The following is a 57,671-nucleotide window of genomic DNA, read 5'->3' as shown; positions in this document are numbered from 1 at the left end:
AATTATTTTCGACAAAGGCCTTTTTCACCACATGCATCGATACCATGGTTGTACTATCATAGGGTCCGCCTGCTGTTAGAGAATAGTTAACGTCGTAAACCATAAAGGCATTCTTCAGCGTTAAAAAGATGGTAACTACAAAGGAAGGGACCATCAGCGGCAAAGTAACTTTTCTCAACCGTTGCCATCCATTGGCGCCATCAATCGTGGCTGCTTCCACTACATCCTTTGGCACATTAACTAAACCAGCCACAAAGATGATCATCATATAGCCCGCAGATTGCCAGATCGACACGATAACAATGGCCCAGAAAGCCAAATGTTCATCCCCTAGCCACCCTAAACGCAGCCACTCTATCCCGAACTTCTCACCAATAGAAGGCATAGTTTGTACGAATATAAACTGCCAGATGTAACCCAAAATCAAGCCGCCAATCAAATTCGGTGTGAACAGAGAGGTTCGAAAGAAATTTTGCATCTTCACTCCGGAAGTCACTAAATAAGCCAATATAAAACCGAGAATATTAATGATAATAACGGTTGTCACAACAAACTTAACGGTCAATAAAAGAGAATCCCAAAACTTGGAATCCGTAAATGCTGTCTTATAGTTAGCTAAACCTGAGAACTCTATCGGATTTAATGGAGAGGTCATATTGGTAAAGGTCAGATATAATCCATATGCAAAAGGAATCAGTACTGCAATCGTAAAGAAAATGATCGTGGGACCGGTGAAAAATAACTGGTTGCCCATTCGTTTGATCAGACGTTTTTCTGATATCATACGTTTAGCACACCCCTAATTGCTTTAAGGAGGAAACAGGCGAGAGTGAACCCAACCCGCTTCCCCAATTCAGCAAATGATTAATTACTTTTGGCTTTTGTAATAGGTTTCAATAGCTTTGGCAAGATCGGCACGGGATTCTTTTTGAGCGATATATTTCTGAATATCCGGTGCAAGAATGTTACCCCAATCTTCCACCTTCACATAGTTTGAACTGAACGGCATCGTATTGCCGGCTACCACAGCATCCGCAATCGCTGATCCGAGTGGATTATTAACTTTCAAAGTGTTGTTCTTAAAAGCGGAGACCACTTGTGACTGATTCACCAGAAAATCTTGACCTTTTTCATCGTATACGAGCCAATTCAGGAACTTCTTAGCTGCTTCTTGCTCAGCCGGCGTTGCCGCTTTATTAATGACCAGGATATTAGTTGGACCTGCCGCAATCTTATTGTTAAGCGGATTGTCTGGATTGTTATCTACCGGAACAGGTATAAATCCGAAGGATTCTCCACTAACGGCTTGCAATGAATCATAGGCCCAGTTTCCGTTAAACAGAATAGCTGACTCCCCTTTACCCACACTTACATGCGCATCGTCATAGTACTTGCCCAGTGGACGTTCACCATATTTGTTATATTCCTTCGATACCAGTAGATCCATCGTATCGTAGTAACCATTCCAAATATCATTACTTGCTAAATCGAATGTTCCCGCTTTTAGTTGATCTACAATTGTGTTTGGATCTTCTGCCTGATTCACAAACTGTGTACTGTAATGGTTCGCTACAGACCAGTTTTCGGTTTGATAGGCAACCGGATATTTCACACCGGAAGCTTTAATTTGATCTAATAATTCTTTTAGTTTGTCACGGGTATTAATAGAATGCGGATCGAAAGTGCCGCCAACGGCCTTATCAAGTACACTCTTGTTATATACGAGACCGAAGCCTTCTATTGAGAATGGAAAGCCGGCAATTTTCCCCTCTGCGTCTTTAACGCCATAAACCGTTTCTTCATTCCATTTCTCACCTGAAAGATCTATACCGAAATCCTTATATTTGTTCACAATGGAATCGGGGGACATCATCGCCATAGTTACCGTTTTACCGGATGCCGTAAGTTTATCCAGCAAGTTAACGGTATCACCAACAGCTCCAGAGACAGCCTCAACCTTGATATTCGGATTCGCTGCCATGAAATCTTTAGCTGCTTGTTCCCATTGGGAAGCGATTTCACCTTTTCCGTTCGTAATAATTATGCTGACTTGTTCATCCTTCGAGTTCGCTGCCGGACTTGATCCCGCTCCGTCGGATCCACCACAAGCTGTCAATGAAACAGCAAGCAAAAGAACAAATAATAAAACAGATATCTTTTTCAAACAAAACCCCTCCATTTTGTGCTTTTTTTATATGCTAGACCCCTATAAAAGTCTGAACATCAGATTGATACCGTTTTCATTAATTCAAAAATCCCTTCATTCATTTAGCTGCTTTATATCCTAGAAAGCTTTCTTGCCTGTATTGTAACATCACTTGGTATCGGTTTCAATATAATTTAAAGCTAATTTTATAAATTATTCAGAACAACCACTGATAAACAAGGTTATTCCAGTTAATTATTGATCATATACAAGTGGTATCGATACCAAAAAAGATAAATAAAAAGCGAGTCTGCATTGCAAATTCGCTTATCAGTGTTAAGTAGATTCTCGGACTACCAGTTCAACCGGAAGCTCATAAGTAACTGACTCTACATTGGAATCATCCAGCATCTCCATAAGAACTTCCCCTGCCTTACGCCCCATCTGCTCTATAGGCTGCCGTATAGTCGTTAATGCGGGATCCAGCATTTCAGCGAGGGGCTGGTCATCGAAACCAATGATCGCCAGATCTCGCGGGATACTTAACCCTTCCTTTTTCGCAGCCATCATCAAGCCACCAGCAATTTCATCACTGCCTGTAAACACAGCGGTTGGACGATCCTTCATTTCAAGCAAGAGCTTCATTACTCTTTTCCCATCTTCAATGGTATGCTGGTTAACCAAAATCCAGTTAGGATTCACTTGAATCCCGGCCTCTTCCAATGCTTTTTGATAGCCTAGGTTACGGTCTTTATCTTTCCCGACCTCGGTAAACAGACCTCCCGTACAGTAAGCAATTTTACGGTGACCTCTTTCAATTAGGTGCTTGATTCCTAAGTATGTACCTTTAAATTGATCCAGCCGAATCATCGGAATTTTTGCATGACTCACATATTCATTACATAACACAATAGGCCCAAATTCAGTATACGGTTCAATGACTTTCCAATCATTCTCAATGGATGCCATGATGATGCCGTCCGCTTGTTTGGTCTTCAACAAATTTAAATAGGTTAACTCTCTCTCCTTATCCTCATTAGTCTGACAGATCAAGGTTTGGTAGCCGTTTCTGTAACCAACCTTCTCTATGGAATCAACTAAATAGGAGAAAAAAGGATTCACAATTCTAGGAACTACGACAGCTATCGTTGTTGTCACTTGTCCTCTTAATCTTCTTGCTGAGAGATTCGGGGTATACTCAAGCTCTTCCATTGCTTTTAATACCAATTCTCTTTTATCTGCTGAAATATGAGGATAGTTATTTATTACTCGGGATACGGTCGTCTTAGACACTCCTGCTAGACGCGCCACATCTAAAATATTTGCCATTTCTACACTCACTCCAGATAGGGACAGTTTTTGAAACCAGTTTCAATCATTTTATCTTATAATATAAAAAAATGAAAGGGTCCTCAATACACTGGATATCCTGCCACAAACATCGCTAAATACAAAAGACTCCCCACAATAGAAACTACAGTAAGGATAGCATCCTTTGATTTTTCTTCAGTGAGCGCAACAGCAGCAAAAGCTAGTGGAAATGCAACAAGCAAATACCGCGGGGCTGACAGCAGCCAGGTAGCTCCCACTACGAACGCAAAATACACGATGAAATAAGCGGTGTATGAAGGTCGTATCTTTTTTGCACCCAAGAACATGATAATAAGTGCTGAGAATATAGCGATTAAATTGGGCAGCCATAAGCCGAGAAAAGAACGACTATCTCCACTCTTAAAGGTGCCCACAGCATATTCTATCTGATATCTTACCGTATCAAAAAAGAGATAAAACCGCTGAGACCAATGCTCTCTCTGATAAATACTGAACTGAAACGCATTTCCCGTCACATGATAATTAATAAACAGATAGGCCAGCAAGCCCATTGATATGATAGCGAGAAAACTGACGGCGCTGATGATTCTATGTATAAAGGCTTTGTTACTTAATCGCTTATAGTTGCCCATTAGATCCCGTCCAAATTCAATCGCAACCGGTACAATCAGAAGCACTCCGGGAGAACGTGTGTATGCTGCAAGTGCACCGCATAAGCACCCGATCAGCCATTCCTTTTTTCTCACAAAATATAAACACATCAACGATAGGGCTAGAAATAAAGATTCGGTCATCGGAATGAAGAAAAAGAACGCGGCAGGGAATATAAAAATATACTTCACAACTCGCATGGCATTCTTTCGATGCATGTCTAATGCTGCCAGTTCATAAGCAACCAATGCAGCGACAATCGATGAGATATTGGAAACGATGAATCCAGCGACAAGATAATTGCCTACGAATACCTGAACTACTTTAATTAAATTTGGGAGAAAAGGAAAAAACACAATATGGAACTTTGGATCTCCCTCTGTCACGTACCAGTTCTCGGCAATCCCCAGATAACTTGAAGCATCGATCCCAGAAATATGCCAAGTCTCGGCGATTTTGCTAAACAGGCCGCCTGAATAACCATTCTGTATAATCAAAAATGCATAACCGATGAGCATAAGCAGGATACGACTCGCCAATATCCATCCAATAATATAAAGCCACGCCTGTCTTCTATCCTGCTCCTTACTCTTCCAAGTCACTTCAGGTGCTGGATTCGTCAAAAGAAAATCCGTCAATACAGGTATAGTGCGGAGCCCCAATAGCGCAAAAAGCCCGAAACAGACCACAGAAGCGAGGGTGCCCAGCATGGTCCAGCTCTGAGTCGAAATGGCCCAGTAAATAGCCGTCACCATCATAACAAGTATGAAGATGAAGGAAATGATTTTGTCGTGCTTTTTCATTTGATCCTCCAGTTATTTAGTCCGAACAATTGTTTAGGAAAAAAAGGATATAATTACCTATAGAAATATAATAGTCCTTGTGTATTTTTTTGTAAATCACATCTTATCTCTTCGTTCCTTACTCCCTCTCATAGCTGAAATAAAAGTTCAAAGGCAATTCATCATCACCTTGAAAACTGTTCGACATCCTATAGGTTATATACAATTTATCCTCGTCCTTGCCGTATGACCATGATTCTTCGATAGAGCCTGTTAATGGCTTTAGCGGAAGAGCCATCCTGTCAATCGTTTGGACTGATTTCTCGACTTTTTCAGCCTCTTCATCTTCCACAGGTTTGTAATGCTCCAGAAAAGCGCGCACCAGTTCTCTCGCATTTTGATAGCCGCTTTCCGATCTGGGAAAAACGGTTCCTACCCGATAACCAATGATTTTATTGGTCTTAACATCTACCACAATCTGCTGTATAAATTCCTTTTGATTCACGGATAAGATATCATCCTGCATAATTGTACCCAAGGTTGTATCGTATTCACCCACAGTATCCGCAATTTGCAAAGCAGCAAGCCCTTCTTCACGCGGCTGCATGAACACAGCCCGATGCTCTTCCACATGTGTGAAAAGCTCTGCATACTTGGGTCTTTCCTTACTGCATGCAGTGAATACCAGCAAAAGAATGACTATTCCACAAAGGAGATTGAAATATGATTTTTTCAAACGAATACACCTCCTGGCCTAACGAAACCGGTTTGGTTAATCGACCTCCTAAACCTTACCATATATTCGAAAAAGACACAGCTATTCATGCCTTATATTAGAAAAATAAAGCATGCCCACAGCAGTGGGTCCCAAAGAAAAAGCCCGAGCGTTTATGCCCGGACTTAATATCATTCAAATGGATAGATCCAGAAATGCTCTGTTCCAAAACGATCTTGGATTTCTTTATCCTCTAGCGTTTTGCTGCCTAACAGTTCAGCGGCTTGGAATTGGGATTTATGCGCCTGAATGGACGCCATCTTTTGCTTCAGGAAATCTTTCACATCAATGGTGACCTGAGGCTTTCCAATCTCTTCAATATTATTGGCAAAAGCTATGCAGTGCACAGGTGGTCTTTCTGCCTTAGGCAGTCTTCCAACGGTTCGAACCACCGCAGCTCCGGTCGCATCATGATCAGGATGAACGCTGTACCCCGGATAGAATGTAAGGATCAGTGAGGGATTAAGCTCCTTCAGAAGCGCATCAATGTGGCTATCTAGCAGCGCTTGATCCTCAAATTCAATCGTCTTATCGTGGAAACCAAGCATTCTCAAATCCTGTATTCCAATCGCTCGGCAGGATTCTTCCAGCTCCTTCTTACGTATCTGCGGGAGGGTTACCCGGTTTGCAAATGGCGGAACGCCCATATTCCGGCCCATCTCTCCAAGTGTCAGACAAGCGTAGGTGACTTGGGTGCCGTTTTGCACATGCTTAGCAAGCGTTCCAGAGATACCGAAGGCTTCGTCATCCGGATGCGGTAATATAACTAGAATATGTCTTTCCACTGAACTCCTCATCTCCTCTACCATTAGAACGGCTCCCGGCTTAATTGTAAAGATACGACCAGTTTGCCTTGACTGTCATGCCCGGCCAGAATCAATCTTTCTGTCTCACTCTCTTCATAGTGAGTTAATCCTTCCGAGTACACCCAGCCCTGTGACATTTTTAAGCCGACCCGATAAGGTCCATTGCCGGAAATCGAACCATGGGAATATCGGATCACAGCATTAGTAATGAAAGTAGCCGCCGGATGTTTAGAACTATCGAAATGGGCAGCGTATGCTCCCGTTGTCATCTCAAGATGGATATACAGATCCTGATCTTTAAGCAGGCCGATCCTCTCTTGTATTTCGGATTGATTGATTAGCTGCAATGTCGCGCCTCCATATCTGAATGAATATATTCATACGAAAAATAAGATCCATACCTTATAAAGGACGGATCTGTTAAATGATAAGCGGGTCCGTATTTCTCATCAAAGTATAACTTGCAAAGCTATGTAATTCAATGGATAGAACCACTGGGATGTCATGCTGTTTTTTTTAGCCCACAAACTGATCTAACATCTTTACGATGACCTCACGCTTAACTGGTTTACTGATATACTCATCCATTCCAGCAGCCAGACACTTTTCACGGTCCCCCATTAAAGCATTTGCCGTGACTGCAACAATCGGTGGACAGTTCTCCTCATGCTCATCTTTTAAAACCTTCATGGCATCAATACCGTTCATAATGGGCATGTGAAGATCCAATAAAATAAGATCAAAGGAGTTCTTTCTCGCGGCTTCAACCGCTTCTATACCGTTTGTGACGGCGGTAACGTTGTGACCCATTTTTTCGAGTATTTTGGTCAGCACTAGCGCATTGATAGAATTATCTTCCGCAAGTAAAATGCTAGCCGTACGTGTGGAATGAGGCTTGTCGACGCTAGCCTCTTTAATAGGGTTTACCACTGATTTCTTTGGTCTGATTGTGAAGGTAACCGACGTGCCACTTTTACCGTCACTCTCCGCATAGATCTCACCGCCCATCATTTCGACAATTCTGCGGCTAATGGCAAGTCCAAGACCCGTCCCCTCGTGTCTGCGCATCATAAAGCTATCAGCCTGCTCAAACGGTTCAAAAATGTCGGTAAGTCGCTTAGGGTCAACGCCAATGCCAGTATCGGTTACCGTAAAGGCCAACAGGGAGGAATCCTCTTTTACAAGCCTTACCTTTACTGATATGCTGCCCTCGTTTGTGAATTTCACTGCATTGCTTAGCAGGTTTAATATCACCTGCTTTAAACGCTCCGAATCTCCAAAAATAAAATCAGGAACATCGTGATTTATGGTGCTGGACAGCTCCAGATGTTTTTGTTCGGCTCTCATTGCAATGACTTCAAAGCTCTCCTTGAGGCAATTGCGCAGATCGAATGTATCCTCTTGCAGTTCACTTCGGCCAGCCTCAATTTTTGAAAGATCAAGGATATCATTAATTATATTAAGTAAGATTCCTCCGCTTTTGCGAATGATTTCTACATATTCACGTTGTTCTTCATTGAGTTCTGTTTCCAGCAAAATATCTGTCATGCCGATCACCCCATTCATAGGCGTGCGGATTTCGTGGCTCATCATAGCCAGGAACTCACTTTTAGCTCTATTCGTAGACTCAGCAGCCTCCTTAGCAAGCGACAATTGCCTTTGCTCGGAGATGTCCTTGCATATAAGGTAGAATCCAATATTTTGATTGTTCACATATATGGGTGCAATACTGGTAAGCACCTCGACTAATTCGCTCTCTTTAGTGACAAGCTTGTTGATGTGCTGCTCTACCGTATTATCGTAAAGAGCTCTTTCCAGAATGTGCTGTACATTTGCCTCTCCGATCAGACTTGCAAGCTTCATCCCAATCAACTCAGACTCTATGGAGTAACCGGTTATCTTTTCCGCCATGTTATTAGTATTTATGATTCGGCCATCGAGACCAAAGGAAATGACGGCATCATGATTGTATTTTTTAAGTGACGTATAACGCTCAACAGACTCCTGAAGGCGTTGTTCGGATTCCTTTTGTTTGGTAATGTTTATGATTTGGCAAATGAAATAGGATGGCTGGGTTGACTCCTCGTTGAATAGATGAATAGTAAGCTGTCCCCATATATTAGCACCATTTTTTGTGACAAACCGCTTTTCGAGCTGTATATTAGTTTCCCCATCCATGAGCGCCTTTAGATCATGGAGGCTGCCGAGTTCCTCGGGGTGAGACAATTCTTCTAACCGCATGCCTTCAAACTCTTCCTTGAAATAACCAAAGATCTGTTCGAAAGCTGGATTCACCGTCAAAATCAACCCCTCTGATGATAAAAGGGCTATCCCAAAGGAAGCATAATTAATCACCTGTTGGTTGAATTGTTCCTTGTTTAGGTTTACGCGATGCATAGCGACCTCCATGGGATAATGTAATATTTTACGTGAAAAAATAGACCTTCTATATGAGAAGGTCCTATTCATAACTTATAGTCTTATATACCCAATTGATTGTTTTTTGAATCGGTTAGTTGAAGCTGATCAGAAAATATTCAACTTATAAACGTCCAGCCGCTTTCACTTTTACAAGCAATGCATTGCCTGGCAAGTATGCAATCGGAATATCCTCAGACAGCACGATCTGTACAGTCTCACGAGCTGCACCAGCAAGAACGGCTTGTTCAATCGCATGGTTGCGAGCATCTTCCTTAGCTTCATCATAAGACATTTCATCCAGCGAATAGATTCGCTCGGTCTCTCCGCTAACTTCACCTAGTGCTGCGCCAATCGCATTCGCTGCATCATAGTGATCCGGTCTTACTATCCGCGCTACACCCTCAAGCTGATCGGCTACAAGAATGCTTCCGCCGCCGACCAAAATAACGTCAACAGGGTCCGAGCTAGTCTTCATCCGATCAATCGCATCCTCAATATCTTGGGTAATGATCTCATCGGCTCTGCGGCAGATTGATTCACTAAGCTTCTCAGTCAGCGCATCTTTCCATTCGTATCTTCCAAGCTTAACCGCCACATCGGTTGCTGTGAGCGTATCTCCACCAAAGATCAGGCCACGCTTCAATAGCTCGTACCCCACGCTATCGGGACCCACTGTTACCTGATCCTTCGCTTCATCGAAGCGAACGATTGTCCCGCCGCCGATCCCGATCGATAAGATATCCGGCATGCGGAAGTTCGTGCGAATCCCGCCAATCTCAACCGCAGCGGAGGATTGACGCGGGAAGCCTTGCATGAGAACGCCGATATCCGTTGTTGTACCCCCGATATCCACCACAAGCGCATCATTCAGACCTGACAAGTGTGCCGCGCCCCGAATGGAATTCGTCGGACCGCAAGCAATCGTCAGAATCGGGTAACGAAGCGCGTATTCACTATACATCAGTGTTCCATCGTTCTGACAGATGTATAGGCTCGCGTCAATTCCATAAGTGTGAAGCGCCTCTTCGAAGCCTTTGACTACTCCCGCAATGACGTTAAGTAAAGCACCATTTAACAAGGAGGCATTCTCACGCTCAAGCAATCCAATGCTTCCAATTTCATGAGACAGTGTCACAGGCATATCTTCACCGAGTACTTGCTTCGCAAGCTCTTGAACACGTTTTTCCTGTGAAGTATTCACTGGAGAGAACACACCACAGATTGCAACCGCTTCGACCTCACCCTTCATCTTCAAAAAGCAGTCAATAACCTCAGCTTCATCCATCTCAACAATCGTACGACCATCATATTCATAACCACCGTAAACAACATAAGCATGTGGGCAGACCATTGCTTTCAGCGTATCGTCCCAATCCGCAAGTGGAGGAACAGCAGTTGTTGCCGGTGCGCCGATACGAATCAAGCCTACTTTCCCTAAGTGCTTGCGTTCTACAATAGCATTCGTACAGTGCGTAGTTCCGAGCATCGCATAACGAATCTGCGCCGGATTGACGTTACTCTCTTCAAGTAAACGGCCAATCGATTCACTGATGCCCTCATTCACATCACGTGTGGTATGTACCTTTATCGTGTGAATAGTCTTTAATTTGGAATCGAGCAAGGCAGCATCTGTATTGGTCCCGCCGACATCAATCCCAATGCGGTAAATTTCATCCTTGTTATTAATATTCGTCTGAGACATTACTCTGCTCCCCCTTTCTCTGCTGCCAATTTTTCAATTGGAACATAAGATGCATCATAACCAAAATACTGTGGCCCTACCGTCTCAAGACCCTTTTGCGAACGCCATTTCGGATCACAAGGGAAACCGACCACAGTCACCCGGGCACCGTATTTCAAATTTTCAGTTGTAATCGGCATGCCTGTATCCTGATCAAGCACCGAAATCAAATCAGGGGTAACCGCTACTGAGCTTCCATCCTCTGTAGCCAGAAGGAACTCATTCTGGAAGAACAAACTCATCGTACTTCCTTTTTTAGCATCCGTACCTTCGAAGATCGCTTCACCACGTGTGAATCCGCCTTCTGTCCGGCGACGAATATCTACAGCTTTGCCCTGGAACAATTCATACCCATTCAACTGCTTCAATAGCTCTTCGATTGGATTCTTTTTCATTTCCTTAGCTTCGAATAATGTTTTTCCAATTTCATAAGCAAGCGTTAGGGTATATGGAATTGCACTTTGTTTCACCTGTGCTCCAGACAATGGATAATCACAGATCGAGGCTGATCCACCCATTTGAATCGTCACGGCGCGCGCCATCCGCTCTTCCCAGACGCCGTCGATCGCATGCATTAGCACACCATTGCCGCGTTCATCCGCCATCGTAATCGGACTGCAGTCTATACCGTCCAAGTAGAACGTCACCATTTGCGATTCAGGAAAAGCACGTCCCATGGCATCCGCATCCACGATAGGAATGTTGCGTTCCGCCGCCGTGATTACAGGAATCAGAGAGTTGCCGCCGCCAACCTCAATGGGCATAATGGCATTCACTTTGCGTCCAAGCTCTTTTTCAATCATATCCAAAGGTTTGATCATTTGCTGAATCGAAGGTATCTTCTCATTCATAACCGTGGGTGCACCAATCATGGATATTGGAACAACCAAAGCGTCGTCCTCCAGATCCTCTGGACTGATCACACGAACAGGACCATGTTTACGAATGGCTTCCTTCGCCATTAATTTACCAATATGCGGGTCACCGCCCCCACCTGTTCCAAGAACGGCTGCACCTACAGCGATATATTGTATTGCTTGCTCATTTAATTCTGTTAGTTTGTTCATTCTCATGATGTTATCCCTTCTTTGTCATGATTTTGCCGACCATCCATTGCACGATAAAGGCGAACATAAAGGCATCTAATGCCGGAACACTCGTCACCTGGAGCCATCCAAATCCATCTGGAGCTGCGGTGGTCATAAAAGCAAATAACGTAGCTGCAACCCATACGGCTAAGGAGCGAATCACCCAGTTTTTATTGCGGTCCAAACCTTCAAAAGTGAATTTCTTTCGATCCACAAGCAAAAATTCAGATGTATAAATTCCCCCGATCGGTGAGACAAACATCGTAATAATGTTTAGGAAAGATAAGAACTTATCATAGATCCCTAATACGGCAAGAAACGTAGCAATAATACCAGCAATAATCGTAATCAGCTTCTTCGGTACTTTCTGGAACACGACAGAGAAACCTAGCGATGCTGAGTATAAGTTACTCGTATTCGTCGTCCATTGCGCAAGTGTTAAGACGATAATCGCAGGAAGACCAAGCCCCAGCGCAATGAAAATATTCGTTAGATCATCTGTATCCATGATTCTAGATAGAAAGATAGCCACAATCGCCATAAAGCTGTTTCCTACAAAGAAGCCGATAAACGCAGCCGTAATGGCATGCATAGGAGTACGTGCCCAACGAGCTATATCAGGTGACAGCACCGTACCCACGATAAAGATACCGATAACAAGCGAAATCGCTGTTCCCATTGGGATCGTTGCACCGCTAATCGGTTCCCAGGCTGCTGAAGCTCCTTTGGTGTGGAACGCTGAATAAATAGCCACTCCGATAAATAAAATAAGCAATGGCACAGACCAGGTGCTTAGCCGCTCAATGGATCGATACCCCCAAATAGCCGTCGACATCATCAGCAGCCCGCCTATAAATGAAAGCACGCCTAGGGACAAATGAATATCCCATAATTGACTAAACGCAGTCTGCATATTCGAAGCGAAGAATCCGACCTGCACCCCAAACCAACCGAGTGAGAAAATACCGAGGATAATCGCAACGACACGTGCACCTACATTTCCGAATAGAAAACGTGAGATCATCGACGTAGATAAACCCGTTTTCGCACCTACATATGCACACATAGCTCCAATTACCCCTAGAATCATCGATCCGATGATCGTAGCTGTCAGCGAATCTGTGAGATTCATGCCATTGCCAAGCTGCGCCCCCAAGAACATTGCTGATAAATCAATCCCGATGGCGATCCAGACAAGCGACATGGACAGCCATCTTTTACGCATATGTATAGGAACGGGCTCTCTCTCAAAATCCCCCGAGCTTGAATCATTCTGCTTTACTTGACTTACTTCTGCCATTCTCCCCATCCCCTTGTTGTTATCATCTTCCGTAGTTCTATGAGGACGCCCCATTCCAGTACATTTCAAACGCATGGTTCAGTTTACGCTCATATATTCCTTTAGAAGTGTAATAGAAATATTGCATGCTTAATCCATCCATCAAGTTGAGAAAAGCGTCTACGAGAAGCTGCACGGATTTATCGCGAATTACACCCTCTTCCATCCCTTGCGAGATGAATTGTTCAATGATCTTCGTCAGTATGGCGTCCGACGCCAGGAATGCTTCCTCAATCGTTTCCTTCAAAAATCCAGGTGGAAAGACTACATACCTCAGTACGATTTTGCTTGCTTCAGGACTCTGCTGATAGAATTGATACTGTCTGGATAGAATGCCACGAAGACTTTCCTTCGCACTCAGCACCTTCTGATCTTCCGACAACTCCTGAATATAAGTGTTATAGGACAACATCGCCTCACGGAAGACCGTCATAAACAAATCCTCTTTATTCTCAAAAAAAGCATAGATCGCCGGAGTCTTCACGCCAACTTCCTTCGCAATTTCAGAAAGAGCTGTACCTTCGTACCCCTTCTCACCGAATAATCTCATCGCCACTTCTTTCAGCTTGTTTTTGGTCAAGATATTTCACACCCTTATTTACTTAATTAACGTTAATTAAAAATCACTATACATCTTTATGCATAAAAATTCAATTGTTTTTAGAAAAAACAACACTAAATGAATGCAAAAAAACTGACCACCATCAGGATAACTTCCTGATTGATGGTCAGCTGAACGGTTCACTCGGTGTGCATTAGACGCAAAGTACATATTTTTATGAATGTAATCTCTCATCAAACATCAATTGAATTTGAATACCAAATGGGTCTTCAATAATGCCATAGGCTTTGCTGAACACATTACTAGATAAAGGAGCAATAATCATTACGCGCTCATCTGTCACTAAGCTTTTATAAAAACCTTCAATTTCCTCTAAATCAGCACTTTGTATACACAATGATGTGTTATTCCCCACTGTATATTTCTCATTCTTATTCATTGTATCTTCTGCTATCATTACTTTTGTTTTTCCGATTAACAAGACAGAGTGAGTAATGTAATCCTTATTCTCATCCGTAAGCTGTATGGAACTGTCACGTTCTGCAAGCTGTTGATAAGTAACACGTAACAATTCCTCTGCCTTAAAATGTTGTTCGTAAAATTCTATAGCTTCCTTTGTGCTTCCGTTCATCGATAAGAAAATAGCTACTTCTAGTGTTGCGCTCATCGTATAACTCTCCTTCGTAGGTTTGATATGTGGCCCTGAACTTATTATCATATATAAAGGTATCAAAACATGACACCTTAAAAAGGAGCTCCATAGATGATGAAATCAGAACGATTAAATGACATGATGCGATACTTAAACGGGCGAGAGTTTTTTAATCTAAGTGACCTCATGGCGAAATATAATATTTCAAAAAGCACAGCGCTACGTGATATTGCTTCATTAGAACAATTAGGTATGCCTATCTTTTCGGAGCATGGGAGATATGGACGATATGGTATTTTAAAAAATAGATTGTTATCCCCTATTATTTTCACCATGGATGAAGTGTATGCACTGTACTTTGCCATGCTGACCTTAGAATCTTATCAATCCACTCCGTTTCATTTAAGTGTGAACAAGCTAAACGAAAAGTTCGAACACTGTCTATCGAATACACAAATCGACCAGATTCATAAAATGAAAAAGGTTCTACAATTCGAAATGGTTCAGCATAAGCATGTTAGTCGTTTCTTAGATAAAATCCTAGCAAGTATTCTAAATGAGAGTGCCTGTAACATTGAATATACAAAAAACAACCAGCTAAAAAGCTACTCTGTGCAATTCTTCAGAATTTCCGCAAAGTTTGGGCAATGGTATGCTACTGGAATAGAGCTTACTACGAATAAATATAGGGTTTACAGAGGGGATAGAATATCCTTCTTGGAAGAAGATAAGAGAGCAGCCCGCTATTCTTTAGAAGAACTTCTTAGCCGTTCCTTAGAATTTTATCAATCTGCGAGCAATATTCACTTTGAAGTTGAGATCGAGGAACAAGCCAAGGATATTTTTTATAAAGAACATTATCCTTCTATGGAAATAGAAGCTGGCCCGAGAACTATCATTAAGGGATTCTATCATCCAGGTGAAGAAGAATTTCTAGCTAATTATTTCATGCGTTATGGTCAATATGTTAGAGCGGTGAAGCCTGAAGCCTTAAAACAAATGATTCAGGATAAAGTTAAGAATCTCTTAAATCACTATCAGAAACTATAAATGGAACGAAAAAAAAGAAGGGTCTATGCCCCTCTTTACTACTTCTCCAAAATAGACCGCATTGTAATTCTAGCGGTTTATTTTGGCATGGATTATGATTTTATTTTTCCGATGGATAGATTCACTCGATAATTGCCATGTTTCAAAAGCTGTGCCAGAAATGCCTCAAGCTCCTCATTAGAAGCAAAATGTCCGGTTAACACATAACATCCTTCTCCGCTAATTCGATGCACTTCGGTAATAGCATCCTCTGCCATCACGAACTTCTGGAATAATGGATGATTGGCTGATTCCACAAAAAATGTAATAAAGGCTGTGATAGACAGTCCTAGCTTTGCTTTATTAGTAACGATCGTATATTGCTCGATAACCCCTAAATCTTCTAAACGCCTAATGCGATTTCCGACCGCTTGGCCGGTCATATGTATCTTTTGGCCAATGTCCTTCCACTGAATTCTGGAGTTTTCTTTTAGTAATGCTAGTATCGCAAAATCGATATGATCAAAAATAAAAATCAATCCTTTCGTCATGAAAGCAAATGGACATATAGCGTTTCGCCAACTTATTCAGCATTTAAGCATGACTATCTATACTTAGTTATATCCTGATTCACTAGTTAGTAGCCATTGAAACAGTGATAACTAAACACTTTAAAGGAGGTCCAAGAATGCTATTACAAGAAATTTTAGAGTATAACGATCAGTTCGTAGAAGACAAGGAGTATCTACCTTATGAGGGAACAAAATTCCCTAAAAAACGCATGGTTGTCGTAACATGCATGGATGCACGACTGATTGAACTGTTACCTAAAGCCCTAAATATACACAATGGGGATGCCAAAGTCATCAAAACAGCAGGTGGAACGATTACCCATGCATTTGGAAGCATCATGCGCAGTATCGTAACGGCTGTCTATGAACTGAATGCGGAAGAAATTTATATTATCGGTCACCACAATTGTGGCATGAGTCAAAGTAACCCTGAAGGAATACTTCAAAAAATAATGGATCGTGGAGTCGCGACACCAGAAATTCTTTCTTCACTTGAATATGCAGGTATCAATCTTCATAAATGGTTGTTCGGCTTTACGAATGTCGTAGATTCGATTAAAGGAAACATAGATCTGGTGCGTAAACATCCGCTCATTCCGAAAGAGGTAGCTGTTCATGGTCTGGTGATTGCACCCGACACTGGTAAACTCGATCTGATTGTAAATGGATATGAACAAGTAACAGGCTACGACAAGCACTAAGCGATACTCATTATACTAAACTAAAGGGAGCAATAAAATATGAATAGAAAAGAAGCGACACAACAAATATTGGACGCTAAATTTGCAAAAGGATTAACTTGGGGCGAAATTGCAAAGGAAAGCGAGCATTCAGAGAGCTGGGTTGTAACTGCACTGTTGGGCCAAGCGACAATGACGCGTAATGAAGCAGATAAAATGGGGGAATTGCTTGAACTCGATGAACAAGTCGTTCAAGCACTCACACAAATCCCACACCGTGGCGATGTCATTGCTATGCCACCTACAGATCCAGGACTGTATCGCCTATACGAAATGCTGCTTGTATACGGTCCAACGATTAGAGAACTTGTTTTGGAGAAACTTGGCGAAGGTATCATGAGCGCGATCGATTTCCAATTCGACGTACAGAAGCAAGAAGATCCGAACGGTGACCGTATCATTCTGACGATGAACGGAAAGTTTTTGCCATATCGCAAATGGTAATAGATTAAGGAGCAAGCCACCTTTTAACGATTTCACATTGAAAGGTGGCTTGCATTTTCCGTATAGATTGTATAGTTAACAATAGTGAAGGTGAGTAGATATGAAGAACAAATGTGTTACCGATAGTCTCAGCACTATACAATGGTTTATTTTTTTGCTAGCCAATGCAGTGGCGCTGCCCATTGTCATTGGAGGTATTTTTCAATTGTCGTTTGAACAAATTTCAACCTTAATGCAGCGGACATTTTTCGTTGTAGGAATCAGTTCATTTATTCAGGGATGGTTAGGACATAAATATCCTATTGCAGACGGTCCTGCGGGATCATGGGTAAGTATCTTTATCATATTAGGCAACTTAGCTTTAATTCAAGGGCAAAATCAAATGAATGCATTACAAATTCTAGAAGGAGGATTAATCGTAGCCGGGCTTGTTCTCTTCATATTAGGAACTACAGGGTTAGTTTATAAGCTTCAATTTTTATTTACACCCTTAGTTTCGGGTTCATTTTTATTCATTCTCGCCTTACAATTAAGCGGTGTATTAGTCAAGGGCATGCTTGGAGTACAGGAAACAAGCGCCGAACCAGATGGTATAGCAGCACTCATATCCTTTTTTATTTTTGGACTTGTTATTTTTCTCTCTATTAAAGGAAGAGGATGGATTAGTAGTTACGCCGTACTGATTGGAATCGGCTTGGGTTCGGCATTATTTGCAGCATTCGGGAAAGTGGGGCCAACATTTACAGCTTTAACCCCCGTCTTGAAGTTCCCTCATATTTTTGCTTGGGGAGTACCTCAATTTGATCTAGGGATCGTGATTACCTCACTGTTGTTTACGTTTTTGTTAGTATCCAATACAATTTCTTCTATTTCCGCTGTAAAACAAGTAGTTCCGGTTTTACCGAAAGATGAAAAAACAGCATTAAGCCGAGGGATTTGGACGGGAGGGATCTCTCATATACTAGCCGCCCTATTCTCAACGATAGGAGTTGTTCCTTTACCAGCCTCGGCGGGCTTTATGAAATTAACAGGGCAAAAGCGAATTCGGCCATTTCTTATGGCCTGTATGTTACTAACCGTTATCGCGCTAATGCCGTCCGTTGTCAATGTGCTAGCGTTACTTCCAGCTCCTATAGCCAGTGCAGCACTTCTAGCTACTTTTGTACAAATCGTAGGGATTGCATTCCAATCCTTGCTACAGGAACAGCTTGATCATCGCCGATTAACGATACTAGGAATAACTTTGTTGGTGAGCATTGGACTCATGTTTTTGCCTCCAGCGGTATTTCAGAGTCTTCCTTCCACACTTCGATATATTTGCAGTAATGGTCTGCTTGTCGGCACTATACTGGCCATGCTTTTAGAGCAATTTTGGAAAAGTGAAAAGAATATAAGCCACTGTCAAAAATTATAAAGCTACTCAAAAGAGGTAAAAAACACATCTTGCAGAATGGCTTTAGCTTTTTTAAGGTTGCGCGTGTCCAGTTGGTTAAGCATTTCTACGATTTGACTCATTTCATCGCTGTCCATTACCTCAAGTGATTCTCCAGCATTTAATAGTTCTTCTTCAGCATCCGATTCCGAATGAACCCATGATGCTTCTAAAGTATCCTCGAACGCTTGCATCAGAAATAATAATTCATCTGTGTTATATCTTTGTAGAAACCGAGTTATCCCTTTATTCATCTCCTTATGTAGTTCTTGATGCAAATCGAATATTTCTTTTCCGAGAGGTGTTGTAAGAAACAGCACTTCTTTTTTATTATCGGGGAGAAACTCCGTGCGAATCATTTGCTGCAGAACTAATTTTCTAGTGATTTTGGACACGCTACCTTTCGGAATCCCGAAATGCTTCGAAATGGTAGTGCCATTCACCGGCTCAAGCTGTCCAATTGCATCTATTACATGCAGCATCATGACTGTGGAGTCTTGGAGAAAATCAATGATAAGTGGATTACTACAGTTCTGGAGCAGCCATTCCTTTTCTTCATCATCCTCCGATTGAAATCGTTTTTGTAATTGAGGAATCATCTCTATCAGTTTTTTTATCAATAAATCCTTATTCGGTAAGTTCTCGAAAGAATGCGTCACTGTTAAGTCTCCTCGTAAATTCATCTTATGATCATCTTAACAAGACACAGCTCAAAAATAAAGTTTCCTAGAAATAATATTGACAACAAGGAAACTTAAAATGTACTATTGTTTCCATAGTCATTATTTTATTTCCAGGAAACAATAAAACGTAAAGAAGGTATTTATATGAATGTCTTAATTATTTTTGATCATCCATACGGAGCATCGGCGTCCGAGAATGTCCCACAACAGCGAAGCTATTCCGCAGCTCTGCTAGCCTCCGTGATGCGAGGTCTTACCACTAAAGGCCATACGATCGATCTTATCGATTTGCATGCCGATGGATTTAATCCAATCATGTCTTACGAAGAACTTGCTGCTTGGCGACAAAAGAAAACCGTCGACCCTCTAGTCGCCAATTATCAGCAACGGCTTATCGCAGCAGATCATATCGTCTTCCTATTCCCTATATGGTGGGAGGCCATGCCTGCTCTTACCAAAGGCTTTCTGGATAAGGTCTTCGCAAAAGGCATTGTCTATGAGGAAATCAAACCTGGACGGCCCTTTAAATGCTTACTCCCGAATATGAAAGGCGTATCCCTGCTGACGGTAATGAACACGCCCGACTTTGTTTACCACTGGATATTTGGCAACCCTATCACCAAAATCCTGTTCAGAGGAACCTTCCGCAAAATGGGCATACGAAAGAACCTCCGTTGGTATAATTATACCGGCATGTCAGATCGCAGCTTGGAAGAACGGGTGAAATATCTTGATAAGACAGAACAACGGTTTGCACGACTAGACTAGATTACTGAAGCGCTGACGGATTCCGAGAACGAAACCTCCTGCTTCTTCACTTCCTGGAGCACCAATAATCCAATTAATAAGGAAGCAACGCCAATAAGGATCAGCAGCGCTCCCAGCTCCAGACTGTAGGCAGATAACGCCCCATCCCGAAAAGCCATCCCGCGTATGAGCCGGTTCAGCCAGTTCATCGGTAATACCCAAGCGGAAATTTGAAAAAACGCAGGAAACGCTAGTGGACTCAGTTGGATTCCAGTAGCAAGAAATGACGGATACAATACGAAATTGGTTCGTAAATTAACTTTGGAAGCGTCTTTGGCAGTATAGCCAATCAACAGGCCCATAAGGGACAAAGCAAAGGCATACACAAGCAGCGGAATAATAAAAAGATAAGGCGCCGCTTCAAAACGCATTCCCCCCACCTGCTTTAATAAGCCATAACATAGGAGCAACGAAAGCGTGGTCAAGACAGCATAAGGGACACTACGAATCCAAATTTGCCAAGGCGACTTCCCGTTTGTAAAAAGTTTTCCTTCCTGCCGCAAACGCGGGACAATGGCGCCCGCTGCGCTTGTTGTAATCATCAGCACCACAATATTCACAAATCCAATGACCATAAAGCTCACATAACTTGTGGTCGGATTAAACAACATCCGTTGTTGGAGAGATAACGGTGAAACAAGCCCTTTAGAGGCTTCGGCATCCATCCCCTTCTGAATCAGACGGGTCATCGAAAGCGTCATATTCTCCGTCTGAATGACTTCCTGAATGGCCGTTCGGATGCCGGTTAGCCCTGAGGGCATCGTGTTATCCATCAAGATGCCGATATTCGTTGAAATCCCCTGCTGTTGATGTTGTCCCAGCTCTTTAGGAAGCGTGATGACTGCGACAGCTTGCTCATTTGCCAGTATAGTTTCTGGATTTAAGCGGCTGGCGTACACATTGGTTACTTTCATATAAGGAGAGGCATTGATTTTAGAGATCAGCTGCCTTGAATACGAACTGTGATCCTCATCAATAACTACAACATGCGATTCGCTGATTTGATTCTTCGAGAACATCAAGCCAAAAAATATAGCCGCAATAAGCGGACCAATAAAAATCAGGCGTAAATACTTACTGCCCGCCACGTACTTCCACTCATCAATCAGTGACTTCATCGAGCTTCACCTCCGCTGTCATCCCCGGAAGCAACTCAGCATTCGCATCCATAGCTATACGGACAAGAAACATACTTAAATCCGCTTGCCCCTTTTCACGTGACATACGTAAGCTCGCAAATTGAGGGGCGGCTGCGATGGAAGTAATTACACCCGTAACCTCCGCTTCATGCTCCAAATACGGAAAATGAACCCCAATATTTTGATTCACCTTTAGCTTCTGGATTTCACTTTCCTGTACGTAGAGGTCTGTATAAAAGCTGTTTTTTTGCAGCACCGCCAGTGGCATGCCTTGCTGTACTTGATCTCCCGGCTTTACAACCATCCTGTTGACCGATCCGTCCTCAGGCGCGAGTACATCTGTTTCTCCTTCTTCAGCGGATTTAACCTTGAACAATACCTCTCCCTGTTTTATAGAATCACCTACAGCCACACGGACCTCAACAATTGACCCTGGACTGTTCTGATAAAATATAGTCTTTTGCTCTGCATCAAGAATCCCTTGCTTCCTGCTCTCAGCCTGACTGACAGCATCCTTACCTTTTACTGCAAGCAGCGACCCTCCAACGATCAACACAACCGCAATTCCAATATACAAGCCTGCTTTTATCTTCATTTTCCACGCTCTCCCCTTATCATTTTACTAACCGCATTTTCGGCAGCCTCCATAATCACTTCTCCCAATGTAGGATGAGGGTGAATAGTCATCGCCAAATCCTCCACAGTGGCTCCCATCTCAATGGCAAGGGCAAGCTCCGACACGAGTGTGGATGCCTCCACGCCAACGATTTGGGCCCCCATCACGATTCCTGAGATCGGATTTGCTACAATTTTGACGAAGCCCTCAGTTTCCTTCAGGGCCAATGCTCTCCCGTTAATCCCAAAGGTGGACTTACCAATTACGATCGGGATGCCCTTTGCTCTTGCTTCTGTTTCACTTAAGCCCACACTCGCTAACTCTGGTTCAGAAAAAACAACAAGCGGAATGGCTCTATAATCAACCTCGGAGGAAAGGCCTGCAATGGCTTCTGCCGCAATTTTAGCTTCATAGGACGCCTTGTGAGCAAGGGCTGGACCTGACGTAATATCCCCAATTGCAAAAATATTCGGAATAGCCGTTCTGCACTGTTCGTCTGTCTCAATCAATCCTCTAGTCGTCACGGGCAAGCCTATATGATCCAGTCCTAAATTGCCGTCTGTATTTGGCTTTCTCCCGACAGTGACTAACACATATTCCGCTGTCACATGCAGCTGTTCCTGATTTTTCAAATAATGCAGTGTGATGGTATCTGCACTCTGCACTACGTTCACAGCTGTCGCTCCGGTAATCATCTTAATCCCATCAGCCTTCAACTGCCTTCCAACAGGGTTCACAAGCTCCGCCTCAAATCCAGGCAGCACTTGATCTCCTCCCTCCAGAATCGTTACCTTTGTTCCAAATTTGGCATACATTTGCCCCAGTTCAATCCCTATATATCCCCCTCCAATAACAACTAAGCTAGTTGGAACTTCGGAGAGTGACAGAGCTTCTGTAGAAGATAAAACACGTCCGCCAACCGGAAAGGCTTGCAGCTCAATCGGACGTGATCCTGTGGCCAAGATGGCGTTTTTAAAAGAAATACTTTGCTCCTGCCCAGACTGACTGATAATCGCCGTATGCTCATCAACCAATCTTGCCTCTCCTTCCAAAATATTCACACCTGCCGTCTTTAATAAATAGCTAACTCCGCTTGCCTGCTTATTCACAATTCCCTGTTTGAAATCCTGAGCATTCTTAAATGACACTGCCGCCTCTGAAGAGCTGAACAGTCTAAACAACTCGTAACGATGAGACTCTGCAATTAATGCTTTGGATGGAATACACCCAACATTTGTACAAACCCCGCCAAGCTGATTGCGTTCAACAATTGCCGTCTTCATCCCAAGCTGGGCAGATTGCAGCGCCGCTACATACCCTCCCGGACCTGATCCAATGACCAACGTTTCTACGGATTCAAGCTTACTCATCGTCGCTACCTCCTGTTAAAGTTATTTTAAAATATGATGACCGTAATATATTATTATCATCATATTTTAAAACCGTCAACAACCCTGTTTAGCTATTCATCAGCTAATAGTACTCACAATCGCTAAATTGACAGGCTTTATTATGATGATTATAATATTTTAAAAAGTATACTTATGAAGCTGTGGAGTGATTATAATGCCCTATCCCAAAGGCCATAAAATAAAAGTGCGGAATACGATTATTGAAAGTGCTGCTCAGGCTTTTCGCTCGCATGGTATTCATGATGTAAGTGTTCCCTTCATTATGAAGGGCGCCGGGTTAACTCATGGCGGGTTTTATTCCCACTTTGACAATAAAGAACAACTGGTCGCCGAAGCCTGCCGGTATGCCATCAGTGATACCATCACACTTCTGCAGAAGGTTGCGGAGCAGGAAGAGCAGAAACCCAAAATCAATGCGGTCATTGATTATTATTTAAGTCCGTATCATCGCGACAAAACGGAGATGGGCTGCATTATTCCTGCCCTTTCTGCCGAAATAGCCCGTTCTTCCGAAGAAGTTCGGCGGGTATTCACGCAGGAATTAGAGCGGATGGTTACATTCATCTCCACGCTGGCGGGCATTGACGCGTCCAAAGGTAGCACACTGTTCAGCACCATGGTTGGCTCTCTAGTTCTTGCACGGACAGTAAATGACCCTGAACTGAGCGACAGCCTCCTTTCGTCAGGCAAACGGTATGCTAAAGAGCTGGTTATGATCTAAAAACAATAAACACCCCAAACAAATGAATCCAACTCAGAAATTTTTCGTAATATTATGAATTATAGATAACTGAGGGGTGTATCCAATGAACGAGCAGTATGCAGCAAGGGTTGAATTGTTCGCAGAGAACGCGCAGAGGATCAAAAAGGCTTTTCCTTGGCATAACGCAATGGTTAGCCGTTTGGCGGGGTTACTGTACACAGCAGAGAATAAAAGTGCAGATGAGGATGCGATTCGTGCGAGCCACGAGCTTATTAAAGAAAATACCGGAATGTTTTCTTCGTTTAGGGGGAACTCGGCAATCAGTATTGCTACTATGCTCTCTCTTTCTGCTGACAAGGAACAACAGCTTGCAAACACACTGACCGTGTATGACTTATTGAAGGACGTCAAATTTAGAGCCTCTGATTATCTCGTCGTTGCCGCTTATCAAATCGCCGCTAATACGACAACAGATCAGTATCAGCGTACGGTAGAACGCGCAAAGATGTTTTACGATAGCATGAAAGCGAAGCACCGTTTCCTTACCGGACATGATGATTATATTTTCTCTGCCATGCTCGGCCTTTCCGATATCGACGTCGACAGCGGCATCGACCGGATGGAGCAGCTTTACACTACACTAAAGCCTGAATTTATGTCGGGGAACAGTGTGCAAGCTCTGACACAGGTACTGGTTCTTGGAAAAGAAGCTTCAGAAGCAGCGGATCGTGTACTGGCATTACGAGATGCGTTCCGTGCACATGGCATCCGGTTAGATAAGGAATATACCCTTTCTTCGCTGGGCGTGCTAACTTTGCTCTCCTCCAACAATAAGGACATGGTTACGGAAGTCTCAGAGACCTTCGAATTACTGCGTACCAAAAAAGGCTTTGGCAGCTGGTCCATTGTAAAGCAGGAATTGCTACTGCTGTCAGCTGCGCTAGTAGCCTTCAAATATGTAGAGGATGTGCAAAGCGGCATTGTAACCTCGATGCTTTCCACCAGCATCACTAATATTGTGATCGCACAGCAGGCTGCTCTTGCAGGGGCTGCGGCCGCTTCGGCTGCGGCTGCAGCTTCATCTTCTTCGAATTAAGTGAAAATGCGAGGGAAGACATGGACTCAATACAACCAATCAACACTAGAAATGAAGAATGTTTATACCGTCTACTGAATATTTGGGAATCCTCTGTGCGGCATACACATCTATTCCTGTCTGAACAGGACATTGATGCGTTGCGGCCACTGGTTATACAAGGGATGGAGCATATAAGTCGTCTGCTTGCTTTTATAGATGACCATGACCAATCGCTTGGATTCATAGGGATTCAGGATAACAAGATTGAAATGCTATTCGTAGAACCTGCTGCAATGGGAAAAGGCATTGGAAAATCACTCGTTGCTTATGCTATACAGACACTGAACGTACGCTACGTTGATGTAAATGAACAAAATCCGCAGGCCTTAGGTTTCTATGAGCATATGGGTTTTCAAGTTTTTGAGCGTTCTGCACTAGATGAACAGGGTAATCCTTTTCCTATCCTGCATATGAAGTTATCAATCGGCTCACGTTAAAAGATTCCATCACCTCTCAAAGCAAAAGAGACCGCTTCGAGTAGCCAAAACAATGGCTGTTCGAAGCGGTCCTTTGTGGTTAAGTAGGATCAACTTTTGTTTTTGGTGTGGAAGCTCCGCTTATTCTACCGACTTTAACGCCTCAATCATATGAATCCGTTTGAGCTTAATGTGCATGAAAGCCATGACTATGCCTGAGAACAGCAGTGTTAAGAGTGCGGCATACACATAGCTTGGCCACTTAATAATCGGCGCGAACATCGTTGCATCCAGCTCAGCTGTATTCAAGACGAAGCTGTGCAATATAATGCCAAGACCCGATCCGGCTACAATGCCGAGTAGGCTTAGCAGCATATTCTCGCGGTAAATATACAACGTTACTTCCTTATCATAAAATCCCAATACCTTGATCGTTGATAGTTCCCTGATCCGCTCAGAGACATTAATATTGGTCAAATTGTAGAGGACGACAAAAGCCAGAGCAGCAGCCGATACAATGAGCACCAAGGTTACAACGTCCATACTCTTCATGGTGTCATCAAAGGCAGTACCTACATTGCTGGAAAAGCTGACCGCTGCCACTCCCTCATTGTCCGTTAGCTTCTCGCCGAACTTGTCCTCCCATGCTTTATCGTGCGTGGTATAGTTCAGCAGCTCTGTGTTGAACACCGGTTCATGTCCAAATACGGAAGAATAATACGCAGGTGTCATATAAACATAGTGCATTACATAGTTCTCTGTAATCCCTATGACCTTAATCTTGAATGTCTCGTTATCCTTGTCCACCACATTCAATGGGTCGCCGGGTTCAAGCCCGTATAATTTAGCCAGCTTCTCCGAGATTATAGCGCCCTCGTCCGAAAGCGTGCGTTTTTCACCACTCACTCGATCCCGCAGCTCCACATAATCGGATATCGCAGCAACAGATGCAGGGATGAACATATGCACATCCTGATCATTTACACCACTGCTGTGCGCTTTCATCGTTTCCTGTGCCACACTTAGTGATCCAGTTATAGTGGACTCGCCAGTGATCAATTGCTCGTAGGCATCCCGCACATCAGCAGACGCATCTTCATGCAGCGCTACAAGTGCATCATATTTCATAATCGTGCCGAACTGCTGGGGGGCAATGCTGCCGATCGAATCTTTAAGACCAAAACCGGTCAGAATCAGCGCCGTACAGCCGGCCACGCCGAACACTGTCATGAACATCCGCTGCTTGTAGCGGAATAAATTCCGTGCGGTAACCTTTTGAACAAAGCTCAACCGTTTCCATACAAAAGTAACTCTCTCCAGTAAAATCCGCTGCCCGCTCTTTGGCGCCTTCGGACGCATCAATACGGAAGCGTTGCTTCGTAGTTCTACCCGCGCGGCAATCCAAGCCGTCAATGTAGTGCAGATTAGCGCCACTATAATGGAAATGATGGAATACGACGGATAGAAGCTTTTGATAAGATCCGGCAGATTATAAAGTGAACTGTACGCATTATAGATAATGGTTGGAAACATCGTAAATCCGAGCGCAAGTCCCGCAACCGAAGCCGTCAAGCTGGCAAGCGTACCATAAACCAAGAATTTGGCCATAATGTCACGGTTCCCATACCCAAGCGCTTTAAGTGTCCCTATCTGCAAACGATGCTCCTCGACCATCCGAGTCATAGTCGTCAAGCTGACCAGCGCAGCGATCAGGAAAAAGAATACCGGGAACGCACTCGCAATTGCCGACAATCGATCAGCGTTGTCTTTATATTCGGCATATCCCGGATTGGCACTTCGGTCAGTGACGTAGACCTTCGGAAGGCCCAGTTCTGCAAGCTTTTGCTCCCCTGCAGCTAGTTCCGCCTTGGCCGAGACCAGTCCGTCAGTAATAGCTTTCATGTTTGCAGCTTGTTCCTGCTGCACCACCTCTGGCTGGCGCTTTAATTCAGCAAGCTGTTGCTCGGCGGCGGCCACCTTACCTCGTCCACTGGACAGCTCCTTCTCACCTTCCGCGCGCATCTCCGCAAGCCGAGCCTCCGGCACGCCGGACAGCGCCTGCTCTACCGCCTTAGTATGCTGTTCGATCAATGCCTCGTACTCTGGCGAATAAGCCTTCACACTGGCTGTATCCTTGAAGGACAGATAGGCTTCCGTATACACCGGGAGCTTGAAATCTGACTCCGGAATTGCTGCGAATGCATCGGCCATACCCTTGCCGATCCCACTGGTGCCCCGGGTACTCTTTTCTATAAATTGTGGGCTTCGCACAAAACCTACAACCGTATAGTTCAGTGACGCAAAGTTGTTCGACAGCTCCGCATCTGTTCCGTCACCGCTAAAGGTTATTTTGTCACCCAGCGCATATTTTCCAGCCAGCTTGTCATCCAATACGATTTCTCCGGAAACCTCTGGAAGACGTCCTTCAATCATACTGTACTGGTTAAGAGGTTTATCTGAATGGTAAGAATGGACTTTGAGGATCAAAGCATTATCACCGCTGAACACATCCGTACTGTAACCCGGCTGGACTTCATCGATGCCCGGTATATCGCTCAGCAGGCCGATGTTATCTTCGGTCAGACCATAGTTGGTCTGCACCTTCAGATCCATTAGTCTCGTCTCTTGATAAAAGGTTCCGGCTGTATCCAGCATATCCGGACCGGCTGACTTGATGCCGGAAAAGAAACTAACGCCCAGCATAATGATGGCAAAAATCGAAATGAACCGGGCTTTGGTATGCCTAATTTCACGAAAAATATCTTTCCACAATGCTCGCTTTTTCATAGATGCCTTCTCCTTACCATTCGATATCTTCAACGGATATTGGCGAAGGATTGACTACCATCTTCCGTACCTTAGCATTATTAATCTCAATAACCCTGTCTGCCATTGGTGCAATCGCCAAATTATGCGTGATTACGATGACCGTAGTGCCTGTGTTACGGCAGGTATCCTGAAGCAGCTTAAGCACTTGCTTTCCAGTATTGTAGTCTAGCGCACCTGTTGGTTCATCGCAGAGGAGCAGCTTCGGCTGTTTAGCTAGCGCTCTGGCGATAGCGACACGTTGCTGCTCACCACCAGACAGCTGAGCCGGAAAATTATCCAGCCGTGCACCTAGTCCCACATCCTCAAGCACCTTACGCGCATCTAGTGCACGCGGGGAAATCTGAGAAGCAAGCTCAACATTCTCCAGTGTGGTGAGATTCGGCACTAAGTTATAGAACTGGAACACAAAACCCACGTCATTGCGGCGGTAGCCCGTCAACTCCTTGGCACTGAACTTGGCAATGTCCGTACCGTCCACAATGACCTGGCCTTCGTCAGCAGAATCCATCCCGCCAAGAATATTAAGCACCGTCGATTTGCCCGCACCGCTGGGGCCGACAATCACTGCAAACTCACCTTTATTTATCTCAAAATCAATTCCGTCGTTGGCAACGATCACACTTTCACCCATTTTGTAACGCTTGTACTCATTTTTGACAGCAACAAAGCTCATTTTCCATCCTCCTGTCTCTATCCAAACCAAGCCTAATCACTTTATATTGTTTCAGTTTATCATAATTAGAACGCCCAAGCCCGAATGGCAAACCCTCATTACGCAAGGTTAAATTCACATCATTAATAAGTTCATTTTTTTGTAACAATAATGTAACAAGGAAATTTTACCGTAAACGATACTTAGTCATTTGATAATGTTATAATCACTTTGTTTTATTCACTCTTTTCAGGCAAGAGTGAAAGAACAAGAACAATCAGAAACAGGTGATCAGATGTTCGAACTGAAATGGCTATGGCAGAACTTAGAGGGCAACCGGACACGGTACATTCTGGCACTCTGCCTCTCGGTAGTGGGCTCAAGTCTTACGATTGTAAACCCTTACATCAGTCAGCGCATTGTCGATACGTTTATAGCAGGTGACAATGCGCTGCAGAATCTTACACAAGAACGGCAATTATTGATTATGCTCTGCTTGGCTATGATTGGATTTTCTCTACTGCGCACAGGACTTGCTTATTTTACAACGATGCAGTACGAACAGTCCTCTCAAAACATGATGTACAACATCCGGATTTTTTTGTACAACAAGATTCAGGGACAGGACAGAGAATATTACGACCGTAACCGAACCGGCGATCTCATGACCAAGATGACCGGGGATCTGGACATGGTTCGGCACTCGATGGCATGGATTTTTAAAACGATCATTGAATCGCTAACGATCTTCATTGCTGCTGTTATCTATTTTTTCACCATAGATGCTCAGCTCACGCTGTGGATGCTAATCCTGTCGCCACCTATTTTTATCGTGGCTTACATATTCGCTAAACGCGTCCGTCCTATGTATATTGACCTGCGTGAGCGGTTGTCCCAGCTTAACACGACTACTCAGGAGAATATTTCAGGCAACCGTGTGGTTAAGGCTTTTGCCCGTGAAGAGTTCGAGGTTCAAAAATTTACGGAGAAGAATGTCAATTATTCTACAGCGAACAAAAAGGCCGCCCTTGTATGGCTGGATTACTTTCCTTTTCTGGAATCCTTCGCTCAGGGCTTCAACGTCATTCTAATGCTGGCAGGCGGTTTGTTCCTGATGAACGGCCGGATCACCTTCGGTGAATTTACAGCTTTCTCTTCGCTGATCTGGGCGATATCGAACCCTATGCGCAATATTGGTATTATTATCAACGACATTCAGCGCTTTTTTGCGAGCTTGTCCAAAATCATTGATATCTATTACGCAAAGCCTAATATCGTAAACGAGCATACGTCTACTAACAAACGCCGTTACGAAGGCCGTATTGAGTTCGATCATGTCCGCTTTAAATATGACAGCGCTATCGTACTTGACGATGTTAGCTTTACCGTTGAACCTGGTGAAACCATAGCAATCATGGGCTCGACCGGATCAGGCAAAACAACAATCATCAACCTGATACCTCGCTTCTATGACGTAGCCGAAGGACGTGTACTCGTCGATGGTGTTGATGTCCGAAAGCTGGAGCTCGATGAGCTGCGCGATAATATCGGTATGGCGACCCAAGATGTGCTCTTATTCTCTGATACTATCGATGGAAACATCGCCTACGGTGATCCTGATCTTCCTGAAAAAGATGCGATAAGCTTTGCTGAGCTCGCAGCCGCACACGACTTCATTACCAAAATGCCTGAAGGTTATGATACCGTTGTCGGCGAAAGAGGCGTCGGCTTATCCGGAGGTCAAAAACAGCGTATCGCTTTAGCACGTGCTTTGGCAGTTCGCCGTCCGATCCTTATTCTGGATGATACGACCTCTGCTGTCGATCTTGAGACGGAGGAGCATATTCAGAAAAGTCTACGTGAGCTGGATTATCCTTGCACGAAGATTATTATCGCGCAGCGTGTATCTACGACCGCGCAGGCTGACCGTATTCTCATTCTGGATGACGGAAAGCTGGTTGAGGAAGGCACCCACGCCGAACTGCTAGCGAAACGGGGCTACTACTACGATGTGTTTAAACTGCAGAACGAGGGTATTGGAAGGCAGGTGACCGCAAGTGGCCAGGAATAAATTCGACGTCGATGAGAATCTGGAATCGCCGTTTAATATAAAACACTTCCGGCGTGCGATGATATACATCAAACGAAAGAAAACGCCAATGATTGTTGCATTTATACTCAGTGCACTTTCAGCGGCCATTTCACTATCAGCTCCGCTGATCATGCAGCATGTGATCGACGTGACCATTCCGGCAAAAGCGAAGCTTGCGCTACTGGGCTGGGCTGGACTGATGCTGCTGACCATTGTAGTCAGCGTTTATCTGGCTACGATTCGTTCACGTATCATGACGAGTGTTGGACAGGATATTATTTTTGACATCCGTACAGATTTGTTTAAGCACCTGCAAGAGTTGCCATTCAAGTATTATGACGACCGTCCGCAGGGCAAGATTCTTATCCGGGTCGTAAACTACGTTAACGCCGTTTCGGATGTGTTATCCAATGGTATTATCAACTTTATTCTAGAAATCGTGAATTTGCTCTTTATCGCAGCCTTCATGTTCGCTGTTGACGTACGTCTATCATTTGTCATCCTTGCAGGACTGCCAGTCTTCTTTGGTATCATGATGCTGATCAAAACTCGGCAACGCCGGGCTTGGCAAGCAGTATCCAATAAAAGCTCCAACCTGAACGCCTATTTGCAAGAAAGTATCAGCGGTATTGGTGTGACGCAAATGTTCTCACGGGAACAACGTAACGAAGGAATCTTCACACGTCTCGCGGGTAATTTCCGTACAGAATGGATGAAGGCCCAACGTTACAACTTACTTATTCCGTTCTCCGTGGACAACTTGTCTACGATCGTGACATCATTGATTTTCCTTGTAGGCTTACTAACACTAAGCCCTCAAGATATGACCCTCGGTGTCATTCTGGCGATGAGCAGCTACGCTGCCCGCTTCTGGCAGCCGATTCTGAATCTTTCGAACCTGTACAATAACTTTATCAACGCCGTTGCCTATCTTGAGCGTATCTTCGAGACGCTGGATGAACCCGTTACCGTCAGTGATATTCCAGATGCGAAGACACTGCGACCTGTAGAGGGCCATGTCACTTTCGACGATGTGACCTTTGCCTATGACCCGGGACTCAATATTCTGGAGAATATCTCCTTTAACATCAAAGCAGGAGAAAGCATCGCTCTAGTGGGACCAACAGGTGCAGGCAAAACTACGGTCGTCAATCTGATCTCGCGCTTCTATAATATTTCAAGCGGTAAGATTCTTATCGACGATCAGGATATCTCGCAGGTTACGCTGAAGTCCCTGCGCAGCCAAATGGGGATTATGCTACAGGACAGCTTCATCTTCTCCGGTACGATCCTGGACAATATTCGTTACGGTAAACTCGATGCCACCGAGGAAGAAGTGATCGCCGCAGCGAAAGCCGTTTGCGCCGACGAATTCATCCGTGAATTCGATCAAGGCTATCTGACAGAGGTTAACGAGCGTGGCTCCAAGCTATCTCAGGGGCAGCGGCAGCTCATTTCGTTCGCAAGAACGCTTTTGGCTGACCCTAGAATTCTCATACTGGATGAAGCCACTTCTTCCATCGATGCGAAGACTGAGCGTTTGCTGCAAAAAGGTCTGAATGAGCTCCTTAAAGGGCGTACCTCATTCATTATCGCGCATCGTCTGTCCACCGTAAAAAACTGCGACCGCATTATGTATGTGTCTAACAAAGGCATCGCTGAAAGCGGCTCACATGATGAGCTAATCGCACAAAAGGGACTTTATCACCGCCTTTATACGGCGCAGAAGATGGAAGCTTAATTGAATAAACACCAAAAAAGCTCAGGCTGAATTGCAGCCTGAGCTTTTTTGCATAGGTACAATGTATTTTGGTTTCACCGTTTAGAATTACAATAGGTTATAATTATATAAAGCAATAATAATTACAAGGGCGTGATAAAGATGCAATGGCAAGAGGTTCGGTCAATTTATCCTGATCAATATGTACTGCTCGAAATTTTGGATTCTCATACCAAAGAAAACATTCAGTTCATAAATGATGTTGCTCTAGTACGTGCCATTTAAGACCCCGATGAGGCTACCCGCCTATTATTAAACTACAAGAATAACAATATTGTTTATCATACCGGACAAGAGAATATCACCGTCGAACTTAGAAATCATCCTCTATATAAGAGTAGATAAGATGCAAATTGAGTTTATGCACGACTTAATTCAGACAGCGATGACGATTGACTACAAGGGACGTTCCTTAAAAATAGACAATTTAGTCATTGATACAGGTGCTGCTCACTCCCTACTGTCTTCTGACATCGTTTCTGAACTAGGCATTAGATTCGAAAATGGCGAATCGGAATTGATCATGAAGGAATTAATTACATCAACGGTCTTATCGGACTGGATATTCTAAAAAGCGGAAATATAATTATTGATCTAAATCGGATGGAGATGTTCCCTGCAGAATCGCAGAGACAGCTAGATTAAAGAAGGATCAAAAAAATAAAGGTAACCCTGAGACTGGTTGTTCAACCACCTTCAGAATTACCCATAATACTACTTACTCTATTCATTCTTTTTTTGAATAAACACATACGTATTCTCATCCGACAGCTCCTCAGCAAAGCTGAAATCAAACCCGTCGAAGCCTTTAATCCCTTCTACATTGGTGATTTGCCGCTCAGCCAGGAAGCGTACCATTTCACCTCTGGCCATCTTGACCAGGGTCGCTCTCTCCACGATCTTACCGCCGATTTCCTGCCCGAATACACAGCTAATCATTCGAACGTTTCCGCCAACATACGGGGAGATGCACTTGCTGTATTCCTTGGAGGCCAGATTCAGAATGATGTCACTCTCCGAGAATAGCTGATCCGCCAGCTTTCTGTTCCAGAACTCGTAGATAGAGCTAAAACCAGGTCCGCTAAGCTTGGCCTGCATTTCCAGCCTGTACAGAACAACGCCGTCAAACGGCCGGACGATTCCATAGAACCCGGACAATATCCGTAAATGCTGCTGAAGATATTCCAGCTCCTCCATTTGAAGTACCCCAGGTGCCATGTATTGATACTGGATACCCTCATAGGAAAAGATAGCCGGTGTAAGATTCCGTGTTACATCCATATCCCGAATCCGCTCCACATTCAGTGTGGCGATGGCATCATTGCATTTCCATAGGGATTTTGCTTCTTCATAATTCAACTTTTGTAATAAGGCCAGAAGCGTCTGTGACTCGCTTATGAATTGCGGCATCTGCCGGCAATCCATGAAATCCGTGTCCCTCTTCATCTTCTTGGCAGGCGATATAATGATTCTCATGATGCTCCCATTTCTCTTTTCTTACCCCTGCGGGGAATTTATATATAATCTTATCCTATCATACTTAATCTTCGTAGACTTGAGGCAAGTTCATGAAATTTATTCACTGTCGCCCGCTTCGTCCGCTAACTCCTCCATCACCGCTACCGTCATCCTTACCCTGGCTACCGTTTCCTCTCGTTCCGCCATTCATGCCCGGAAAGCTACCTCCATTTTTGTCCCGACCACCATTAAAACCCTGTCCCCCGTTCGCCCTTGACCCGGAGTCGGTACTTGATATCTTCTGCGCGGTAATGGCCTCACAGGAGACGAGTACTATGGAACAACTAAGCACTGCTATGAGCAAAGCGAGAACTCGCTTGATTCGCATCTTTGAACCCCCTCTTTCCGAGCGAAAATAGTTAACGAAGAACATATCTTTTCACCATATAATCGTATACATCTTTAAAGCCCATGTAGGACAACACGATCAGCAACGGGTACACGGGGTAAATATATCGGGACTTAATCTCCCACAATAAATAGAATCCGATAAAGCCCAGCACCACAAGAATCAAAGGGGTCTCTTCAAATCTTTTAACTCTTATTCCACCGATTAAGCGAACGAATATACACACATACATCAGAAAATTCAGAACATACAGCAACCACAACAATCCGCTTCGATAATTGGAGTCCGCCTTAAACAAATCCGTAGCAGCATTAGTGTAGCTATAACGGTCCATGACGAAACCCATTCTTCCACCGTTGCTGGATGATCCATCATTCCCAAGCCCATATCGTTCCATCTGGTATGTTCCTTCTGTCCAGGTCCAAACGAGCTTTTTATAATACATTTTCACTAAGTCACTTAAGCTTGCTTCGGAGAGTTTATTGCTGATCTCCTCTTTAAATAACTCCGTACTTTCTGCCTTATTATAATTTGCATCTTGCTGATAGATTGCGTAGCTCTCTCGATTGTCCCAGAACCCAAACGTCTCCAAATTGATCCCCATATTCAGCCACATGTAGACTGGTGCGGAATTTTCGTTAATCGGTTCATCTACAACATTCATCCCCTGCAGCACAGCATTTTGCGTCCAGCTCGGAGTATTGAACAATAAAATCGTGATAAACAAAGCGCTTAGAGCTTTTTTCACCCCGATCGCACGCATGTTGAACAAAAGACTGACCACCACAGCAATCAGAACAATAACACCGATACTTCGGAAATAGTTGCCGACTGCCAGGAAGATAGCTGCAAAGACAATATCCTTTATGGACTTTCTTTTTATAAATTTCACAGTAAAATATAAAGCACTTGTTAGAAAGGCTGTAGCAATCACATCGTTATAGATTAAATTACTCATAAACAAAGAAGGAATATAGGTAGCGGCAAACACGAGAATGCCATAATCATGATCCTTAGACTTGTCATTGAGCTCTTTATACAGCATGTAAATCATTAATGAGGTTAAGAGTGTAAAAAGAATATTGAATACTTTAATCACCAAGTAATTATCCGGAAATAACTGTAGCAGCGTTTTTAAGTACACAACAATCGAGAAATTAAACGGGAACATATGCAAATAACCCGTCGTGTCAAAAGATGAATAATCATTCCTGTACAGCATATCGAGTGCCAGTGAAAGCACCGTCTGCGAATCATCCGTCGGCAAGCGAGGAAATAGAAAAATGATCACGATCTGAATGGCAAAAGAACATAGCAATATGGCTGGAATGACGATTTTCCAACTGTACTGATTAAGCTTCAGGCATATTTTATACAAAATAACGCTTAACGCCAAAACCACTACAATCCCTAGAATAAAAAGGCCGAGTTGCTGCTTCTCCAAGACAGGTGTGTCCCCATATACGAAATAATTATATTTCGCCCGGATAAAAAAGGAGGAAGCTATAAACAGTCCAATGAAGAATGCCAGTATGAGATACAATGCTTTTTGAATCGCCCTTACCATGGAAAACCTCCTTTTCACAGTCGAAGTCCTATACAAGTACATCTCCCGATTTATAAAAAGAATTATAAATACCCAAACTGAATATTCAATGAAAATTGAGTGTGCCGGGAGCTCGCAGCAAACAAACGTAAATAGACCGCCCTCCATGCAAAGGGTTGCGGTCTATAATGTAATTCTTTTTAAGATGAAGTTCCTTTAAACCCTTGGAAGTCCAAATCTTTCAGAAAGCGATTACTTCCTAGTATGCTCCTTACTCTCTTCGTTACCTTAAGTCCTTTAGGTGTACTGCCTCGTCTATTCAGCAAGATCCATCTAAGACAAGCCCAGGCTTCGAAGACCTCAAGCTCATCCTGCTCCATAAAATTCTCCAATAGATAAGCAGAACGGAACATATCAGCGTAACGCTCGGAGATATGGATTTTCAGCAGAATAAGTGACCATGCAAAATCATATCTAGGATCTCCTAACTGGCCGTTCGTCCAATCGATGACGGTAAACCGCTGTTGTTCCTCTACTATATTTCCTAAATGAAAATCTCCATGAATGATACGATTTTGTTTCATAGGAGTTTGCTCCACTAGTGAAATAAGTGCAAGATTAAGGTCTGCGTGCTCATTCGCTTCAGGAAAAAAGTAATCGATGAAATCGTACTTAGGTAGTTGTATATGTTCAAGCTCAGCGATATCTATTTGATGAATTCTGGCTAAAATACTCGCGAGCTCCTTCATTGTCTTATTATTCACTTTATGAATTGGCGTTCCATCAAAGCTTGTTAAGAACACCTTATCCCCGTTCGGGTTGATCCCCCAGCCCACTGGTTTGGAGACGGCTATTCCTCGCTCGGACAGTACCTCCAATAAACGGTATTGAAACTGAACATCTGGTTTGGAGCTCTTACTCCACGTTTTCAAGACATAGCTCCCCTCATCAGACCTGATCTTTAGAACCTCTGCTTCAAAGCCCTCATCCATTAGATGTATGGTTAAGTTGGCTTCTTGAATAAGTAAGTCATCCATGATTTCTTTGTGTTCTATCCAGTTTACGTTAGTTATAGGGGTTCTCAAGAGTGGTTCTTCCTTTCGAGTGATTGTATATAGCTACGATCTCAATCAAGTTCCCTTCTGGGTCAGCCACAACAGCTTCACGCAGCCCATAGGAATTTTCATGATGTCCCGATAGAATGTGGCCATCTTTCCCATGTCTTTTACAATCAAAGTGATCGCGCCAATTTCCATGAAATCCGCCTACTCTTCTAAATTATTCCTTTTATGATCGTAGATATAGTAGCATAGACGGTAAAATATTGAAATGAAATGTGCAATAATAAAAAGCCCTGTAGAAGTTCTACAGAGCACTTGTTGGCTTGAATCTAACTTCTCTACCTATGTCACTGAATAAAATGCTAATCCGATACTTGAAAAGATAAGCAACAATATGGTAATAAAAACCGCAGATCCTATATACTTATTCTTTTTAGACTTACCCGTAATTGATATTCCTCTTTTTCCAATAAGAGAATATAAAATGAATCCCAATATGGGAGTGGTCGCAATCATTAAGAACACCCAAATCCAAGGATTTATTCCTCGATACAAACAATCGTTGTAGAGCCATAGGCATGATAGCGTTATAGTCAATAAAGCAAATACAACAACTAATACAACTAATGGAATCATAGCTTTCTCCCTCCTTACTTATCACCAAAACAAATAATTAAGCAGGTTCAAGTTTACTCCCCTTGCTCCTGCTTAAAAGTACTAACATACTGCTTTCATCATATTTCTAACTGGTTAACTACTTTGAACGAATATCACAACTATTGTTACCAAGAAAACCTAACCAGTTAGAAATATTTAGTTTAAATTAGAAGCAGAAACAGAAGCACAGTGAGAAACAAATGGAGAAGCAGAAACAACCATACTCTTCTCTCGTTTCCAAATTTTCTACGGATTCATCAGTCCAAAGGGATTCTGTGGCATTTAAAGAATGCATTTACCTTCCACTCCTTTCATTTTGAATTAGCGGAAACAATTGATGGCATAAATGAATTCACATATAACAATAATATTTATTTAGTTACTGTATAAAAGTAACAATAGTTGTCGCATTTGTCATATGAATAATTAATCTCATTCTCTAATCACTTCTAAATCATTATATTTCCTACTGAAAAGAGATATATTTCCTACAAGTACAAACAAAACAGATATAAAAATGATAAATACATACATACTTCCATCAATAATTACATTTCCTTTAGAAATAGCTGAAACAGCAACGGATATAACTACAGAAAATAGAACCAACGACATCGTAAGCGAACATATTATGCTAATTATGGCTTTGATCACAAATTGCTTCACAAGAATTTTCTTACCTATGCCTAAAGACCGGATGATTGCATACTCTTTTCTATTGAGATCATTCATTAAGCTAAGTAAATTAACGTTAAATATGACTGCTGCCACGATGAAAAGAAAACAAATATATTTAAAACTAGTTAAGAATGAATCCATTTTAGATAACAGGTAATCTCCTACTACATTCATGTTAGCAATATAGCTATCCTTCACTTCATTAAGGAATCCATCATCTACTGCTCTTACCAAATAAATTGTATCGCTATATTGATTTTCGGAAGCTTTCAACATCCAATTATTATTGATACCAGCAGAATCGTAGGTTCCTTTTACTCTATAATTCACAGTTTTCTCTTCGTTCGTAATTTCTAAGGTATTTCCAATATTGATTTTATAGGCGTCTGCATATGCTTTTGAAATGAGTATTTCTCTTGGATTTCCTTCAAAGACATCTTGCCCCTCGGTCATTTTAAACTTTGATGTATAATTCTTTTGGTCAATTTCATTGATACGAACCTGTTTGTTGGAGACCTTATCATTTTCTATCTTTGCATCCATATAGTGCATTATCGTGAATGCCTTTATATCACCGGAGTTGACCAACACCTTACTTAGAGCCTCTTCATCACTTGTCTTCATTAAATAGTTATAGGGTAAGGATTGTTGATACCCCATATCAACAGATTCCTTTAAGGTATTTGCTAACCCAAAGCCTATTAGAATAAACCAAAGCATCATGGTTAAATTTAAAATCCCTATTACAAAAACGAGCTTATTTTTTTTGATTTCTTTAAATGTATATAAGGTACTACGATGATATTTCCATACTGGAAGTCTTGTAATCAGCTCAATGAGCAGTAATATCCCTATAAAAATAGCGCATAACGTAATTAATAAAATAAAGTTACTCGCCATGGATGTACCACTACCCAATAAAACTGCATATACGGAAAAGACAACTGGGAGAGATAGCATAATCCCAAAATTTCTTAGCCTATTCCTGTTAGGGAGACCATGATCTCCTTTGACAATAAGAACAGGATCTAGATTGACCATATACTTTAGAGCAACATTTCTGTACAAAAGGAATACAAAAATATTAAAGACTACAAATTTAAGAATATTTATCATATAAGCGGCTGTGTAATTAACACTAATATTTTCCGCAGCTAAAATCATTTTTGCGAGTGGAATGCTGAAAATAACGGACAAAATTAATGGGGTAAAGATCAAAATATTGATCTCTAATTTCATTGCCTTAATAATGTCCTTCATCTTGATAGGAATTAGCATTAACGCAGCAATATCTTTCTGGCTTCTCACAATCAACATCGTAATCCCACTAATCAACACGGCGATTGCTAATAAGTACCCTACTGTACTAATCAAATTCAAAGCCATAATCTGTTTATCTAAGTCTGAGAATAATTCATTTCTTCTATCTTCAATTGTTTTGTATTTATAACCAGACTCCAGGGATTGCAGTTCTTGTTTCAATAACTCTCCGGATTTACCGGAAATAAATACTAATCCAGCGTCAGAATGATAGGAGGTTTCTAAATTTTTAGTCTTGATATAACCAGAAACCTGGGCATCATCCACAACATCAATAGGGAGATATTCTATTCTCGTGATCTTTAAAGCTTTATCTTGTTCCTTAATTCCTATTAGATGGATTGTATCTCCTACATTTAAATGCTGCTTGTTCGCCAATCCTTCAGAGATTACAACCTCATCCTCGGATAAATTTTCGTAACCGGATAGAAGATAGAGCATCATTTGGTTATTTTCATTTTTAAGATAGACAGGGGCTGAATGAACATAGGAGGTTTGAATTCCTTCCTGTTCATATGTGCTTATAGCTTTATCAAAGCTCTTAGAGGGAAAAGATTGTGTGACTACAAGATCAGCAGGGTTAGATTCTTGCATAGCCTGATTAATGTATTCCTGCTTACTCATTCTTATTTGAGGCAAAATAAGCGAAACGGTCATTGTAATTACGATTGAAAGGGCTATAAAAAACATTGACCATTTATTTTGGTTTAGGTTTTTAAGATTATAGAGTTTAAATAATTCTCTATATTTCATTTAACAACCCCTCATTCATTAAATATTGTCGTTTACCCAGACTTCCAATGGAATGATCATGAGTAACTATCACTAATGCGCTGTTATAAGAAGCACTTACTTCTAGAAGGAAGTCCATTATGCTCTTGCCGGTGGCAGCGTCTAAAGCTCCTGTTGGTTCATCACATAGAATCATCTTGGGATTATTAATTAAGGCCCTCGCAATGGCGACTCTTTGCATTTCCCCACCAGAAAGTGTCGGTGTCTTATGACTATGTTTGCTTGTTAATCCCACTCTTTCTAGCATTTCCATTGCACGACTCTTTTTCTTTGCATACGATAAATTTTCATGAATAGCAATAATCAAATTTTCTAAGGGTGACAAACAAGGGATTAGATTTGAGTTTTGAAATACAAGTCCAATATAATCTTGCCTGATCTGTTCGATCTCTTTTCTATTCTTGGTATCAATGGATCTTCCATCCACTAAGATCTGACCCTCTGTTACATCTGTTAACAATGAAATACAATTTAAAAAACTCGTTTTTCCACTTCCCGATTTCCCCATTATGGTGATGAAGTCACCTTGCTCAATGGTTAAATCAATTCCCTTTAGAACATGCTGCACATTTTTATCAGTGCTAAAATCTTTTTTAACATTTACACACTCAATCATTGTGCCTTCAAGCCTCCTTTAATTTTCAAAGTGAGGTAAAGTCTTTTTAAGAAGGATGCCAACAGGCTAACAACAAAAATCACCGGTATAAATAGAATAAATAGGTTATTTAGATCAACTAAAACATTAGATATATTTCCATGTATTATATTTTGCTGTAAGGATATAAATTTGTTGATTAACAAATCATGATTTTGAATTAAGCCCATGACAGAGTACAGAAGTGACAGAATAATCAAACATGTAGTAAGTACATATACACTACTGTAAATACCATACACATATACAGACTTACTGATTGAATAGTGTTCATCCATTTTTCTTGCTCTCTTTGCATTTATTAATTCTACAGTCATCTTTTTGATTGACTTAAACGCTTTGACCTGAATATTTTGAACATTTAGATAATCCGACAACAGCCAGTATCCATCCATTCTTAAGAATGGTATAAGGTTCATCGCCGACGTCATTAGAATAAGAACAATGCCGATAAGTAAAGAAATATTATGCGATATCATATAACACACGAATATTGGAATTGTAGTGAGTACTTGAAAGTACATCCCACTGACATCATTGATAATTCTTTTGTTTTTATCTAAACGCCAAGTATTTGTCATATCAATAAAGAACACAAAATAGGTTAAATAAATTCCGATACCTATTTTCCCAACGTTAACATCGTACTTATAAGCTGCTGTTGCATGCCCCAGCTCATGAATAAACATGGAGAGATACACTAAAAAAATAACAAGAATAGTGTTCAGGTTATTAAAAATATCCGTTGGATATTTTGAAAGATGCATCACCGAAAATACTCCACAAATACTTACAATGATCAGCAATGGGATAACAACCCAACGACTATAGAGTAGATATTTCAGTATTGAATATAGTCCACGGAACTTCGATGACTCAATGATCGGAAGATGTAACCAAAGGTAGCTTTTTTTTTTCTCACCAGATTTGTTAGAGGAATTTGTCATCATATTTTTAGGAACAAGAAATTTTTTAATAAAATAATCGAATTCCTTGTCTGTAATACTAATACCTTTTGCATTGAGATCATTAATAATCTCCTCATTACTGTTCGTTCCATCTAACTTATCAATGATTTCTTTTGCTCTAGGTGATACTTTGATATGGCTGGATTGATCAAACGATAATATATAAAAGCTATTACCGTCTACATCAAGCTCTTGTCTAGTTTCATATTGCTTTACTTGTAGCAGCCCCTCCATGCTCATCACACCTTTTGTAGAATTTGACGCTTTCTTGTATTCACAAAAGCTTTCATTGTATCTTCAATATCACTGCATACAGGACAATCAATATCCTGGTTTATGTCTATGGCTGCTATAGGACAACCCCCACCACAAATCAGACCGTATTTGCATTCTTTGCATTGTGGAATTCGTAGTATAGTTCGATCTTTCCACATTCCCTCAAGATTTGGATCAAGCTTTACACTTTCCCCGTCATAGGATCCGATTTGATGATGCCCCTTACCAGCTAACATTAAGCAAGTAGAAATATTTCCATCGGGAGAGAATACTAAATTACCACCAGAAGTAGCCTCACAATAATTTAGCTTCCAAGGTTTCATTTGATTATTTGAATCAAAGAAAGATTGTAGGTAATTCACACATGGAGAAACAACCATTTTAATAATTGAATCTTCAGATCCTAATGTGGGTTCGATTTCTAGAACTCTGGAGTATAACTCACTTTCTTTCATAGAGTTGTTCGAACCGTCACAATATTCTAATACTGGTGCTACATAAGGGTATACATAGCCTGATTCCACCCATTTCTTTTCTTTGATAAACTGGACCAAATCGCTTAAAGAATCGATATTATCTTGATTTATGTTTGTTCGTAAATGCGTTTTTATTTTCATTTCAATCAGTAAATCAATACTTGATTCGATGAGATCAAAGGTTCCTCTTCCACTCACTCCAATTCGTCTGACATCATGAATAGACTTTGAACCATCCAAGGTGATCTGAATGATGACATTATCATACATTTTCAAAAGCTTACTGTAGTATTTTATTGTTGTTCCATTCGTTACAATTCTCACTTCGATGTCCCTTGCTTTTGCAAAATCAAGTGTCTTTTGTACAATTGGCATGTTTTGAGGTAACAAGGGCTCTCCTCCAAACAAGGAAATCGATGTTTTTGGCGTGTCAATCTCTGTTTGTGCAGTAATGCAAGTATCAATATAATTAAGAATTATAGTTAGTTGTTCTTCAGTCATTACTTTTTTATTACTTAGATTCTCGTCCCCCTCAAAGCAATAGGTACATCTTAAATTGCACCCCATCGTGGGACAAATGGTAAAGCTGCGAACTAGATTTTTCTCAATATACTTTTGATGTATCTCAGCATACTTTCTTATGAATTCTTGTTCTTTCTCTTTTTGTTCAAACACGTAGCCCCTCTTAATTAAAGTTTGCATCAGCTCATCTTTATCATCAAAATTGGAATATCCCTTCTTCATTTCCTCAATCCGTTCATACGTATCTGAATCAATAATGTCAAATGCACTAGAGATTGTATTTATTAATAAGATACTCTCATCATCAAGTTGGAAATCCATTACTCTATCCGTGAAATACAATTTTTCCATCCTCCTATTTCACTTTTCATTTTTATTAGTGGGAACTATTCGTCACATTTCATTCCTTATGTTGAAATCATAAACCAATATTTTCTGTTTTTTTGTTGCTCGTTGTAATCGGCACAATACTCGTTGTAATCTGCATAACAAAAAGGCGATTTCCCATTCAATTGTTTTGAATGGGAAATCGCTGCCTTTTGTTCTTATGGAATTGGTAAAACTACGATTGAATTAAAATAGCCCTCATCGTACGAAAAGTCTGAGTATCCTTTTAACTTTTTGACTCGTTCATTGATACTGCTGATTCCAATGCCGTACCTATTTTTCCCTTTTTCAGAGATTAATCGCCCATAGGAGAAGTCCACATTCACATGATTCGATGAATTTACAATGATTATGAATAATTTACCTTCACTAAACTTTATTTTAATTTCAATTTCCTTTTTTATTTCTTCTGTTAATCTAAGTACGGCTTCAACAGCATTATCTAAAAGATTCCCTAAAATGGCTGCTAGATCAATGGTATGCTCTATAAATAAGTCATGAGGAACTTGGAGGTCTAAAGTGCATTCTATATTATACTTTTTGGTTTGTTCTAGCTTACTATTAAGAATGGCATCGATGGGTATACATCCGGTTAATAATCTATATGAAAATACATTGGTTTTCAATAACTCCTGTAGCTCCTCTTTTACCTCGTCTGTTTTTTTTCTCTCCAATCCATAGGCTATATTTAATAAAATATTTTTCAGATCATGTTTTAGCTTAGACATTTCCCTTTGATTCTCTAAGCTCTCTTCGTAATATTTATTTTGTGTCTCCATTATGGAGTACTTATGTATTAGAAAATTTTTTCCTTCTAAACTGTTGTAGATCAGCATGATGCATACATTAACAATTAACAAAAAAATACATGGAACGAATTGATTAATATCTTTATATTGGAAAATCCAATATATACTCAATAAGGATAGACAGGGAACAATGCTTAATAACAAACATTCCTTATTACTTAATCCGATCTCATTATCAGATCTAAAATAGAGTAACAGCTTTGCTGACAACATCACAATTAACAACGATAAAAAGTTTGCACTAAAATATACGACAAGCATAATAAATAACTGGCCTTCAAATTTTTGATCATAATTATATGTAATAATTGACAGAGCTAAGTCTGCAAGCGTAGTTATCAGCGTAAAAAAGATAATGTGGTAAATCTTTCGAGCCATTGATCCGTAGAATGAGTACAATATACAGATGCTTAAAAGAACAACAAATAAAAGCAACCTGACCATAGCGTTTGTGTCATTAGACAATAATTTTATGATTCCCATAGAAAGAAAGGTTAAAGAATAGAATTTATACTTTGAGATTCTGAGGTTAAGAAATCCATTAAAATAAATAGAAATTGATGTAACCTGAACAAGCGTATAGAGAATAGCTAGAATCGCAATGCTAATAACCTCAATATGTCTCAAAAGCCAATCCTCCTTTTTATGAAATGGTTATAGGCATCTTTAACTATTTTCCTCTGCCCTCTACTAATTGCAAAACTTTCCTTATTGGTGAGAATAATATCAGTCCCTGAAACAATATGTATGTAATTTAAATTTAAAATGGTGCCTTGATTTACTTTTATAAAGGATAATGGATCAAGCATTTCTTCAATATCTTTTATTGTGCCATAGAATGAAAATTCGTCATTAACGGTTACAACATGTATAATCCTACCTTTCTCAGAGGAAATGGATAGAATCGTGTCACTTTTAATTTGATAGTTAAGATTTTGAGTTTTGAAGAATAAGTACTGGTTATTCCTTCTGACCTCATCAATGGCGTGAAGTAATACTTTACTTATTTGTTCTTCTTGTATAGGTTTTAGTATGTATCGAAAAGGTGAAACTTCAAAGCTTTCCATAGTGTAATTGTCATAGCTGGTAACATAAATGATAATCATATTTTTGTCTATTTTTCTAATTTCCCTAGCGACCTCGATTCCATTTAGAATCCCCATTTCAATATCTAAGAATAATATTTGATACTCTTCGTTTCTAGCATTTAAGGCTTTCAATAATGATTTTCCGGATTCATAAATGTCAATATCTAACTCTATGTTTTGATACAAGACCAGACTATCCATAATGATCTTCTCTAATTTGGAGCTATGTAATTGCTCATCATCACAAATACAAATTCTTATCATTCCCCTAAACTCCCTCTGTTGAAATAAAATAAAGAAATTAAAATTTCAATATATGCCTATAGTTATGTAAATATTACCTTATTAGTATTAATTCAACAAAGTAGGTCTGAAGTCCTTGCAAAATAAAAAAAACACCTCCTAGAATTTATCAGATAGGGATTATCCAATGTTTATTCTAAGGGTGTTGTTTATTACTCGTGCAAAACAAACTGCGCAATATTCTTACAATGATCACCAATTCGCTCCAGATTGGTTAGCAGGTCGAGGTAAATTGAGCCCGTTCCGACGGAGCATAAATTTTTATGCAGCCGTTGAATATGATTCTTACGATATTCGACCTCCAGCTCATCCAGCTTTAATTCAAATTGAAGTACTTCTTTGGCTGCTTCCTTGTCTTTATGCTCAAGTGCAACCAATGCTTTATTCACAGCATGATTAGCAACTTCCATCATTTCCTTAAGCTCAGCAGCCGCTTCGGCTGACAACTCCAGCTTGTTCGTCATTCTAAATTCGCCCAGCTCCACAATATTCTCAGCGTGGTCACCGATTCGTTCCAGATCACTTACGGTTTGGAACCAGCCTGTGGCATTCTCAGATTCTTTCGGAGAAAGACCCTTCTGGTGAATTTTCACGATATAATCGGTAATTTTACGGTTCAGCTCATTCACTAGCTCTTCCTTCTGAAGAGCCTGCTCTGCGGATTTGGTGTCCTTATTGAAAAAGAACCCTGTTGCATCCTGAAGTGATTCAGATGCATATTGGCCCATTCGGACAATCTCATGCTGAGCTTGACCAAGAGCCATGGCAGGCGTCGCGAGAAGACGTTCGTCGAGATAAATGGCTTTGAACTGAATCTCCTCCTTTGTGCCCGGAATGGCCTTAGTTACGATCCAAGCCAGTACTGGAATTAGGGGTAGGAAGATAAGTGTATTCGTAACATTGAAAAACCCATGAGCATAGGCAATCTGCATACGGATATTCACACCTTCTCCAACCCAGAGGACAATGTTATAAACGACTGGTAGTAGAATCGTAAAGATAATCGCCCCAACAATATTAAAAATAACGTGCACGAGAGCCGTCCTTTTAGCAGCCACCGACGCACCGATCGATGCAAGCACCGCCGTAATGGTGGTTCCAATATTGTCACCGAACAAAATCGGTAAAGCTCCACGTAGACTAATCATGCCCTCGTCAGCAATTGTCTGCAATATACCAATCGTTGCACTAGAACTCTGTACAATCATTGTAAATAACGTACCCACAAACAAACCTAAGACTGGTTGGTGAGACAGATCAATCATAAAATCTGTAAATGCCGGCAACTCCCGAAGTGGTTTAAGTCCCCCTCCCATCGTAGCTAAGCCGAGAAACAAAGTTCCAAATCCAAATATAATCTGTCCAATATACTGGTAACGCTTTTTGTTAATGAAGAACAAGAAGAAAGCACCGACCGCAATAATGGGAAGGGCTTACTCTTCAATCTTAATTCCTACAATAAATGCAGTCATTGTTGTTCCGATATTGGCGCCCATGACCACACCAATGGCTTGCCGCAAAGTCATAAGCCCCGCGCTAACAAGTCCGATTGCCATAACAGTTGTCCCTGTTGACGATTGTATCAATACAGTTACGCTAATCCCGACAAGAACACCCAAAATCGGATTGGATGTATACTTCTCGAGCAAACCGCGCATTTTATCCCCTGCGGATTTTTGAAGCCCATCCGACATGTATTTGATACCGAATAGAAAAATGCCAAGTCCACCAACAAACTTAAATATTAAATCCTGCCAATCCAATAGGTAAATCCTCCTCTAGTTGTTGTTTTAAACCCGTTTTATTTTAGCATATCATATAAAGATTATGAATTATCTAAATATAGACATAGGTTACGAATCTCAATGTTGGCTACAACACATAGCATGATCTAATTTCAGGATGCCTAACCCAATTTATATATAGTGAGATCCTTTTCAAAAATATCGCAGCAAAAAAGCTCAAGCTTCGGCAGGTTAGCCACAAGCTTGAGCTTCTTCAGTATTACTAGTCGCCAATAGTTCTAATAAGCGTGTCAAACGGATCTAATTCCAGAGTTTGTTCTCCATACTCCGTATGAATCGTCGTTTTTTGAAGTTGATCGCTATTGTTAATGACTACGAGGATTTTACTTTCTGGATAATAAGCACATTCTGTATATAAGTTATCCGTAATGTATTTTGTCTCCGTGAACTCATTACCCGCAAAACGAATCAAATTCAGCAGCAATCTTGTATTCTCAAAGCTGAAGGTGAAAGAAGGCAGGTAGATCCCTTTTCCTTTACCGAAGTCATGCGTGGATAAGGTTATCCTCCCATCCGTTTCATTCACAACCGCTGCTGCTCCATCAGTAAGATAAATGTTATTTTTGGGTGTAATGTTAGCCCCATCAGGCACTAAACCAAGCTCATCTTTAACGTCATATGTCCATTTTCCATGGGCGACTCTGGAGCCTGTATCCTCATCCAGTCCAAGAACATGTGCCATTCTAAAAAAATGGTCATACCCTTCAAGCGCCGAAGGCTGATTCACGCCTATAAAAGCACCACCTTTATAGACCCACTCTGTTAGCAAATCCACGCACTTACTGTCATCCCAGCGTTCTCCACCACTCCATGCTGAACCTGCAGAGCCGGCATTGATCACTACATCACAATCTTTTAAAATTCCCTGCCGGATATCTTCAAAATCAATAAACTGAACTTCAAACGGCAATCCAGACAAAGCCTCGTTGATATGAATCAAATCATGCATATGCGTTTCATGGAAATGCCCGGACAAGGTCCATGATCTCAATTTGCCCCAAGCGTGCAGAATGGCTACCTTTGTCTTAAGGTGATACGGGTTACCTTTATGATGCAGCTCTTTAATGTCTCTGAATTCACCGGCAATCTTTTCGATGTAATCACAGAAATCCGGATAAGGCTCTACAAGATGCAAATATCCACCCAATCCAATTCGGTCTATCGGCTCTCTGAGCAGAGCACGCCGGATATTAATCCAATACTTTTTGGCATCTAGTGTAGGATTCCCTCCCTCCATAAAGGTAGGCAGGCCACCTAAACCAACCGGAAATAGGTAGGGATGCAGCCGAATCTCGTGGGTATCTACTTTTACACCTGAACACATTCTTGCCTCGAACCCTGAGAACACACATTTAATCATCCCGTCGAAGCCAAATTCTTCAAATCGATCATTGTAAGGCTCCATGCCAACCCAACTGTCATCATAGAAGACATACGCCAGCTTGTCGTGCTTATGCACGATATCAATTAATTTCTTACTAAATTCGATGACAAAATCATTGATAAATGCCATCCAGTCCAGCTTGCGCTGCTGCGCCGGGATATGACTGACCCGATATTTTCCACCATTCACAAAATCCTCAGCCGTGAGCGAATACCCATATTTGCGGGCAAACAGATCAAGTGCTCTTGCGCTTACCGTAAAATCATATGAACCCCAATCCGAGAACAAATGCCGATTGCGTTCATTGCTGCCCCAAATCCAGGCGAAATTATAAAATAGGGATGTAAACCGGACAACTGTTGTTTCCTGATGCTTATGACACCAATCTTCGATCCAATGGAGCAAATAGTTCTGCGTTTCAACATAGATGGGATCAATCTGCATCAGATGCTCTTTTTCCCAGTGATTCGTGGTGTGGTTGTACATGGAGATCTCTTCCCAAATCCGGTAGACCATGAAGCTAACCGTATACTTATGCCAAGGCGAAATACCAGTAACGACTACATTTCCTGATTCCCGTTCATAATTCCACTGTTCTTTCGGAACCTCTTCACCAGACGTTCGGTCAAAAACCTGCCAGTACTTAAACGCCTCTTTGGAGTCATTTACTCGGAATTGCTCAGCGAAAAAGTCCTCCATCAAATAGATGGATAAATAATCTTCGACCGCTACCTTCGGATTGGTAATTAAAAAGCTCTGCTGTAGCTTATCAGAGTTTTGAGTTGCCCATTCATTATGATCTCTGATGATACAGATTGTAGAATAAATGCCGTATCCTGCGTTGATAATCTCATCGGATAACTGTGTACCGTCACTGTCACGGATGACATCGGCACCCCACCGTTCAGCTAACGCTAAGGTCAGTGCCTCATAACCGGATTCGCCCGGTAGTGTAAAGGCCCCCGTTGTATTTGTGGACAACTTGGATCCCTCCTATTTAAGCATATCGGATAGAAAAGAAAGTGCTAAGCCTTGCCCCCAGCCTTGAATCCAGTCTTTTGGAATATTGCGATAACCTTCCCGGTCCTTCATAACCGCTGTTCCGCCGGATACTCCCAGTACACGTCCATCCTCGCTGATATTACTTAGAACACCCTTCAGTGCCTTTTGCACATATTTGGTATGCAGCGGATTGCCGTTATTGATCATTGCAGCCGCTATCCCGCAAGAGGCAGATACTTCTTCATAAGACTCTTCGTCATCAAGCACTGTCCGCCACAGGCCATTCTCCGTTTGCACAAGCTTGAGTGCGGCCAGTTGATCGCGAAGCGAGCACTCCACATCCATACATTGCGGATACAAATACCAGTCTTTCAAAAGCTTTTTGACTTGCGACATGGTATATGCGCCCCAAGCATTTGCTCTGCCCCAATATAGTCCGGACATATGATCCAGCTTCACATTATTGTAGCCATGGTACCAGAGGCCGCTGCTAGGGTCTTGCAGGTATTTGATATGCCAGTAATATTGATTCAGGGCATCCTGGATCATTTCCTGATCGTTTAATTTACTTCCTACACGTAGCAGAAAAAATGCCGCCATAAACAAGGTATCTGCCCATGCCTGTTCTGGAAAATCATTCGAGACGGATACGGTATGCTGAAGAACATGATCACCGAATCTAAGGGCATGGTGCTGAAGATAATCCACCTTACTCATCACAATATCCCAATATTTCTGGTTGCCTGTTTCTTCATACAAGGTGATCAGCATATGACCCATGGCACAAGTGTTTACCGTCCAGTCCGGCAGGCCCAGCTCGATGTATTCATCTGCCCACTGGATAAGCATATCCAAATACTCTTTATTTCCGGTGGTCTGATAGGCTCTGGTTACCCCATAATAAGCCACCCCACAAGGCCAGTCCCATGTTAAATCCATCGTCATTGTTTTTCTAACGACTTTGCCGATAACGCTTAGAATCTCTTCTCTGTCATAAGTTAATTGAAGCATCTTGATTCTCCTCTCTTTCGCACAAGCCCCCATTGGCGCTTGAGAGCTGTCCGTACTATTGTAAACGCTTTACTAATTCTATTGTAAGGAGTAAAATGGTCTGATTCTAAGCATATTCATAACTAAACTGCGCAAATTCAACCATTTATGGTACAAGGACAGGGTGAGTCGCAATTCCGGTGAATGTTTGGACTTCCGGCCGCTGTTGTCGTAAGAATTTCTTGATTTGTATCACTATTAGTGGTTGAAATCCGGAGACTGCTTATGCTTCCGAAGTGAGCTTTCCTATGGAAAGCTTTCAGGCGGACGCTACGCTCCTACAGTTCCAAAATTCCCCTCCACCGCTCTTTTCCCTTTCCTCAAGTTGTAAAGTACATCTATATAGTTGAACTTGAAAGTTCTTTCACCTATAATCTTCACAAATCAACGGAATGGGAGCAAAGCACCCAATATGCCCAGAAAAAAGAAGCCCGTCATTGAATATCGCCACTACAGCTTGCCGATAAACTTCCCTATTTTACTGTTAAGCGGTGAACGTTGGAAGATTTCCGATATTAAAAGTGGACATCTCCATTTTCATAACCATTTAGAGATTGGCATCTGTCATTCGGATAGCGGGATCATGGAGATCAAGGGAGAAGCTGTGCCTTTTAAAGCCGGAGATGTGACCTTCATCCCTAGGTATCTGCCTCATACAACATATAGTTCGCCAAATGAGGCCAGTCTTTGGTCATATATCTTTTTTTCACCTGAGGAACTCTTTCAGCATTCATTCAAAAGCGCTTATAGTGACTTCGAGCCAAATTTGTGGGCGATCAAGGGAATGAACTGTATTGTGAACAAGGAGGAACATCCCAAGGTTTATACCCTTGCGACATCGGTCGTAGAGGAATTGAAGCACAAAAATCCTTACTATCAGGAAAGCGCTTATGGCTTATTATTATCCCTTTTTATAGAAGTTCTTAGAATCCATTCCCGGAATGAACTCTTGGCCGAGCAAGAAACAGAACATAATCTAAAAGGTGATTTTGTCATCGCTCCGGTTCTGGAGTACATCACTAAAAACTATATGACACCTATGTCCATCAATGATCTGGCTGATCTATGCCATCTAAGCACCACTCATTTCCGTAGAAAATTCCATGAAATCATGGGAAGCGCACCTCTTGATTTTCTAAACAGCACCCGCATTGAAGAGGCCTGTAAGCAGTTAAAAAGCACGGATGCTTCCATCCTCTCCATCTCTGAACGAGTCGGTTTTCAGTCCATCTCCAGCTTCAACCGATGTTTCTCCAAGCTAATGGGCGAATCGCCCAAGCAATGGCGCAAAGGCGCACATACTGAAGCGCAATCCGCAAAGGCATCTATATTGGAGTTTACGGGGTGGGTATAGGGAAAGGGAGTTCCCTGTCTACTCTATCTCACAAAATCTGCTTCATGCGACCCACCTACCTTTAGCATTTGGCAAGGGAGAGTTTATTTATAATACAAAAGAGAGTCCCCGGTAACCACTTTTTTTGGCTGTTGGAAGACTCTCTCACTATTAGGTTCTGCTATTAAGTTATTTTGATTTCTTTACAGTCGCCGATTTAACTTGAAATGCTCCATTTTTGTAAGCAAGAACAGCGGTTTCTTCGCCTTTAATTACGGAAGTAGCTTCACCATGAATCGTTCTTTTTGCTACAATCTCATAGACTCCGTTTTTATCTACATCAATGGCTTTCATTGAGTTGTAGAGCGAGCGTTTGCCATTCACTTTCACGTACTCGTTAAGAAGAACTTTCACACTACTATCTTTGAAGGATACTACGTAAGCATTAGTGCTGCCGTTGTTACCGCCAGAGTATACAGTAATCATGACATCTTTAGATTTATCTCCGTTAAAATCTCCAACGAAGTTGATTTTTGGTTGGTAACCCGTGAAGCCTTTGATATTACTGTTGATCACTTTTTTAGTTTTTCCTTCAATAACGACGATGTTGATATCTGTAATCAGACCACCATTAGCGGCATCCTTGTTACCAATCAGTAAGACATTATCCGCAACACCATTTCCAGTTACATCCACTTGTTGCTTCGCAAGCAGGATTGTTTTTGCTGTTGTTGGAATTCCCTTAAGCTCAAAACGTTTACCAACGGTGAAATCACTTGTTGTATTTGTGGCTGGTGTAGTGACTGGCTTGCTATCACCTTTAGTTGTTTCTGTACCCACAACCTTGAAAGCACCATCTTTGAAGGTGAATGTTGTTTTTTCTTCACCTAGAATTATAGCTTCAGCATCACCGCGAATTTTTCTAGTCCCAACCAGATCATATACACCATCTTTATTAGAATCCACTTGCTCTAAAGCATTGAAAAATGCGGGTTTGCCATCCACAACAGGCTTTACACTCAAAAGTGGTTGTACCTTATCTCCTGCAAAAGATAATATGTAAGCATCTGTCGTACCATTGTTACCTCCAGAGAATGCTGTAAACATTACATCATTTGCTTTGTCCCCGTTGAAATCACCAATCCATTTAATTTCTGGTTTGTAACCATCGAAACCATTGATCTTTGCATCTTTCACTACGTTTGTTTTACCATCGACAACAACCAGATTGATGTTACTTACATAACCAAGCTCATCTGCTTTATCACCGATCAAATAAACTTTATCTTGGGCGCCGTCTTTGTTAACATCGTTAACTTGTTTTCTGATAAGAACGGTTTTATCTGTTGTTTTCACACCTTGCAATGCGAAAGGTTGTCCAACAGTCAGTTCACCAAGTGCAGGTTGCTTAAAAGGGTCTTCTTTGGTGATTTCTGTTTTGCTAACTTTGAATTCGCCATCTTTGAATGCGAACCATACTTTTTCATAACCTGTTACCTCAGAAGTAGTCTTGCCATGGATACTTCTGATTCCAAACAGCTCACTCACACCATCATTCTCCATATCAACCGCTTCTAATGTTCTAAATAAAGCCCGCTCACCTTTAATCTTCAGGTCCCCACCTAGAATAATGGAAGGTTTCTCGTTCTTAAAGCTTACGATTCTGGCATTGGTAGATCCTTTGTTACCCCCTGAGTACGCGGTTATCATTACATCAAGTGCATGATCATTGTTGAAATCACTCACATAGCTGATTTTCGCGTTGGAACCACCAAAGTCTTTAATACCAGCGTTTAACACTTTGTTAGTTTTGCCGTTTACAACGATGAGATTAACATTGTCGAAGTCACCAAAGCTATTGGCATCACCGATAAGATATAAAGTGTCTTTAACTCCATCCAATTCTAGATCAACAGCTCTTGTTCCCAGCAATACTGTATTTGCTTTCGTTTGAACACCAGTAAGTGTAAACTTTTGTCCTACTTGATTGGTGGATGGTGTTACTGCTGAACTGGCTGGTGTTGCGACAGGATTTGCCATGGCTTGAGATGAGAACGAAGCTACAGCTGCTACACATAATGCAACGGATAATGTTTTCTTAATTTTCATTGTGTTTCCTCCGATGGTTTATAAAGGTTGCGGTCGAATACAGACTCATTATAATCCGAGAAATATAGGACAGAGTGACGGTAAGGTAACATTATCCTATTGAAATAAGACAATAACTAAATAAAATATCCAATTCAGAGGAACATCAGAGGCTAGAAAATGAAAATTCATTTCGAATAGAGTAGTAGGAAAACAAAAGAAAACGCTTTCATAGTATATTCTATAGCTTTTTCAACAATTCTACTTTTTTTAATCCTTTGATAACAATTCTGTAAATCACTTTGTTCCAACTGACGTGCAAATCTTTTCTAAGGCTACAGCTCCTGGAACTCCTCCAACAAGACGATCTCTTCTCCTCGTTCTTGTCTTACTTTAATATTTTCCTTCCCCCAAGAACACATAACATCCACGATCTTGTTGGCTGTCACGCCATATTCCGTGAGGCTATATTCAACTTTTGGCGGCATCTGCTGGTAAACGAATCTTGTGACAAGTCCATCCCGCTCAAGTTCACGAAGCTGCTGAATCAGAACCTTTTGTGAGATGCCCTGAATATTACGCTGTAATTCACTTGTTCTTTTGGCACCGGACATCAATAAGCAAATGATCAAAGCTTTCCACTTACCGCCGATGATTTCTAGTGTTGCCTCTATACCCAGATTATATTGTTTCATAGAATAACACCTCGTTCATGCTGATCAGATTACGCTTACTCAAAATTTCATTGTTGCATATATTTTTTTCCGAGTCCAGTACGTACTTCGAAGTAACCATCTTACTTTATGGTGTGTATTTTCTTTTTTTAAAACCTGCAGGATAATGATGATATTCATAAATAATATAGGCCGAAGAACGGAGATTCATAATGAAAACTCTGGTGATTCTGGCGCATCCGAACCTTGAGAATTCGAGGGTCAACCAGCGCTGGAAAGAAGAACTGTTGCAATATCCAAATGAGATTACCATTCATGAGCTTTATAAAGAGTATCCTGACTGGTCTATTGATGTTCCTAGAGAGCAGAATCTAATGGAAGCCTATGACCATGTGATCTTTCAATTCCCGTTATATTGGTACAGTTATCCCCCACTATTGAAAAAATGGTTCGACGATGTACTTGCCTACGGATGGGCTTATGGATCAAAAGGCGACAAGCTTAATGGGAAAAAGTTAGGGCTTGCCATCTCCATCGGAGATAAAAAAGAAAACTATCAGCCAGAAGGCTCTGTTTCTTTTACCGTAGACGAAGTGATTGCCCCCTTTAAAGCCAGTGCCAAGCATGTTGGTGCAGAAGCGCTGCCGTATCTGGCTGTCTTTGGAGCTTCATTTCAAGCCAGTGATGAAGAAATTAATACTAGTGCAAAAGAATATATCAACTATATCTTCAAATACCAAGGGCAATTCCATTCAATGCATAGCTGATACAAATACAAAATGGGCTATCCCTAGTCTTAATCAAAGACTTTCAGGATAGCCCATAACAAATAAGTCTAAAGCGTCTCTGTAGTGAGTGTGAACCCTTCGATCACGGCATCTTCGTCGACCTCAATCAAGATGCAGCGTCTCCCATGATAATTCACCTGTTTCACATACTTTAAATCCTGCGGGCTGACCGAAATCGTAGCTACCTTTGTTTCGATCTTAATCGATTTGGTAGTGAATTTCGGCATCACACTGCTCGCCTTCATCTCATAATGCTTATCGTCAACAATCGTTTCAAACGCCCGCTCTACTTTTTCCATCGTCACATCTTCTACACCACTTACCTTCAGCACGCGTTCCACATCTCTATAATCAAGCTTCGGAGGTTCCTCCTTATCATCGTTGGTTTCGATGACCTGGTTGATTTCCTCGTACAGCTGAGCAATGGTGGTCGCGTCAAGTTGTTCCCCCGCCACTTCCTTCACGATGTCTTCGAAGATAGCTCTCTCTTCCAGTGCCGTCACGGATCTTTCGGCATTCAAGACATCCCCAATGAAATGCGGATCTGGAAAGTTCGATTTTCCTGTGCAATACAGAATGCGGTTCACATCGGAATAATTATCCGTCACGCTTGGGTAAAAGAAGCCCTGCTCCGGCGTACTTAACTTGACGATCGGATCTACAATGACATTGTATTTGAATTCCCGCTCCACATAATCAAATAAGAGAGCTTTCCGTTGCTTCTCTGTAGAATTCACGCTGCATAGAATAAATGGATGCGCGAATAGTTCATTTTTCTCACTTTCCTCGGCTTCGTCGTTTCTATCTTTGGTCGGACGGTAATATTGTCCGCGAACGAAAGTGATTACCGTGTCGCGTTCATAATGGGTATCCGCCATCATTCTGTCCACCAACAGCAGCATCAGATCCTGCCATTCATCCGGATCCCCTGTCACCAAAGCTTGGTGAAGCATCACCTGTGCTGGCTCCTCCGCTTCCGCCTGAAACTTTAACTCGAACAATTTCTGATCCAGTTCGCCGGTTAAGAGTTTTTTGAAATTGCCCATATACAGCTCCTGCTTCTCTCTATCCACCATTCCAAACGGCAGGCGCTCCCAATGATAGATCTCATTGCTTTCCTTCATAATATACACATTGAGAATATCGTAAATATTCATTAAATCGTGATCGAGCTTAAATTGCTTGCGAATATGCGCGACTTCTTTCTTCATCATGATTCGTTAGACAACTCCTAGGAAAATAAATTGGTCTTTTCAGTATAAAGGATAAAAAAAACCTTCGCTATATTAGTTGAACTTAAGATTTTTCTATTAAGGTAAGTGCGTGACTGCGGTGAATGTTTGGACTTCCGGCCGCTGTTGTC

At 41.7% G+C, this 57,671-nt stretch carries 51 protein-coding genes and 1 pseudogene (1 of these 52 running past the window's edge); 14 read left to right on the top strand and 38 right to left on the bottom strand.

The features are described 5' to 3' along the window. The 13 genes from CA600_RS09780 to CA600_RS09720 form a co-directional block, all read right to left on the bottom strand. Window positions 1–784, bottom strand: partial view of a carbohydrate ABC transporter permease gene (locus CA600_RS09780; RefSeq protein ID WP_042184938.1) — the 5' portion only. 101 nt of this gene lie to the left of the window's left edge; the window shows 784 of its 885 coding nt (coding positions 1–784); its start codon is at window positions 782–784; the stop codon falls past the left edge of the window. Between the two features lie 84 nt (window positions 785–868). Beyond that, on the bottom strand, window positions 869–2,164 hold the full coding sequence (locus CA600_RS09775; protein ID WP_094870014.1) for an ABC transporter substrate-binding protein: 1,296 nt from the start codon (window positions 2,162–2,164) through the stop codon (window positions 869–871). A gap of 318 nt (window positions 2,165–2,482) precedes the next feature. Continuing rightward, window positions 2,483–3,475, bottom strand: a complete 993-nt coding sequence (locus tag CA600_RS09770) for a LacI family DNA-binding transcriptional regulator (RefSeq protein ID WP_094870013.1) — start codon at window positions 3,473–3,475, stop codon at window positions 2,483–2,485. Window positions 3,476–3,558: 83 nt separating this feature from the next. Beyond that, window positions 3,559–4,932 carry a hypothetical protein gene (locus CA600_RS09765; RefSeq protein ID WP_094870012.1) on the bottom strand — a complete coding sequence of 458 codons (1,374 nt, stop codon included), beginning with the start codon at window positions 4,930–4,932 and terminating at the stop codon, window positions 3,559–3,561. Between the two features lie 118 nt (window positions 4,933–5,050). Then, window positions 5,051–5,647, bottom strand: coding sequence for a hypothetical protein (locus tag CA600_RS09760; protein WP_094870011.1), 597 nt, complete (start codon window positions 5,645–5,647; stop codon window positions 5,051–5,053). Window positions 5,648–5,817: 170 nt separating this feature from the next. Next, window positions 5,818–6,471 (bottom strand): bacillithiol biosynthesis deacetylase BshB2, encoded by a 654-nt coding sequence (gene bshB2 / locus CA600_RS09755; RefSeq protein ID WP_094870044.1) that lies wholly within the window; start codon window positions 6,469–6,471, stop codon window positions 5,818–5,820. A 23-nt stretch (window positions 6,472–6,494) separates the two neighbouring features. After that, entirely contained in the window at window positions 6,495–6,839 is a 345-nt protein-coding gene (locus tag CA600_RS09750; RefSeq protein ID WP_094870010.1) for a YojF family protein, read from the bottom strand. Window positions 6,840–7,008: 169 nt separating this feature from the next. Beyond that, entirely contained in the window at window positions 7,009–8,889 is a 1,881-nt protein-coding gene (locus CA600_RS09745) for a PAS domain S-box protein (RefSeq protein ID WP_094870009.1), read from the bottom strand. 145 nt (window positions 8,890–9,034) lie between these two features. Beyond that, on the bottom strand, window positions 9,035–10,615 hold the full coding sequence (locus tag CA600_RS09740; RefSeq protein ID WP_094870008.1) for an ROK family protein: 1,581 nt from the start codon (window positions 10,613–10,615) through the stop codon (window positions 9,035–9,037). After that, window positions 10,615–11,721 carry a DUF917 domain-containing protein gene (locus tag CA600_RS09735; RefSeq protein ID WP_094870043.1) on the bottom strand — a complete coding sequence of 369 codons (1,107 nt, stop codon included), beginning with the start codon at window positions 11,719–11,721 and terminating at the stop codon, window positions 10,615–10,617. The genes CA600_RS09740 and CA600_RS09735 overlap by 1 nt, the downstream gene beginning before the upstream one ends. Before the next feature lie 10 nt (window positions 11,722–11,731). Then, window positions 11,732–13,042, bottom strand: coding sequence for a cytosine permease (locus CA600_RS09730; protein ID WP_094870007.1), 1,311 nt, complete (start codon window positions 13,040–13,042; stop codon window positions 11,732–11,734). Window positions 13,043–13,079: 37 nt separating this feature from the next. Then, window positions 13,080–13,661 (bottom strand): TetR/AcrR family transcriptional regulator, encoded by a 582-nt coding sequence (locus CA600_RS09725; RefSeq protein WP_094870006.1) that lies wholly within the window; start codon window positions 13,659–13,661, stop codon window positions 13,080–13,082. Window positions 13,662–13,857: 196 nt separating this feature from the next. Further along, window positions 13,858–14,310, bottom strand: coding sequence for a VOC family protein (locus CA600_RS09720; protein ID WP_094870005.1), 453 nt, complete (start codon window positions 14,308–14,310; stop codon window positions 13,858–13,860). A 96-nt stretch (window positions 14,311–14,406) separates the two neighbouring features. Here CA600_RS09720 and CA600_RS09715 point away from each other — a divergent pair, with 96 nt between their 5' ends. Beyond that, window positions 14,407–15,345 (top strand): helix-turn-helix transcriptional regulator, encoded by a 939-nt coding sequence (locus tag CA600_RS09715; RefSeq protein WP_094870004.1) that lies wholly within the window; start codon window positions 14,407–14,409, stop codon window positions 15,343–15,345. A gap of 92 nt (window positions 15,346–15,437) precedes the next feature. On the opposite strand, the gene CA600_RS09710 is transcribed toward CA600_RS09715, so the two are convergent. Next, entirely contained in the window at window positions 15,438–15,875 is a 438-nt protein-coding gene (locus CA600_RS09710; protein WP_094870003.1) for an Lrp/AsnC family transcriptional regulator, read from the bottom strand. A 137-nt stretch (window positions 15,876–16,012) separates the two neighbouring features. Between CA600_RS09710 and CA600_RS09705 the strand changes: the two genes are divergently transcribed. The 3 genes from CA600_RS09705 (at window position 16,013) to CA600_RS09695 (ending at window position 18,494) form a co-directional block, all read left to right on the top strand. Then, entirely contained in the window at window positions 16,013–16,597 is a 585-nt protein-coding gene (locus CA600_RS09705) for a beta-class carbonic anhydrase (RefSeq protein ID WP_094870002.1), read from the top strand. Between the two features lie 39 nt (window positions 16,598–16,636). Further along, entirely contained in the window at window positions 16,637–17,080 is a 444-nt protein-coding gene (cynS, locus tag CA600_RS09700; protein ID WP_094870001.1) for a cyanase, read from the top strand. 100 nt (window positions 17,081–17,180) lie between these two features. Continuing rightward, window positions 17,181–18,494 (top strand): purine/pyrimidine permease, encoded by a 1,314-nt coding sequence (locus CA600_RS09695; protein WP_094870000.1) that lies wholly within the window; start codon window positions 17,181–17,183, stop codon window positions 18,492–18,494. 2 nt (window positions 18,495–18,496) lie between these two features. Here the strand turns inward: CA600_RS09695 and CA600_RS09690 are convergent, their stop codons facing one another. Further along, window positions 18,497–19,171, bottom strand: a complete 675-nt coding sequence (locus CA600_RS09690; protein WP_256989800.1) for a MarR family transcriptional regulator — start codon at window positions 19,169–19,171, stop codon at window positions 18,497–18,499. A 168-nt stretch (window positions 19,172–19,339) separates the two neighbouring features. Between CA600_RS09690 and CA600_RS09685 the strand changes: the two genes are divergently transcribed. Further along, a complete protein-coding gene (locus tag CA600_RS09685) occupies window positions 19,340–19,963 on the top strand; it encodes an NAD(P)H-dependent oxidoreductase (protein WP_094869998.1) in 624 nt (207 codons plus the stop codon). Here the strand turns inward: CA600_RS09685 and CA600_RS09680 are convergent. Genes CA600_RS09680 through lpdA form a run of 3 tightly spaced genes read right to left on the bottom strand, consistent with a single transcriptional unit; the run spans window position 19,960 to window position 23,127 of the window. Continuing rightward, window positions 19,960–21,120 (bottom strand): ABC transporter permease, encoded by a 1,161-nt coding sequence (locus CA600_RS09680; RefSeq protein ID WP_094869997.1) that lies wholly within the window; start codon window positions 21,118–21,120, stop codon window positions 19,960–19,962. The two genes, CA600_RS09685 and CA600_RS09680, sit on opposite strands and share 4 nt — an antisense overlap. Further along, window positions 21,104–21,736 (bottom strand): HlyD family efflux transporter periplasmic adaptor subunit, encoded by a 633-nt coding sequence (locus CA600_RS09675; RefSeq protein ID WP_094869996.1) that lies wholly within the window; start codon window positions 21,734–21,736, stop codon window positions 21,104–21,106. The genes CA600_RS09680 and CA600_RS09675 overlap by 17 nt, the downstream gene beginning before the upstream one ends. Further along, entirely contained in the window at window positions 21,733–23,127 is a 1,395-nt protein-coding gene (lpdA, locus tag CA600_RS09670; protein WP_094869995.1) for a dihydrolipoyl dehydrogenase, read from the bottom strand. Before lpdA ends, CA600_RS09675 begins: the two co-directional genes overlap by 4 nt. 196 nt (window positions 23,128–23,323) lie before the next feature. On the opposite strand from lpdA, the gene CA600_RS09665 reads away from it, so the two are divergent. The 3 genes from CA600_RS09665 (at window position 23,324) to CA600_RS09655 (ending at window position 25,447) form a co-directional block, all read left to right on the top strand. Beyond that, a complete protein-coding gene (locus tag CA600_RS09665) occupies window positions 23,324–23,890 on the top strand; it encodes a TetR/AcrR family transcriptional regulator (RefSeq protein ID WP_094869994.1) in 567 nt (188 codons plus the stop codon). Between the two features lie 85 nt (window positions 23,891–23,975). Next, window positions 23,976–24,968 carry a DUF4003 family protein gene (locus CA600_RS09660; protein WP_076300281.1) on the top strand — a complete coding sequence of 331 codons (993 nt, stop codon included), beginning with the start codon at window positions 23,976–23,978 and terminating at the stop codon, window positions 24,966–24,968. Between the two features lie 20 nt (window positions 24,969–24,988). After that, window positions 24,989–25,447 carry a GNAT family N-acetyltransferase gene (locus CA600_RS09655; RefSeq protein ID WP_094869993.1) on the top strand — a complete coding sequence of 153 codons (459 nt, stop codon included), beginning with the start codon at window positions 24,989–24,991 and terminating at the stop codon, window positions 25,445–25,447. Between the two features lie 120 nt (window positions 25,448–25,567). On the opposite strand, the gene CA600_RS09650 is transcribed toward CA600_RS09655, so the two are convergent. Further along, on the bottom strand, window positions 25,568–28,213 hold the full coding sequence (locus tag CA600_RS09650; protein WP_094869992.1) for an ABC transporter permease: 2,646 nt from the start codon (window positions 28,211–28,213) through the stop codon (window positions 25,568–25,570). Between the two features lie 13 nt (window positions 28,214–28,226). Then, window positions 28,227–28,928 (bottom strand): ABC transporter ATP-binding protein, encoded by a 702-nt coding sequence (locus CA600_RS09645; protein WP_094869991.1) that lies wholly within the window; start codon window positions 28,926–28,928, stop codon window positions 28,227–28,229. A gap of 274 nt (window positions 28,929–29,202) precedes the next feature. Here CA600_RS09645 and CA600_RS09640 point away from each other — a divergent pair, with 274 nt between their 5' ends. The 4 genes from CA600_RS09640 (at window position 29,203) to CA600_RS09625 (ending at window position 33,350) form a co-directional block, all read left to right on the top strand. Continuing rightward, window positions 29,203–30,978: an ABC transporter ATP-binding protein gene (locus tag CA600_RS09640; RefSeq protein ID WP_094869990.1), complete on the top strand. Its 1,776-nt coding sequence runs from the start codon at window positions 29,203–29,205 to the stop codon at window positions 30,976–30,978. After that, entirely contained in the window at window positions 30,965–32,740 is a 1,776-nt protein-coding gene (locus CA600_RS09635; protein WP_094869989.1) for an ABC transporter ATP-binding protein, read from the top strand. The genes CA600_RS09640 and CA600_RS09635 overlap by 14 nt, the downstream gene beginning before the upstream one ends. 141 nt (window positions 32,741–32,881) lie before the next feature. After that, window positions 32,882–33,004 (top strand): hypothetical protein, encoded by a 123-nt coding sequence (locus CA600_RS31775; protein WP_256989799.1) that lies wholly within the window; start codon window positions 32,882–32,884, stop codon window positions 33,002–33,004. Between the two features lie 121 nt (window positions 33,005–33,125). Then, entirely contained in the window at window positions 33,126–33,350 is a 225-nt protein-coding gene (locus CA600_RS09625; RefSeq protein WP_256989798.1) for a hypothetical protein, read from the top strand. 152 nt (window positions 33,351–33,502) lie between these two features. Here CA600_RS09625 and yaaA read toward each other — a convergent pair whose 3' ends face one another. From yaaA to CA600_RS09555, 15 genes and pseudogenes are all read right to left on the bottom strand, one after another. After that, window positions 33,503–34,255, bottom strand: coding sequence for a peroxide stress protein YaaA (yaaA, locus tag CA600_RS09620; protein ID WP_094869988.1), 753 nt, complete (start codon window positions 34,253–34,255; stop codon window positions 33,503–33,505). A gap of 103 nt (window positions 34,256–34,358) precedes the next feature. Beyond that, a complete protein-coding gene (locus CA600_RS09615) occupies window positions 34,359–34,625 on the bottom strand; it encodes a hypothetical protein (RefSeq protein WP_094869987.1) in 267 nt (88 codons plus the stop codon). 31 nt (window positions 34,626–34,656) lie between these two features. Further along, window positions 34,657–36,213 carry a glycosyltransferase family 39 protein gene (locus CA600_RS09610; protein WP_094869986.1) on the bottom strand — a complete coding sequence of 519 codons (1,557 nt, stop codon included), beginning with the start codon at window positions 36,211–36,213 and terminating at the stop codon, window positions 34,657–34,659. Between the two features lie 179 nt (window positions 36,214–36,392). Next, on the bottom strand, window positions 36,393–37,277 hold the full coding sequence (locus CA600_RS09605) for an aminoglycoside phosphotransferase family protein (protein ID WP_256989797.1): 885 nt from the start codon (window positions 37,275–37,277) through the stop codon (window positions 36,393–36,395). Between the two features lie 45 nt (window positions 37,278–37,322). Then, window positions 37,323–37,448, bottom strand: coding sequence for a hypothetical protein (locus CA600_RS31770; RefSeq protein WP_256989796.1), 126 nt, complete (start codon window positions 37,446–37,448; stop codon window positions 37,323–37,325). A gap of 147 nt (window positions 37,449–37,595) precedes the next feature. Beyond that, on the bottom strand, window positions 37,596–37,889 hold the full coding sequence (locus tag CA600_RS09600) for a hypothetical protein (RefSeq protein WP_094869985.1): 294 nt from the start codon (window positions 37,887–37,889) through the stop codon (window positions 37,596–37,598). Between the two features lie 453 nt (window positions 37,890–38,342). Beyond that, window positions 38,343–40,661, bottom strand: coding sequence for an ABC transporter permease (locus CA600_RS09595; RefSeq protein ID WP_094869984.1), 2,319 nt, complete (start codon window positions 40,659–40,661; stop codon window positions 38,343–38,345). Beyond that, window positions 40,651–41,316 carry an ABC transporter ATP-binding protein gene (locus CA600_RS09590; RefSeq protein ID WP_094869983.1) on the bottom strand — a complete coding sequence of 222 codons (666 nt, stop codon included), beginning with the start codon at window positions 41,314–41,316 and terminating at the stop codon, window positions 40,651–40,653. The genes CA600_RS09595 and CA600_RS09590 overlap by 11 nt, the downstream gene beginning before the upstream one ends. After that, complete coding sequence (locus CA600_RS09585) at window positions 41,313–42,557, bottom strand: hypothetical protein (RefSeq protein ID WP_094869982.1); 1,245 nt, start codon at window positions 42,555–42,557, stop codon at window positions 41,313–41,315. The genes CA600_RS09590 and CA600_RS09585 overlap by 4 nt, the downstream gene beginning before the upstream one ends. Before the next feature lie 5 nt (window positions 42,558–42,562). Further along, entirely contained in the window at window positions 42,563–43,948 is a 1,386-nt protein-coding gene (locus CA600_RS09580; protein ID WP_094869981.1) for a radical SAM/SPASM domain-containing protein, read from the bottom strand. 194 nt (window positions 43,949–44,142) lie between these two features. Further along, the gene (locus CA600_RS09575; RefSeq protein ID WP_094869980.1) at window positions 44,143–45,420 is read right to left on the bottom strand and encodes a GHKL domain-containing protein; all 1,278 of its coding nucleotides are present in this window, start codon (window positions 45,418–45,420) and stop codon (window positions 44,143–44,145) included. After that, complete coding sequence (locus CA600_RS09570) at window positions 45,417–46,145, bottom strand: LytR/AlgR family response regulator transcription factor (protein WP_094869979.1); 729 nt, start codon at window positions 46,143–46,145, stop codon at window positions 45,417–45,419. Before CA600_RS09570 ends, CA600_RS09575 begins: the two co-directional genes overlap by 4 nt. Window positions 46,146–46,336: 191 nt before the next feature. Then, a pseudogene (locus CA600_RS09565) lies at window positions 46,337–47,947 on the bottom strand (Na/Pi cotransporter family protein). 244 nt (window positions 47,948–48,191) lie between these two features. After that, window positions 48,192–50,354 carry a 1,3-beta-galactosyl-N-acetylhexosamine phosphorylase gene (gene gnpA, locus CA600_RS09560; RefSeq protein ID WP_094869978.1) on the bottom strand — a complete coding sequence of 721 codons (2,163 nt, stop codon included), beginning with the start codon at window positions 50,352–50,354 and terminating at the stop codon, window positions 48,192–48,194. Window positions 50,355–50,366: 12 nt separating this feature from the next. Then, the gene (locus CA600_RS09555) at window positions 50,367–51,386 is read right to left on the bottom strand and encodes a glycoside hydrolase family 88/105 protein (RefSeq protein WP_094869977.1); all 1,020 of its coding nucleotides are present in this window, start codon (window positions 51,384–51,386) and stop codon (window positions 50,367–50,369) included. A 451-nt stretch (window positions 51,387–51,837) separates the two neighbouring features. Here CA600_RS09555 and CA600_RS09550 point away from each other — a divergent pair, with 451 nt between their 5' ends. Next, on the top strand, window positions 51,838–52,779 hold the full coding sequence (locus tag CA600_RS09550; RefSeq protein ID WP_094869976.1) for an AraC family transcriptional regulator: 942 nt from the start codon (window positions 51,838–51,840) through the stop codon (window positions 52,777–52,779). A 168-nt stretch (window positions 52,780–52,947) separates the two neighbouring features. Here CA600_RS09550 and CA600_RS09545 read toward each other — a convergent pair whose 3' ends face one another. Both CA600_RS09545 and CA600_RS09540 read right to left on the bottom strand, forming a co-directional pair. Continuing rightward, window positions 52,948–54,867, bottom strand: coding sequence for a hypothetical protein (locus CA600_RS09545; protein ID WP_094869975.1), 1,920 nt, complete (start codon window positions 54,865–54,867; stop codon window positions 52,948–52,950). Between the two features lie 314 nt (window positions 54,868–55,181). After that, a complete protein-coding gene (locus tag CA600_RS09540; RefSeq protein WP_094869974.1) occupies window positions 55,182–55,541 on the bottom strand; it encodes a winged helix-turn-helix transcriptional regulator in 360 nt (119 codons plus the stop codon). 191 nt (window positions 55,542–55,732) lie between these two features. Between CA600_RS09540 and CA600_RS09535 the strand changes: the two genes are divergently transcribed. Beyond that, window positions 55,733–56,287, top strand: coding sequence for an NAD(P)H-dependent oxidoreductase (locus CA600_RS09535; RefSeq protein ID WP_094869973.1), 555 nt, complete (start codon window positions 55,733–55,735; stop codon window positions 56,285–56,287). A gap of 68 nt (window positions 56,288–56,355) precedes the next feature. Here CA600_RS09535 and CA600_RS09530 read toward each other — a convergent pair whose 3' ends face one another. Next, window positions 56,356–57,522: a DUF4317 domain-containing protein gene (locus CA600_RS09530; protein ID WP_094869972.1), complete on the bottom strand. Its 1,167-nt coding sequence runs from the start codon at window positions 57,520–57,522 to the stop codon at window positions 56,356–56,358. Window positions 57,523–57,671 lie beyond the last annotated feature (149 nt).

Origin of the sequence: Paenibacillus sp. VTT E-133280, from assembly GCF_002264385.1 — a bacterium.
GTDB lineage: Bacteria > Bacillota > Bacilli > Paenibacillales > Paenibacillaceae > Paenibacillus_AQ > Paenibacillus_AQ nitricinens.
The sequence above is the reverse complement of the archived record's forward strand: the minus strand, read 5'-3'. Positions and strand labels throughout refer to the sequence as shown.

Excerpts from the sequence above, each read along its gene's own strand:
- CA600_RS31775 (WP_256989799.1), top strand. The coding sequence starts at position 32,882 with ATGCAATGGCAAGAGGTTCGGTCAATTTATCCTGATCAATATGTACTG.
- CA600_RS09660 (WP_076300281.1), top strand. The coding sequence starts at position 23,976 with ATGAACGAGCAGTATGCAGCAAGGGTTGAATTGTTCGCAGAGAACGCG.
- CA600_RS09680 (WP_094869997.1), bottom strand. The coding sequence starts at position 21,120 with ATGAAGTCACTGATTGATGAGTGGAAGTACGTGGCGGGCAGTAAGTAT.
- CA600_RS09540 (WP_094869974.1), bottom strand. The coding sequence starts at position 55,541 with ATGAAACAATATAATCTGGGTATAGAGGCAACACTAGAAATCATCGGC.
- CA600_RS09625 (WP_256989798.1), top strand. The coding sequence starts at position 33,126 with ATGCAAATTGAGTTTATGCACGACTTAATTCAGACAGCGATGACGATT.
- CA600_RS09730 (WP_094870007.1), bottom strand. The coding sequence starts at position 13,042 with ATGGCAGAAGTAAGTCAAGTAAAGCAGAATGATTCAAGCTCGGGGGAT.
- CA600_RS09720 (WP_094870005.1), bottom strand. The coding sequence starts at position 14,310 with ATGAGCGCAACACTAGAAGTAGCTATTTTCTTATCGATGAACGGAAGC.
- CA600_RS09740 (WP_094870008.1), bottom strand. The coding sequence starts at position 10,615 with ATGTCTCAGACGAATATTAATAACAAGGATGAAATTTACCGCATTGGG.
- CA600_RS09645 (WP_094869991.1), bottom strand. The coding sequence starts at position 28,928 with ATGAGCTTTGTTGCTGTCAAAAATGAGTACAAGCGTTACAAAATGGGT.
- cynS (WP_094870001.1), top strand. The coding sequence starts at position 16,637 with ATGAATAGAAAAGAAGCGACACAACAAATATTGGACGCTAAATTTGCA.
- CA600_RS09610 (WP_094869986.1), bottom strand. The coding sequence starts at position 36,213 with ATGGTAAGGGCGATTCAAAAAGCATTGTATCTCATACTGGCATTCTTC.
- CA600_RS31770 (WP_256989796.1), bottom strand. The coding sequence starts at position 37,448 with ATGGAAATTGGCGCGATCACTTTGATTGTAAAAGACATGGGAAAGATG.
- CA600_RS09695 (WP_094870000.1), top strand. The coding sequence starts at position 17,181 with ATGAAGAACAAATGTGTTACCGATAGTCTCAGCACTATACAATGGTTT.
- CA600_RS09665 (WP_094869994.1), top strand. The coding sequence starts at position 23,324 with ATGCCCTATCCCAAAGGCCATAAAATAAAAGTGCGGAATACGATTATT.
- CA600_RS09535 (WP_094869973.1), top strand. The coding sequence starts at position 55,733 with ATGAAAACTCTGGTGATTCTGGCGCATCCGAACCTTGAGAATTCGAGG.
- lpdA (WP_094869995.1), bottom strand. The coding sequence starts at position 23,127 with ATGAGTAAGCTTGAATCCGTAGAAACGTTGGTCATTGGATCAGGTCCG.
- CA600_RS09675 (WP_094869996.1), bottom strand. The coding sequence starts at position 21,736 with ATGAAGATAAAAGCAGGCTTGTATATTGGAATTGCGGTTGTGTTGATC.
- CA600_RS09640 (WP_094869990.1), top strand. The coding sequence starts at position 29,203 with ATGTTCGAACTGAAATGGCTATGGCAGAACTTAGAGGGCAACCGGACA.
- CA600_RS09585 (WP_094869982.1), bottom strand. The coding sequence starts at position 42,557 with ATGGAGGGGCTGCTACAAGTAAAGCAATATGAAACTAGACAAGAGCTT.
- CA600_RS09590 (WP_094869983.1), bottom strand. The coding sequence starts at position 41,316 with ATGATTGAGTGTGTAAATGTTAAAAAAGATTTTAGCACTGATAAAAAT.
- CA600_RS09600 (WP_094869985.1), bottom strand. The coding sequence starts at position 37,889 with ATGATTCCATTAGTTGTATTAGTTGTTGTATTTGCTTTATTGACTATA.
- CA600_RS09550 (WP_094869976.1), top strand. The coding sequence starts at position 51,838 with ATGCCCAGAAAAAAGAAGCCCGTCATTGAATATCGCCACTACAGCTTG.
- CA600_RS09710 (WP_094870003.1), bottom strand. The coding sequence starts at position 15,875 with ATGACGAAAGGATTGATTTTTATTTTTGATCATATCGATTTTGCGATA.
- CA600_RS09685 (WP_094869998.1), top strand. The coding sequence starts at position 19,340 with ATGAATGTCTTAATTATTTTTGATCATCCATACGGAGCATCGGCGTCC.
- CA600_RS09580 (WP_094869981.1), bottom strand. The coding sequence starts at position 43,948 with ATGGAAAAATTGTATTTCACGGATAGAGTAATGGATTTCCAACTTGAT.
- CA600_RS09530 (WP_094869972.1), bottom strand. The coding sequence starts at position 57,522 with ATGATGAAGAAAGAAGTCGCGCATATTCGCAAGCAATTTAAGCTCGAT.
- CA600_RS09545 (WP_094869975.1), bottom strand. The coding sequence starts at position 54,867 with ATGAAAATTAAGAAAACATTATCCGTTGCATTATGTGTAGCAGCTGTA.
- CA600_RS09735 (WP_094870043.1), bottom strand. The coding sequence starts at position 11,721 with ATGAACAAACTAACAGAATTAAATGAGCAAGCAATACAATATATCGCT.
- CA600_RS09705 (WP_094870002.1), top strand. The coding sequence starts at position 16,013 with ATGCTATTACAAGAAATTTTAGAGTATAACGATCAGTTCGTAGAAGAC.
- CA600_RS09655 (WP_094869993.1), top strand. The coding sequence starts at position 24,989 with ATGGACTCAATACAACCAATCAACACTAGAAATGAAGAATGTTTATAC.
- CA600_RS09770 (WP_094870013.1), bottom strand. The coding sequence starts at position 3,475 with ATGGCAAATATTTTAGATGTGGCGCGTCTAGCAGGAGTGTCTAAGACG.
- yaaA (WP_094869988.1), bottom strand. The coding sequence starts at position 34,255 with ATGAGAATCATTATATCGCCTGCCAAGAAGATGAAGAGGGACACGGAT.
- CA600_RS09615 (WP_094869987.1), bottom strand. The coding sequence starts at position 34,625 with ATGCGAATCAAGCGAGTTCTCGCTTTGCTCATAGCAGTGCTTAGTTGT.
- CA600_RS09555 (WP_094869977.1), bottom strand. The coding sequence starts at position 51,386 with ATGCTTCAATTAACTTATGACAGAGAAGAGATTCTAAGCGTTATCGGC.
- CA600_RS09715 (WP_094870004.1), top strand. The coding sequence starts at position 14,407 with ATGATGAAATCAGAACGATTAAATGACATGATGCGATACTTAAACGGG.
- CA600_RS09570 (WP_094869979.1), bottom strand. The coding sequence starts at position 46,145 with ATGATAAGAATTTGTATTTGTGATGATGAGCAATTACATAGCTCCAAA.
- CA600_RS09595 (WP_094869984.1), bottom strand. The coding sequence starts at position 40,661 with ATGAAATATAGAGAATTATTTAAACTCTATAATCTTAAAAACCTAAAC.
- CA600_RS09745 (WP_094870009.1), bottom strand. The coding sequence starts at position 8,889 with ATGCATCGCGTAAACCTAAACAAGGAACAATTCAACCAACAGGTGATT.
- CA600_RS09650 (WP_094869992.1), bottom strand. The coding sequence starts at position 28,213 with ATGAAAAAGCGAGCATTGTGGAAAGATATTTTTCGTGAAATTAGGCAT.
- CA600_RS09765 (WP_094870012.1), bottom strand. The coding sequence starts at position 4,932 with ATGAAAAAGCACGACAAAATCATTTCCTTCATCTTCATACTTGTTATG.